Origin of the sequence: Methylobacterium sp. DB0501 (genome assembly GCF_011043735.1) — a bacterium.
In the GTDB taxonomy this organism is placed as follows: Bacteria; Pseudomonadota; Alphaproteobacteria; order Rhizobiales; family Beijerinckiaceae; genus Methylobacterium; species Methylobacterium alsaeris.
This window is the reverse complement of record NZ_JAAKGV010000015.1, coordinates 55,269-111,999: the sequence shown is the minus strand read 5'-3', so window position 1 is coordinate 111,999 and position 56,731 is coordinate 55,269. Positions and strand designations below refer to the sequence as shown.

Sequence of the window (56,731 nt, the reverse complement as noted above, 5' to 3'; positions counted from 1 at the left end):
GAAAGCGGCGCAGCATCGCGGGGTCCAAGCCGGCCCGGACGAGGGCCGGCTCGGCGAGGGCCGACAGCGCGTCGTCGCCGATCGCGAACAATCCGTCGACCGCGGCGCCGAGACGGCGGGCGCCGACCGCGAGGTTCAGCCCCTTGCCGCCCGGCTCGATCAGGAAAGCTTGTGCCCTGAGTGATTCGCCGGCTCGCGGCAGGCTTGCAACCGTGGCAGAACAGGCTGCCACGAAGCTTCCGAGGACGAAGAGAGCCGGATTGGCCGCCATGCCGATGCCCGTGTCGATGCTCACGCCGATCCCCGCCCCGCCTTCCCCGCCCTCTCTCCGTTCCGCCGCGCCGGCGCGCGACGGTCGCTCCGGCTGACCCGCCGATGCCCGAACACCCGTCCGGGCCCGGCCCGGGACAGCCCGCCCTCGTGAGCCTCGTGCGGCTGCGCCACGACACCGCGAAGCCGCTCTACCAGCAGCTGGAGGAGCAGCTGCGGGCGCTGATCGAGGAGGGGACGGTGGCGGGCGGCACGACGCTGCCGGCCGAGCGGCCCTTCGCCGAGGCGCTCGGCGTCAGCCGCACCACGGTGCAGCGCTGCTACGATTCCCTGCGCCGGCAGCACTACCTCACGGCCCATGGCCGGCACGGCTTCATCGTGGCTGCCGGGCGCACCCGGCTCAGCCCGGGCATGGACCGGCTCAAGGGCTTCACCGAGGAGATGCAGGAACTCGGCCGCGTGCCCTCGACGCGGATCGTCGAGCGGCGGGTGGTGCAGGACCGCTCGATCGCCTCGCTGTTCGGGCTGCCCTCGACGGCGCCGTTCCTGAAGCTCGTGCGCATCCGCTGCGGCGACGGCATGCCGCTGTCGCGCGAGGTGGCATGGTACGATCTGACGGCGGTGCCGGCGCTCGCCGAGGGCGACCTCGGCGGCTCGGTCTACGCGTTCCTGGGGGCTCACGGCGCCGCCCTGGTGCGCTGCCGCCAGACCATCGAGGCGGCGACCCCGGACGAGGCCGAATGCGCGGTGTTCGGCTTCACGCAGCCCCTCCCCTGCCTCCTGATCAAGCGCCGGTCCTATGCCCGCGACGACCGGATGATCGAGTACGTCGAGGGTCTGTTCCGCGGCGACGCCTACGCCTACCGGCTCGATCTCAGGGCCTGACCGGCGGCCGCCTCGGCGGCGTAGGCCACCGGCAGCTGCACGGCCGCCACGAGCGCCACGAGCTGGCTCTGCTGCTTCGTGCCGGTCTTCAGGAAGATCCGGGCGACGTGGGTGCGCGCCGTGGTGACGCTGATGCCGAGCTCGGCCGCGATCTCGGCGAGGCAGCCGCCGCGGGCGAGCGCCCCGCCGACCTGCGCCTCGGCCCGGGTGAGGCCGTACAGGGTGCGCAGCTGCACCTCGATCCGCCCTTGCGCGTCGATCCTTTGCGTCCGCAGCAGGCGCGCCACCACCAGCGCCCGTCCGGAGGCCTTGATCTCGTCCTCGGGATCGACGAGGGGCGAGACGCAGACCGAGACGCCCGGCTCGTCCGCGGCCCCGCCCTCGAGCTGCAGGAAGCCGCCGACCTCGCCGGCCCTGCCGTCGCAGGCGGCCTGGATCAGGGCATGGAGGCGCGACCGCCCGTCCCCGGTCCGGGCGCCGAGGCCGCCGCCGGGATGATGGCCGACCAGCGCCCCGTCGGGCCGGTCCAGGAGGTCCGCCGCCTCGCGGTTGGCGTGGAGGATGCGCGCCTGCCGGTCGACCACCAGCACGGCCAGGGCGAGCGCGTCGAGGGCGGCCGCTGCCGCCGGTTGCCAGGCGGTCACGGCGCGGTGGTCCCGGTCAGGCGGCTGCGCCGACGCCGGTCACCGGTCGGTGCCGGCTCGCCCCGGCCCAGTCCGTTCCAAATGACGACATTCCCAGCGCTTGCGTCCATCGTCGCCCCCCGGCAGATCTCCGCGATCGAGCGGGTTGCGACCCGCTTGAATCCATTTAAGTACCAAAATCTCTGCGGCACAAGACTGTTTCTCAGTGCTTCGCGGTAGGCGCTCAGTCAATCAAGATTGATAGTTTCGCGAGTTGATGCTTGAGCCCGGTATCCATTCGCGGCCTATGGTCGGGATTGGCGTCATCCTTTCGAAGGGGGGACGAAAGTCGGGGAGGGGCCGGCCGTCGAGTAGCACTGCGGTGCCGATGGTCGACGGGAAGCCTAATCCGTCCGCCTCCGCGGCTCGCTGCGTCATGCCCAGGATGAGCGGTGCGACACGTCATCCGGATCACCCGGTCCACCGCGCAGGAACGCAGCGGAAGGACACCGACATCGTCGTCCAAGCCGGCTTCTTCACGTATCGGACGCCGCCGCGCGGGCAAGTCACGACGAGGCGGACGGGGCGGCCGTGCCGGGCTCGGGCGGAGGTGCGCTAGCGCACGCGTCGGCACCAGATCAGGCGGCCGAGGGCGGTGCCGGCCCGGCGGCAGAACAGGGCGGCGGCCAGGAACCAGGCGAGGCCGAGCCACAGCCCCTGGAGGATCGCGAGCAGGCCCGAGCCCAGCACCAGGGCGCCGCGGCCGAGCAGCGCCAGCACCGCCCGTGTGCGCCCGCCCATCCCCTCGGACAACCGCGCGACCCGGCGCAGGTCGTCGGTGGTCTCCGCCACCGACAGGGCCTGCAGGGTGCCGCGGGCGCCGAGCCGGGCCTGGATCCGGGCCGATTGCTCGCCGACGCTGCGGATCTCCCGGAAGGCACCGGGCCGCAGCACCCCCTTCGCCCCCTGGCGCAGGGCGGCGAGGTCGAGCCGGCCGGCCGCTGCGGTGACGAGGGTCAGGGCCTCGCGGTCCAGTGCGGCGCCGGCGCTATGGGTCAGCCGGGCGGCCAGCGGCCGCGACAGCTTGCCGGTGCGGGCGGCGAGCTTCAGGGTCGTGGTGCCGGCATGGACCGGCACGCTGCTGCCGAGGGACACGATCGTCGCGCCGGTGAGCGCCAGCCCGGCGGCCGCGAGCCCGAGCAGCAGCGGATCGTAGGCCTCGCCGCGGGACAGCCGCCCGCCTTCGCGCCACAGGTCGCGCAGGTCGCCGTAGCCGACGAGGTCGCCCGCCACCGCGCCGGCGAGGCCGGCGAGCCCCGCACCCTCGCCGCTGACGAAGCCGGTGGCGGCATCCCCGAGCGCCCGGCGCGGTGCGCTCGCCGCCAGCGCCTCGACCCGCTCCCGGCGCTCGGGCGAGACCGGCACGCCCTGCGAGGCGGCGAGGTCGAGGAAGCTCCGCGCCAGGTCGTCGTCGCCGGCCTCGATCGCGGCGTCGAGCCCCGCTCCGATCCGCTCGGCATCGGCCGGCAGGCGCAAACGCGCGAGCGCCGCCGGATCGTCGGCGGCCGCGTGCAGGTGCCAGGCCCGCCCCGCCGCGGGCAGCAGGACGGGTGCCGTCCCGGCGATGCCGGCGGCGCCGAGGGCGAGCAGGGCGGCGGCCGCGCGCCGGCGCCAGGGTCGGGCTCCGTGCGGATCCGGCGCGGGTACCTCCACGGCCTAGCCCGGCTCGACCTGCGGGACGTGGCCGCCGAGCTCGTCGACCAGCACACGGGTGTTCTCGGAATAGTCGACCGGCACCGCCACGAGATGCACGCCGCCGGCCGCGAAGGCGGCCTCCAGGGTCGGCGCCAGCGCCTCGGCCGAGGTCACCCGGTGGCCCTTGGCGCCGTAGGATTCGGCATAGGTCACGAAATCCGGGTTGCCGAAGGTCATGCCGTAATCGGGGAAGCGGTCGACCGCCTGCTTCCAGCGGATCATGCCGTAGGCCCGGTCGTCGAGCACCAGCACCACGAGATCGAGGTTCAGGCGCACCGCCGTCTCGAGCTCCTGGCTGTTCATCATGAAGCCGCCGTCGCCGCACACCGCCAGCACCCGGCGCCCCGGATGGACGAGCTTGGCCATCATCGCCGAGGGCAGGCCCGCCCCCATCGTGGCCAGCGCGTTGTCGAGGAGCAGCGTGTTGGCGACGTGGGTGCGGTAGTTGCGGGCGAACCAGATCTTGTACATGCCGTTGTCGAGGCAGACGATCCCGTCCTCCGGCATCACCGCCCGGACGTCGTGCACCAGGCGCTGCGGCGTCACCGGGAAGCGGTCCTCCTCGGCCCGGTCGTTGATGCGGGCGAGGATGTGCTGGCGCATCTCCAGCAGCCCGGGCTCCGGATCGAGCCGGCCGCCGAGCCGGTCGGCGAGCGCCGTGACGGTGGCGCCGATGTCGCCCACCACCTCGGCATCGGGATGGAATACCTGCTCGACGCTGGCCGAGACGTAGCCGATATGGATCACCCGCGGCCCGCCCGCGACCCGGCCCATCAGGAAGGGCGGCTTCTCGACGGTGTCGTGGCCGACCGAGATGATGAGGTCGGCGCTGTCGATCGCCTCGTGGACGTAGTCGCGCTCCGACAGGGCCGCGGTGCCGACGTAGAGGTTCGAGCCGCCGGTGACCGCGCCCTTGCCCATCTGGGTGTTGAAGAACGGGATCCGGGTGCGGCGTACGAAGTCCGACAGCGGCTCGACCAGGCGCGGGCGGTTGCCGGCGGCGCCGATCATGATCAGCGGGCGGCGGGCCTGGAGGATCATCGCGGCGGCGCGCTCGATCGCCGCCGGGTTCGCCACCGGCCGGTCGATCGGGTGCGACGGCACCAGGGCGACGTCGGCCTCCTCGGCCGCGATGTCCTCGGGCAGTTCGAGATGGACCGGGCCCGGCCGCTCCTCGGTGGCGACCCGGAAGGCGTCGCGCACGATGGTCGGGATCGAGGCCGCGGAGACGATCTGGCGCGTCATCTTGGTGAGCGGACGCATCGCCGCGATCACGTCGACGATCTGGAACCGGGCCTGGCGGGCGCTCATGATCGGCTTCTGGCCGGTGAGCATCAGCATCGGCATCGCGCCGAGATGGGCGTAGGCCGCGCCGGTGGTGAAGTTGAGGGCGCCGGGCCCGAGCGTCGAGATGCAGACGCCCGGCCGCCCGGTGAGCCGCCCATGCGTCGCCGCCATGAAGGCCGCCGCCTGCTCATGGCGTGTCAGCACCAGCTCGATCTTCGAGGAGCGCAGGGACTCGACGACGTCGAGGTTCTCCTCACCCGGGATGCCGAAGATCCGGTCCACGCCCTCGTTCTCGAGGGCGGCCACGAGCAGATCGGAACCTTTCGCCATCGGGAGATCCTCCGGAATGTTCGTTTCTTCACTTGAGACTGCAAAAGGTCCTGCACGACCGATCGACGGTCCTTCAGGTCGTGCCGGGCTGCGCTGCGCGGGCTCGGCATGACGAGGAGGATGTCGGCTCCGTCGACGATGGCGGGAAGCCCCCTCAGGGGGACCTCCGGCCCTCACTCCTGCTGACGCGGGCGCCGCGGCGGCCGGGCCGCCATCGCGGCGGAAGCCAGGGCGTCCGCGGGGGCCGCGTTGCCGGCCGGCGGGCGCGCCTTGGCGGGGGCGGCGGGCTCCGGGGCGGATTTGGGCGCGGCCTTGGCGGCAGGCTTGGCGGCGGGCTTGGCCTTCGGCGCCTTGACCGGCTTCGGCTTCGCCGCCGGGGCCGCCACCGGGTCGAGCGCGGCGGCAAGCGCCATCAGGTGGCGGCGATGCGCGACGGCCGGCCCGTCCTTGAGGTCCGGATGGTGCTTGTCGAGGCGGGTGACCAGCGCCTTGACCTCGGCATCCTTCAGCCCGTCGACGATCAGCGCCAGAGGCTGGGGGCCGAGCGCCTCGCGCACCGCCCGCAAGGCGGCCAGGTCGAGGGTCTTGGCCTTGAGCTGCTTCGTCACCAGGGCGTGGGCGGCCTTGGTGACGTCGCCGCGGATCGCCGGGAAGGCCTGCGGCGCCTCGGCGATCGCGCACAGGACCGCGAGGCCGTCGATCTCAAGCGCCATCCAGGGCCTCCTTCAGTTCGGCCACCACCGGCGTGATCACCTCGCCGATCAGGTCGCGGGTGGCGTCGCGATACTTGTTGGCGAAGGTTTGATACTCGAGGGTGAGCGCGTTCGCCAGCGCCGCCGATTGCGGCACCCGGGTCTTGAACAGCCGGAACCGCGCCCCGTCCGCGGCGGCACTGGCCTGCAGGGTGGCGTAGGTCGTCGCCTGCTGCTTGGTGTTCTGCCAGCGGGTGATCAGCACGTGCGGGGGCCTCTTCGGCGCCAGCATGCTCTCGGAGGCGCTGCCGACGCCCCAGATCGTCTCGTAGAACGCCTTCAGGCCGTAGGTGGACAGAAAGTCCGAGATGCAGGCGACCACCACGAGGTCGCTCGCCCGGATCGCCACCTCGGTCATCGGCGAGATGCCGGGGGCGCAGTCGAACAGGACGTAATCGTAGTGCTCGCGCAGCGGCGCGAAATCCTCCTGGAACAGCTTCCAAAGGTGGCCCTCGATGGCGTGCATCGAGAACTGGCGCTTGGTGAGCGCGTAGATGATCTCGCGCTCGACGACGCGCAGCGACGGGCCGGAGGCCAGAAGCGAGATCGGCAGCGGCTCGCCGAGATGCGTGGTGCTGGAGACGTAGTCGCGGATGAAGTCCGGCAGGGCGGCCTTGTCGCGGTCGACGATGCGCAGGCCGAGGTAATAGTCGAGGGTGCGGCCGGCGGTGATCATCTCGGCCAGGATGCCGTCGCCGGCGAAGCACACCGAGGCGCTGGCCTGCGGATCGAGGTCGATCACCAGCACCGAGGCCCCGCCGGCGGCGAGCGCGTCGGCCAGCATCACCACGCTGGTGGTCTTGCCGACGCCGCCCTTCATGTTGGCGACGGCCACGAGTTTTCCGGGCATGAGTTTTCCGGGCACATGTTTTCCGGGCGCTCGCTGGCCGGTCATGGGCGCATCCCCGGCCGCGGAGGGAGGGCGCGGGTCCGCGGCGGCGACGCGGCGGGCGGGCGGAACGGGGCCATCGGGGCACTCTTCACGGCGGGTCTCCTTTCCACCACCGGCCTTCGCGGCAAGTTTCGCGGCAAGTCAAGACCGGTGGTTGCAGGACGGGCCGCGCCGGTCGTATCCGGCGCCCGCCTCAGTTGCCGGAGCAGCGGGTATAGGTCGCCGCGCCGCGCTCGCTCGCCCAGGTCAGCCGGTTGCCCGCCACGGTCAGGCGCACCCGCGAGGTCCAGCGGCGGCCGGAGCTGCGGCAGGAGGCGGTCGTGGTCCAGGATCGTCCCTCGCGCCGGACGTCCCGGAACTGGCACAGGGTCTTGCCGGCCCGGGCGCTTCCCGGGTGGATCACCGCCGGCAGGAAGCCGCGGCGGGCCGAGCGGCGGCTGGCGCAGGCGGCCGCGCTCGGTCCCCACACGCCGGCATAGGCCGGTGCGGCCTCGTCGGCGTCGCCCTCGGCCTCCCGCGCGGGCGGCTCGCGCTCCTCCCGGGGCTCCGGGCGGAAGGCCGGCCGGGCCTGCGGCCGGGGCGCCTGACGGGATTCTTCCCGCGTCTCCCGCCGCATCTCCGGCTTGGGCGGCGCTGCGGCGGCCCGGGACGGGGCGGCCGGACGCTCCTCGGGCTCGTCGTCCGGGGAGAGGTCGTGAGGGGCGAGGTTCGGGGGGGCGATGTCGCGGGCGGGGGCCGGCTTCACCGGGCCGAAGCCGGAATCCGGCGCCTCCCGCAGGACGGCCCCGTCCGGCCCGGCGCCGACCCGGCCCGGTGGCTCGCTCCAGTTGCCCGCCGGCTGGCCGGGTTCCGGCGGCACCGCGTCGGGCGGCGGCCGGCGGCGGAAGATCGGGATCGAGGAGCGGTAGGGCTTCGACAGCACCGGCGGATCGGCGGGCATCTCGAGATCCGACTGCGCGACGGCGTGACCGGTCCCGGCCAGGCAGGCCGCGCCGGCCAGCACGACCAGGCCGGCCATCAGCAGGCCCGCGCGGTGAAACGCCCTCATGATGCCCCCAGCGTCCCCCGGCCGGTGCCGGTGGTCAAGTCTTAGGGCGCTCCCGCCCCGTTGTGGACCTGGGTTCGGGGTTCGAGCGCATGTCTCGTCGCCGGTGTCACCCGGCGGGCACTGTCCGCCTCGGACCGCGAGAGCGCTGCCCGATCGCGTTTCAGTCAACGCTCGCGGCTTTTGATGTTGCGCCAGCTTCTGCGACGAGCGGGTATCCGCTTCGTCGGAAAAGGCTCTACCGGCCGAAGATGCCTTTCAGGAATTGCGCCGTGCGGTTGCGCTTGCGCTTGCGCGCCAGTTCGGCGGCGTCCTTCATCCAGGCGACCTGCACCACCCGGCGCTCGCCGTCGAACGGCCGGTGGCCGTGCCAGGAATTGTCGGCCCGCAGGAAGGCGAACATCGTCCCCATGGTCGGCGGCACCTCGACCGCGTAGGGCTCGAACCGCTCGCCGTCGTAGAGCACCCGCAGCCGCCCGGCCTCCGGCGCGTCCCAGGCGTCGTTCATGTAGACGAGGAGCGTCATCACCTTCGAGGGGCCGTCGGTGTGGATGGCGCCGTATTTCGGCTGCGAGCGGCGCATGATCGTGGTGAGCCGCGGGCAGGCGACGAGGTCGATCCCGAATTTTTCGGAGAGGACCTGCGAGAAGGCATCGCTCTCGAGCTCGTCGATGAGGTTCCTGAAGCGGCCGGCGAGCCGGACTTCGTCCACCGTGAGGTAACCCGGCTTGTCGATCGACGGGAAGTCCCGCGCCAGATCCTCGACCGCCTCGGGCCGGATCACCTGCCGGCCCAGGCAGTAACGATAGGGATCGTCGATGACGGGCGCCGCGCGCACCGCATCGACGTCGAGGATCGAGAGAGAAGACAGCGAGAGGGACGACATGGGATGATCGCGCTCGTCGGGTCTTGACGCGGCCCGGGCCGCTCAACCCGTGCGAGCATCCGTGCCGATTGCGGCGGCGGCAGGGCATGACACGGCTCACCGGGGCGCGCGATCGCGCGCGCGTCGGTCGCGCGTCGGTCACGTCTGCGAGATCCGGTTCGGCGGGAGCCGGGGCGGCCGGGGTCGCGCCGTCCTGCCGCAGGTGAACACTGTTTAACTTGCCACCGCGATGGCGCCATGGTCCTGCCAAGCGACTGGTCCACCAGCGGACTGGTCCACCATGGGCCGGCTCTCGACGGGCCGACTCTCGGCGGGGTGGTCGCCGGGCCGGCAACGCCCGCGCCCGGACCGCCCTCTTCATCACCGGCTCGCCGCGAGGGCGGGCCCGCCACAGGCCCGCCCGCCGGGCGGCCCGGAGACCGCGATGCACGGCTTGAAGCAGGCCCTCCTGCAGATCTGGCGCCTGGCCTATCCCTACTACACCACCCGCGAGGTCACGACGGTGCGGCTGTGGCCGCTGCCGGCGGTGCAGATGCAGGAGCGCTGGGTCGCGCTCACCATGGCGGCCCTGGTGATCGGCATCGAGTTCGCCCAGGTCGCCATCAACGTGCGGCTGTCGTACTTCAACCGCGACTGGTTCAATGCCATCCAGGCGAAGGACGCCGCGGCGTTCTGGTCGCTGCTGTTCTCGGTGTTCTGCGTCTGGGCCGCCGTCTACGTGGCGAGCGCGATCATCCAGTACGTGATCCAGTCGTTCCTGCGCATCCGCTGGCGGGCCTGGATGACCCGGCACTACGTCGACCGCTGGCTCGGGCAGAACACCCATTACCGCATGGGCTTCTCCGGCGCCCAGGCCGACAACCCCGACCAGCGCATCGCCGACGACATCGACCAGTTCACCCAGACCACCCAGTCGCTGACCATCAGCTTCCTGTCGGCGGTCTCGAACCTGATCTCGTTCTCGGTCATCCTGTGGAACATCTCGGCCGCCTTCACGGTGCCGGGCACCGACTGGCACGTGCCGGGCTTCCTGGTCTGGGGCGCGCTGATCTACTCCGCGCTCGTCACCTGGATCACCCACCGCATCGGCCGGGCGCTGGTCGGGCTCAATTTCGAGCAGCAGCGCCGCGAGGCGGATTTCCGCTTCTCGCTGGCCCGCCTGCGCGAATACGGCGAGCAGGTGGCGCTGCTCGGCGGCGCCCGGGCCGAACGGGCCTCGCTGCGCGACCGCTTCGGCGCGCTGATCGCCAACTTCTACGCCATCGTCGACCGCCGCAAGAAGCTCGCCGCCTTCACGGTCAGCTACCAGCAGGTCAACGTGGTGATCCCCTACATCCTGGTCGCGCCCTACTACTTCGCCGGCCAGATCCCGCTCGGGGTGATGACGCAGACCGCCGGCGCGTTCTCGCGGGTCGAGGGCACGATGTCGTTCTTCATCACGTTCTACGTGACCCTGGCCGACTACAAGGCGCAGGTCGACCGGCTCACCACCTTCGACGCCGCCATGGGTCGCGCCGACGCGATGGCGGCGGGAAGCCCGCTGGCGGTGCTGCCGGCGAGCGGCACGTCCCTGCACCTCAAGGGCCTCGCCCTCGACCTGCCGGACGGGCGGCGCATCGCCGAGGCCCCTGCCCTCTCCTTCCGGCCGGGCGAGACGACGCTGCTCACCGGCCCGTCGGGCTCGGGCAAGTCGACGCTGTTTCGCGCCATCGCGGGGATCTGGCCGTTCGGCGAGGGCTCGGTCGCGACGCCGGAGGGCGCCCGCCTGCTGCTCCTGCCGCAACGGCCCTACCTGCCGATCGGCTCCTTGCGCGCCGCCGTCACCTACCCGGAGTCGGCCGGCCACTACGACGACGCGGCGATCCGCAAGGCCCTCGAGGCGGCGCGGCTGCCGCACCTGGCCGGCCGCCTCGACGAGGAGGCGCCCTGGGCACAGGCCCTGTCGCTCGGCGAGCAGCAGCGCCTCGCCATCGCCCGGGCGCTGCTGACAAGGCCCGACTGGCTCTTCCTCGACGAGGCCACCGCGGCCCTCGACGAGCCGACCGAGGCCGCGCTCTACCGCATGCTGCGCCAGGAACTGCCCGACACCACCCTGGTCTCGATCGGCCACCGCTCGACGCTCACCGCCTTCCACGACCGGCGCATCGACATGACCCGCCGCGAGGACGGCCGCTTCGTGCCGACCGACCTGGTCGCGGCGGTGCCGGCCCAGTAACCGGGCCTTTCGCGGGGCGACGAAGCGCCTTGACGCGCCGCGTCGCCCCGCCTAGAAGCCGGCTGACAGGGCGCGTAGCTCAGCGGGAGAGCATTCGCTTCACACGCGAAGGGTCACAGGTTCAATCCCTGTCGCGCCCACCACCTTGTTGCCATCGATGGATCGACCGGCCGACGTCCCGTCGTTGTTCGGTTCGATCGTCACACCGGTTCGGCCCGCGATGCGGCGGCGTCCATCGCCTCGCATCACCCCGCACGGGGCCGACCATCGGGCGCGTAGCTCAGCGGGAGAGCATTCGCTTCACACGCGAAGGGTCACAGGTTCAATCCCTGTCGCGCCCACCATTCCTTCCACTCGCTGTTCTCATCTTTCGCAGATCGGTCGCAGGCCCGGCTCCTCGACGCGTGCGACGTCCGCGGTGTCATCCCGGGTACCGCTGCGCGGCCCCGGGATGACACCGAGGGCGTATCACACTGCCCCGCGATCGAGCCGCCGCACCGCCTCGTACAGCGCATCGAAGTGCTGGATCACCACGTTCGGCTCCAGCTCCTCCACCGGCACGTCGGTATAGCCGAACGGCACCGCCACCACCGGGATGCCGGCGGCCTTGGCGGTGGCGACGTCGGTGCGGGAATCGCCCACCATCACCGAACGGGCCGGGTCGCCGCCGGCCTGCGCGATCGTCTCGGTGAGGTGACGCGGGTCGGGCTTGAAGTACGGGAAGGTGTCGCGGCCGCAGATCGCCGCGAACCGCGCCTTGACCCCGAGCAGCTCCAGCAGACGGACCGAATGGTCCTCCGGCTTGTTGGTGCAGACCGCGAGCCGGTAGCCCGCCGCCTCCAGCCGGTCGAGGGACTCCACGACGCCCGGGAACAGGTGCGAGACATCGCACAGGTGCTGGCCGTAATGGGCCAGGAACACCCGGAACAATGCGTCGAGCCGGTCCGGCGTCAGCTCGCGCCCGCCGGCCGAGAAGCCGCGCTGGATCAGCGCCCGGGCCCCCGCCCCGATCAGCTCCCGCGCCTGCGACAGCGCCACCGGCGGCAGGCCCTCCCGCTCCAGGATCACGTTGAGCGTGCCGATGAGGTCGCCCGCGGTCTCCGCGAGGGTGCCGTCGAGATCGAACACGACGATCGGCGGCAGGCTGGGCGGGGTGGTCGGCATCAAGGGCTCGCTGGCTGGCAGGGGATCGATGCGCCTCCCATACAGGCGGCGGCTCCCAGGCCCAACCCCGTCAAGCCCGGGACAAGCCGGGCTGAGCTATAACACCTGGAACAGGACGATTCGGCGGGCGGACCGGCCCGCCGTCGCGGCGGTTTCGAGGAGCGGCGCGCCATGCGCGGGAGAACGGGTTATCGGGTCCGGAGCGCCGGGCTGGCGGCAGGGCTGCTTGTAACAAGTCTGCTGGCGGCGGGCGCGGCGCAAGGAGCGTCCTACGAGTTCGTGCCGGCGCCGCAGGCCGACCTCAACCGGGTCTACCGGGTCGACAAGGCCACCGGCGAGGTCATCTCCTGCCAGTACGGCCTGCAGGAGAACACCATCGGGACGACCCTGTGCTTCGGCCCCGGCGAGGGCGCCGGCCCGCAGGCCCCGTCCGAGTACAGCCTGGTCGCCTCCCGCCACCTGCGCGAGGCCGGCGTCTTCCGGGTCAACCAGCGCACCGGCGCGATGAGCATCTGCTACGTGCTCGACGACGCCGTGGTCTGCACGCCCCAGGGCAATGCCGGCAGCGCGGCGCCGGGGGCGGCCAAGCCCTGAGCCGCACACCTTGAGCGGGGCGCCGCCCCGGGCGAGACCGGATGGCCGCTTCCGCCGCCCCCGTTCCGCGTGCTAGGGGCCTCTCGATCAGCGGGGCCGAGCCGTCAGGATGCCCCGCCTGTCCGGAATCCTGCCCTCAAATCGGCATGGATTCCGGGCAATCGAGAGCCACGAAACGCGCCGAGACGCCATGCTGCTGCCCCTCATCCGTTCGCCTCGCGGAGGCCGGCATTGAGCCCCGCCGAGCTCAAGCGCGCCGCCGCCGCCCGGGCGGTCGGTCTGGTCGAGGACGGCATGCGCCTCGGCCTCGGCACCGGCTCGACCGCGACGCTGTTCGTCGAACTCCTCGGCGAGAAGGTGCGGGCCGGGCTCAAGGTCGTCGGCGTGCCGACCTCCGAGGCGACCCGCCGGGCCGCCGAGGCCGCGGGCATCCCGCTCACCACCCTCGACGATACGCCCGACCTCGACCTCACGATCGACGGCGCCGACGAGATCGACCCGCAGCTCCGCCTCATCAAGGGCGGCGGCGGGGCGCTCCTGCGTGAAAAGATCGTGGCGGCTGCGAGCCGCCGCATGGTGGTGATCGTCGACGGCGCCAAGCGTGTCGAGACCCTGGGACGCTTCCCCCTCCCGATCGAGGTGGTGCCCTTCGGCCTCGTCGCCACCACCCTGGCGGTCGCGGCGGCGATCCGGTCCGCCGGCTGCGCCGGGCCGCTCTCCGTCCGCAAGGGCGCCGACGGGGCACCCTTCCTGACCGATGGCGGCCACCTGATCCTCGATGCCGGCCTTCAGCGCATCCCGGACCCGGAGGCGCTCGCCCGCGCCCTCGTGGCGGTGCCCGGCGTGGTCGAGCACGGCCTGTTCATCGGGCTCGCCACCGGCGCCATCGTGGCGGAGGCGGCCGACGGGCAGCCCCGCATCGTCACCCTCGGGGCGGCCTGAGGCCCCTCCTTCCTCGTCACGGCCGCCCCGCGCGGGCGCCGCTTTCCTCGGAGCAAACCGATGTCCCCGCGCCGTTCGCGTGCCCTGCTGGCGGGCCTCCTCGCCGCGACCCTGGCGAGCCCCGCTCTCGCCCAGACGAAGCCCGCATCTCCCGCCGCCCCGGCCGCACCGCAGCAGGCGGCGATCACCCCGAGCCACCTCGCGCTCGCCAAGGAGGTGATGCTCTCCTCCGGCATCGCGCGCTCCTTCGACTCGATCCTCCCGGCCTTCGGCGAGCAGATCAAGCAAGCGGCGGTCACCCGGCCCGAGCTGACCAAGGACCTCAACGAGGTCCTCGAGAAGATGCAGCCCGAGCTCGAGCTGCAGAAGCAGCGCATCATCGACATCGCCTCGCGCATCTACGCCAACAAGCTGACCGAGGCGGAACTGCGCGACATCGCCACCTTCTTCCGCTCGCCCTCGGGCAAGCGCTACGTCGAGACCCAGCCCCAGGTGCTCGACGACATGGTGCAGGCGATGCAGACCTGGACCCAGGAGGTCTCGGAATACATGATGGTCCGGGTCCGGGCTGAGATGGGCAAGCGCGGCCACCAGCTGCAGTGACCGTCTCGACGGTCGACAGGCCCCGTCGCGGCGCGGACCGGGCCGCGACGCTCGACCGGCTCGGCGCCGTCGTGGTCGCGGCCCTGCCGGCCTGCATGGCGGCGGCGAACCGGTCGAGCCCGGTCGTCGTCGGCCTCGCCGGGCTCCTGCTGGTCTCCGGCGCGGTCGCCGCGGGCCGCCCCTTGCGGGCACTCCTCCTCGCGCCGCTGGTCACACCGCTCGGCCTCGCCGCCCTGGCCTTCCTGGCCTGGTGCGGTGCGAGCCTCGCCTGGAGCCCCCTGCCCGGCCTGTCGCTGCGCACGCTCTCCGAGTTCCTGCCGGCGCTCCTCGGCGCCTACCTGGTGGCGCGGCTGGCGCCGCCCTACCTCGCCGCGGTGGCCGGGCCCGCGGCCTGGATCCTGGTCGCGACCTGCGCCTACGTGGTGGCGGACCTCGCCTCCGGCCTGGTGATCCGCGAGGCCCTCGGCCAGCGCGTCGCCGCCTTCGCGTTCAACCGGCCGCTCCTCGTCATGATGCTGACGGTGTTCCCGCTGGCGGCGTGCCTCGCCGCCGGCGGGCGGCGCGGCCTCGCCGCGCTCGCGGTCGTGGTCATGGCGGTCGCGGCCTGGCGCTCGGTCAGCGGCGCGACCGTGCTGGGGCTCGCCACCGGCGCCTTCACCTTCGGTCTCGTGCGCCTCCTGCCGGCCCGGGCCGGGATCGGCGTCGTCGGCGCCGCGCTGCTCGGCGCCCTCGTCCTCGCGCCGGTGGAGGGCGACCTGCTCGCCCGCGCCATGCCGGATGCCCTGCATCAGCGGCTGGCCGCCAGCAGCACCCGGGCCCGGGTCGCCATCGCCCGCAGCTTCGGCGCCGCGGTGGCGGCGGATCCCTGGCGCGGCGCCGGCTACGGAACCGGCGGGCGCTTCCAGGAGGTGCCGGTGGCCGAGGCGCTCGAACCCGACCTGCGCGTCATGCTGGCGGTCGGGCACCCGCACAACACCTTCCTGCAGGTCTGGGCCGAGCTCGGAATCGTCGGGGCCGGGCTCGCGGCGCTCGTCCTGGTCCTGACCCTGCGGGCGCTGGGCGCCTGGCCGGCGCTCGCCCGGAGCACCGCCCTGGCGCTGCTCGCGGCGGCCGGAATCGTCGCCTTCGTCGAGCACGGCGCGTGGCAGGCCTGGTGGACCGCCGGCGTCGGCGCAGGAATCGCCTGGCTTCGCTCCCTGGCCTTGTCGAGCACTCCTGCCCTGCCCGGCACCCTTGCGGTGCCGGGCACTGGCACTCCTGCTGTGCCGAGCACTCTTGCGTTGTCGGACGCGCCTGTCAGAGAGAAGCCCTAACTTGCGGACGGTGAGTGCCATGACCGAGACCCAGCACGAGTCCTTCGACGTCGATCTGTTCGTGATCGGCGGCGGCTCCGGCGGGGTGCGGGCGGCCCGCATCGCCGCCGGCTACGGCGCGCGGGTGCAGCTCGCCGAGGAGTACCGCGTCGGCGGCACCTGCGTGATCCGCGGCTGCGTGCCGAAGAAGCTGATGGTCTATGCCGGCCGCTTCAGCGACGAGTTCGAGGACGCCGCCGGCTTCGGCTGGGAGGTCGGCACCCCGCGCTTCGACTGGGCGGCGCTGAAGGCCCGGCGCGACGCCGAGGTGACCCGGCTCGAGGGCATCTACGCCACCAACCTGATGCGGGCCGGCGTCGAGGTGGTGGCCGACCGGGCGGTGATCGAGGGCCCCCACACCGTCCGCCTGGTGCGCTCGGGCACGCGCGTGCGCGCCCGGCGCATCCTGGTCGCGGTCGGCGCCCATCCGGTCAAGGAGCCGCTGATCCCCGGCGCCGAGCTCGCCATCACGTCGAACGAGGTGTTCGAGCTGGAGACCCAGCCCGAGCGGATCCTGGTCGTCGGCGGCGGCTATATCGCGGTCGAGTTCGCGGGCGTGTTCGCGGGCTTGGGCACCCGGACCACCCTGCTCCACCGCGGCGACCGGCTGCTGCGCGGCTTCGACGGCGAGATCCGCCAGGCGCTCGGCGAGGCCTATGCCAAGCGCATGGACCTGCGCCTGAACGCCACCGTGCACCGCCTCGACCGGCGCGACGGCGGCATCTGCGCCACGCTGAACGACGGCAGCGAGATCCTGGTCGACCAGGTGCTGGTCGCGACCGGGCGGCGCCCGAACGTCGCCGGCCTCGGGCTGGAGACGGCCGGCATCACCCTCGACGCCGTCGGGGCGATCCCCGTCGACCGCTTCTCGCAGACCGCCGCACCCTCGATCTACGCCGTCGGCGACGTGACCAACCGCGCCGCCCTCACGCCGATCGCGATCCGCGAGGGCCACGCCTTCGCCGACACGGTGTTCGGGGACAAGCCCTGGGCGGTCGACCACGACCTGATCCCGACGGCGGTGTTCTCGACGCCCGAGATCGGCGTCGTCGGCCACGGCGAGGAGGTGGCGCGGCGCCTCTGCGGCGAGATCGACGTCTACGAGGCCCGCTTCCGGCCGATGAAGGCGACCCTGTCGGGACGCGACGAGCGGATCCTCATGAAGGTGATCGTCGAGCGGGCGACCGACCGGGTGGTCGGCGTCCACGTGCTCGGCCACGATGCCGGCGAGATCATCCAGGCCGTCGGCATCGCCGTGACGATGGGCGCCAAGAAGGCCGATTTCGACCGCACCGTCGCGGTCCACCCGACTGCGGGCGAGGAACTGGTGACGATGCGCACGCCCTCGGTGGTCAAGCGGCCGGTGGCGGTGGGGTAGCCCCGTCGGTCAGCGCCAGCGCCCGCCGATCCCCCGGCACCCGCGCCGGGGACGAGATCGTGCGGGCGCGAACATGGCCGGGGGCCGCCTCCAGCGCGGTCATGCGGATCAGGCTCGCCCGGGCGAGGTCGTGCTCGGTCAGGGCCGTCCCGCCGGGGGCGCGGGACTGCGCCAGGCAGGCGGTGAAGCGGAACGACCCGTAGGCGGCGAGCGGGTACGGGTGCCAGCCGTCGCTGCCGAGGGGGCTCGGGCGCTCCAGGATCCATTCGGCGGTGGCGCCCGAGACGTGCCGGCCGCCCGGGGCCGCGACGTCGAAGGCCTGGAGCATCGTGCCGGTGGTCTCGTTCTTCAGGTTGAACCGCACGGTGGCGGGGTCGAGGACCGTCAGAATCGCGCTCACCTCGTCGCCCGGCGCCACGGCGAGCCCGAGGGTCAGGGGGGCCGTCGGCGCCTCGCGCGTCCACCACTGCACCCAGGTCTCGTAACGCTCGCCCGCGCCGTCCCGGGCCTGCAGCGTGCCGATCTGCGGCAGGCTGGCATTGCGGTAGGATCCCTGGCCGTCGAGGCCGATCCAGGTCGAGGTCCGGGCCGGTCCGCCCGTCCCGCCGGGCGGGGGCGCGACCGCCGGCACCCGCCAGCGCGCCATCACGCCGACGAGGCTGCGTCCGCCGAGCGCGGTGAGCGAGCCTCCCGACCAGTTCGCGCTGCCCCGCACCGCGCCGCGCCGCGCGGTCGTCGTGGCGCGCAAGGTCCCCGGCCCGGCTTCCGATCCGGCCTCGGCGCAGGCGAAGCGCAGCGGCCGGTCCGGTGGCGGGGCCAGGAAGGCGCGGCGGAAGGCGGTGGCCGCCGGGCCGTCCTCGGCGCGCGGGGCGGGCAGGCCGTACCGCTCGAGGAGGTCGGGACCGGCTGCGGCCGGGTCGAATCCGTCCTCGGGCCGCGGCAGCGGCGTGATCGTGAGCCGGGAGGGGCCGGCTTCGGGGTCGCGGGTCATCGTCTGGGCCTCCCCGGCTCACCGCGCATCCGCCGGCACGGCCAGGTCCGGGTTGAGTTCCCGGGCGGCCGCGATGACGGCGTCGCCGAACGACGGCAGGGCGTAGTCCGTCCGTCGCAGGCCGCTGCCCGAATGGCGCGACAGCGTCTCGAAGGCCGCATCGGCGACGCGGCGGCCGGCTACGGAATCGGAGCGGTAATGCAGCCCGGCGATCTCGCGGTTGCGGGCGACGCGCCGGGCGAGCGCCTTCAGGGTCTCGACGACCGGCCGGCGCTCCGCATGGGGCAGGCCCGAGAGGCGCAAGGCAGCGGCGATGCAGCGCGCCATCAGCCACGACTGGGTGGCGTGCCCGCTCGGGAAGGACGAGTGCCCGGGCACCGGCACCGGCGGCAGCAGGGCCGGGCAGAGGAAGGAGGGCCGCGGCCGGTCGAACGCCTCCTTGAAGCGCAGGGCCGCGAAGGAGCCGACGAGGCTCGCGGCGTGCAGCACCCGGTAGGTGCGCGGGTGCGAGCCGGGCGTCATCGACAGGGCCTCCATGAAGGCGGTGATGAACTCGACGTCCTGGGCGAGGATCTCGCCCATCGCCGAGGCGCGCTCGTCCCGCGCCAGCACCAGGAGCTCGTCGATCTCGATCTCCTGGGCGGTCCTCCCGCGGGCGGGGTCCCCCGTCCGGTCGTTCAGCGCGAGCAGGATCTCCGCCAGCCCGTCGTCGACGCCGTCGTCCCAGGACACGGCGGCGAACTCGCGCAGCACCCGGTAGGCGTACCAGCGGCCGGTCCAGTTCCGGTCCTCGAAGGCCAGGGAGCGGCCGGTCGGCGCATTGCTGCCGCGGAACGCGATCCGCCTCCGCGTCTCCCCGGGGCCGGTCTCGTCGCGGACGAAGACCGGCCGCCGCAAGTCGCCGATCTCGGTGCCGTCCCGCGTCACCTCGAGGGAGAACGGGAAGTCGGCCCGGCCCGGCACGAACCAGCCGCCCTCGTCGCCGGCGATGCCGGCATTCCCCGTGTTCCCGGTATTTCCGGTGTTGCCCGTGTTCCCGGTATTGCCCGTATTGCCGGTCATCGCGTCCCTCCCCCGGCCTGCCTGCGGCCCGGCGATGGCGGTTGCGATCGCCGGATCCCGATGTCTCGCGCGCGGTCCGCCTGCGGGCGGTCCTTCTGCCGGCGTCCCTTCTTCACTCCGGCAGCCCCGCTTCCCGCAGATGGCCGATCCAGCGCGCCAGGATCGGCGCCGCGAAGGGGCAGCGCGGCGCATAAGTTCCGAGCCGGAAATCCGGCTGCAGGCGCACCAGCTCGCCCCCCGCCACCCTCGCCTCGGGCAGGCGGCCGGCGGCCGCGAGGCTCGCGGCGAGGATGCGCAGGGTGAAGCGGATGGCGCGGTTGCGCGCCACCGCGCTCAGACCCCAGGCCAGGGCCGCGTCGTAGTCGCCGGCGACGTAATGGGCCTGGGCGAGCAGGCCCTCGTGCCAGAAGGTGTAGGGATCGCTCGGCGCCAGGCGCTGGCCGGTCTCGCCATGCGCCACCGCGAGTTGCCCGTTCCCGGTAAAGCCGTGGGTGGCGCTGCTCATCGTCCAGGCGAAGGCGACGCTCGGGCCGGCCTCGATCGCCCGGTCGAGGAAGCGCCGGGCCGTCGCGAAGTCGCGCAGCAGGAAGGCCTGGACGTGGCCGTAGATCGCGAGCGCCACGGGATCGTCGCCGTCCCGGGCGATCGCCGCGCGGGCCCGCTCCGCCGCCGCCCGCCCGTCGCCGTCCAGATCGGGCGAGCCCATCTCGCCGACCCGCAGGACGTGCCACCAGGCCGCGTAGGCGAAGGGCGGCGCGTAGGACGGGTCGAGGGCGATCGCCTGCTGCAGCAATCCCCCGGCCCGGGCGAAGTTGTCGGGATCCATCTTGTGGAGCAGGTCGAGGGCCTGGAGCAGCAGGTCGTAGCTCGTCAGGCTCGCCGGGTGCTTGCGCAGGACCCGCTGCAACTCGCGCTGGTGGACATGCGGCGCGAGGTTGCGGATCAGCCGGAGGGCGATGGCGTCCTGAAGGGCGAAGACCTCGTCGAGGCGGCCCTCGTGATGGTCGGCGCTGACGACCGCGCCGGTACCGCACTCGATCAGCGCGGTGCAGACCCGCAGGGTGTCGCCGTGGTGCTGGATCGCGCCGTCCAGGATGTAGCGCACGCCCAGGCGGCGGCCGAAGGCCGCCGGGTCGATGCGGCGGCGGCGATAGGCCAGGGTCGAGCCGCGGGAGATCACGAACAGGTGGCGCAGGGACGACAGGGCCCGGACGATCCAGTCGGTGAAGCCGTCCGCGAGGGCGAGGCGATCCGGCGCGCCGGTCCGGAACGGCAGCACCGCGATCGTCGCCCGCGCCTCGGCGCCGGGCGCGCATTCGCCGCTGCGGGGGCGCGCCGCCTCCCCGCAATGCAGGGCGAAGACCCGGACCGGCTGGGCATGGTTGCGCAACGGGAGCGGCCCGAGATCGGTCGCTCGTGCCCGGATCCCGGCGCCCGCCCGGGAGTACACCGCCTCGGACACGATCACGTCGCCGGCCTCGGCATAGGCCTGCAGCCGGGCCGCCACGTTGACGCCGTCGCCGAACACGTCGCCGTCCTCGACGATGACCTCGGCGAGGTTGACGCCCATCCGGAAGGTGAGGCGCAAGGCCTCCGGCTCGCCCTCCGTCGCCTGGGCGAGGCGGCTCTGCAGGGCGACCGCGCAATCCGCCGCCGCTTCCGCCTCCGGGAAGGTGGCGATGAAGCCGTCGCCGGTGTTCTTGACGATCCGACCGCCGCTCTCCGCGATCAGGGGATCGATGATGCCGCGGTGCAGGGCCCGCAGGCCGCGATGAGTCTCCTCCTCGGCCATCTCGCTGAGCCGGGTGTAGCCGACCACGTCGGCGACCAGGATGGCGGCGAGGCGCCGCTCCATGGTCCCGGCCTCCCTGGGAGCGATTCGGTCCGCGGCGGCATCCGGCGCCGCCAGCCGCATGCGCCCGCTCACGGCAGTCCGTTCCGGGCGATCGACAGCCTGCTTCGCGCGATTGAAGGGCGAACAATCCGCGGCCATGCAACGGAGTCCTTGATTGATGCAGAAACAATCATGGCGGCACCGATCCGGCGCGAATACTGTCATGTACTGATAGGGCGGTCCAGGGCCAAGTGCGAACGGCCAAGTGCGAACGGACCCGGCCCTAATACCGGGTCGCCGCGTCGCCCCCGATCTCACGGAAAGCCCTCTCGCGCGATCGCCCAAACCCCCCTATAAGCCCGGCTTCCGCGACCGACCGGACCGGTTATCGAAGAGGTGCGCGAGGAGAGGACGATGAGCGAGCGTTGGACCCCCACGAGCTGGCGGCGGCTGCCGATCCAGCAGGTTCCGGACTATCCGGATTCCGCGGCCCTGGCGGCGGTGGAGCGGCAGCTCGCGAGCTTTCCCCCGCTGGTTTTTGCAGGTGAGGCGCGCAAGCTGAAGCAGAACCTCGCCAAGGTCGCGGCCGGCGAGGCCTTCCTGCTCCAGGGCGGCGACTGCGCCGAGAGCTTCGACGAGCATTCCGCCGACAACATCCGCGACTTCTTCCGCGTCTTCCTGCAGATGGCGCTGGTACTGACCTTCGCGGGCAGCTCGCCGGTGGTGAAGGTCGGGCGCATCGCCGGGCAGTTCGCCAAGCCGCGCTCCTCGCCGGTCGAGACCGTCGACGGCGTGGCGCTGCCGAGCTACCGCGGCGACATCGTCAACGGCATCGGCTTCTCGGAAGCCGAGCGGGTGCCGAACCCCAACCGCCAGACCGAGGCCTACCGCCAGTCGGCCGCGACGCTGAACCTGTTGCGCGCCTTCGCGACCGGCGGCTACGCCAACCTCGAGAACGCGCATCGCTGGATGCTCGGCTTCGTCAAGGACTCGCCCCAGTCCTCGGCCTATGCCGACCTGGCCCAGCGCATGACCGAGACCCTCGACTTCATGCGGGCGATCGGCATCAACCCGGAGACGCACCAGGAGGTGCGCCAGACCGATTTCTTCACCAGCCACGAGGCCCTGCTGCTCGGCTACGAGGAGGCCCTGACCCGGGTCGATTCGACCAGCGGCGACTGGTACGCCACGTCGGGCCACATGCTGTGGATCGGCGACCGCACCCGCCAGGCCGACCACGCGCATATCGAGTTCGCCCGGGGCATCAAGAACCCGATCGGCCTCAAATGCGGCCCGTCGTTGAAGGCCGACGACCTGATCCGCCTCGTGGACGTGCTGAACCCGGCGAATGAAGCCGGCCGCCTGACCCTGATCTGCCGCTTCGGCGCCGACAAGGTCGGCGACCACCTCCCCGCCCTGATCCGGGCGGTGGAGCGCGAAGGCCGCAAGGTGGTGTGGTCCTGCGACCCGATGCACGGCAACACCGTGACGGCGAGCGGCTACAAGACCCGGCCGTTCGAGCGGGTGATGAAGGAGATCCAGGGCTTCTTCGACATCCACCAGGCGGAAGGCACCCATGCCGGCGGCATCCACCTCGAGATGACGGGCAAGAACGTCACCGAGTGCACCGGCGGCGCCCGGGCGCTGACGGCCGAGGACCTGCGCGACCGCTACCACACCTATTGCGACCCGCGCCTCAACGCCGAGCAGGCGCTGGAAGTGGCCTTCCTGACCGCCGACCTGGTCAAGCGCGAGCGCAAGCAGCACGAGCACCCGCGGATCGAGGCGGCCGAGTAGCCGTCTCCGCCCGATCGGAAGACGACGAGGCCCGGGATGGGCGCCGCGCTCGCGGTGCCCGCCCCGGGCCTTCGTCATTTGCGACGAACCCCTGCCGTATCGGGGGGGCCTCCGGCACCGTCGAGACCGCCGGCCGGAATTGCCGGCTATCGGGCTTGCGTCCGGTCCGGACCGTCGCTATACAGCCGCCATCCCGCCGGGCCAGCTCCCATCGTCTAGCGGTCTAGGACGTCGCCCTCTCACGGCGAAAACAGGGGTTCGAGTCCCCTTGGGAGCGCCACCGGCCGGATTACCCCTCCGACATCGTCGATCTTGCCGAAGCCCGGCCTCGCGCCGGTCGAGGCCCGGTCATGCTTCGGCTCTACGGCGAGGCGGCCCCGTGAGGCCGTCCCTGGCGGGTATCCGGCCGTCACGCCTCCGACGCCGCGCTTGACGCCCCGCGTGCCGCGATGGGAAGCCTCCCCGGCGACGCCGGACGGTCCGGCGCCGCCTCGGAGGATGATCGCCTTGGACGCGCCCGCTCTCGCCCGCCTGATCGACCACACGCTCCTGCGGGCCGACGCCACCGCGGCGGAGGTGCGGCGCCTGTGCGAGGAGGCGCTGGCGCACCGCTTCAAGGCGGTCTGCGTCAATCCGGTCCATGTCGGCCTGGCGGCGGAGATCCTGGCCGGCAGCCCGGTCGCTCCCTGCTCCGTCGTCGGCTTCCCGCTCGGGGCGGTGCGGCCGGAGGACAAGGCCGCGGAAGCCGCCGGCGCGGTGCGGAACGGTGCCGCCGAGATCGACATGGTGATCGCGATTGGCGCCCTGAAGGAGGGCCGCCCCGACGCCGTGCGGGCCGACATCGCCGCGGTGCGGGACGCCTGCCGGGGCCGGGTGCTCAAGGTCATCGTCGAGACCTGCCTGCTCGACGACGCGCAGAAGCGCCTCGCCTGCACCCTGGCGGTCGAGGCCGGGGCCGACTTCGTCAAGACCTCCACCGGCTTCTCGACCGGCGGCGCCACCGTCGCGGATGTCGCGCTGATGCGCGCCACGGTGGGCGAGGGCTTCGGCGTCAAGGCGTCGGGCGGCGTGCGCAGCCTGGACTTCGCCCGCGCCCTGGTGGAGGCCGGCGCGACGCGGCTCGGGACCAGCTCGGGGGTGGCGTTGGTGACGGCGGGAGTGGCGAACGGGGGGTATTGAGGACGCGCGGATCGCCCGACAGTCCCTACGAACCGCCCTCGCCCGCCCGGTACCGCTCCGGCCGCGTCCCGTCCTCGTCGGTGAAGCCGTAATCGCGTGCGAGATCGGCGACGTGCAGCATCTGCCCCGCCCGCCCGCGCACCACCGGATCGCCCGCGAGCGCTGCGAGCGCCCGCCCCGCATAGAGCGGGCTCTCCCCCGCCTCCCCGGCCATGCCGGCCTCGATCACCCGCTCGGTCCGCACCGGGCCGGGTGCGAGCGCCAGCACGGTGACGCCGTAGGGTTTCAATTCCTCCGCCATCGCGAAGGCGAGGCGGTTGGTGGCCGACTTGGCGAGGTCGTAGAACAGGTCGCCGAGATAGGTGTCGGTGCCGAAGGAGACCAGGGCCACGAGGCCGTCCTTGGCCGAGACCATGGCGGGCGCGACGGCGCGGGCGAGGAGCAGGCCGGCGAGCGGCCCCGTCTCGAGGTTGTGGCGCAGCGGCGCGAGGCCGCGGCGCCAGAAGGCGCTGCCCCAGGCGGCCCCGTCGGGGTAGCGCACCCCGTCATAGCCCTCGTTGCCGCCCCAGACGCTCGACACCGCGACGTCGATGCGGCCGAAGCGGCGCAGCACCCAATGCACCATCGCGTCGACCTCGACCTCGCGGGTGTGGTCGCAGAGGTAGTGGTGGCCGCGCCCGCCCGCGAGGTCGACCTCCCGGGCGGTGTCCTCCAGCGCTTCCGACCGCTGGTCGGTGCGCGCGCCGGTCTCGCTGGAACGGGCGGTGACCACCACGGTGGCGCCTGCTTCCCCGAGCGCCCGGGCGATGCCGCGGCCGACCCCGCGCGAGGCCCCGGCGACGAGGCAGACTTTGCCGGAGAGGTCCGGGACGCCGGGAGGCCTCACCGGGTGCCGCGGGACAGGAAGCGGCGGAACGCCTCCTGCGCGTCGGGCGAGCGGAGCGCGGCGTCGAAGGCCTGGGCCTCCGCGTCCATGGCGGCCTGCACGGCCGCGTGGTCGCCGCGGATCAGCCGGCGGGCGGCGGCCAGCGCCTGGCGGGGCTTGGCCGCGAGCTTCGCGCCCTGCGCCAGTGCGTGTTCGATGAGCCCGTCGGCCGGCACGACCGTGTTGGCGAGCCCGAGCCGCACGGCCTCGTCCGCCCCGTAGGCCTCGCCCAGCAGCAGCAGTTCCGTCGCCTTCGGCAGCCCGACCCGACGCGGCAGCAGGTAGCTGGAGGCGGCTTCCGGCACGAGGCCGAGATCGACGAAGGGCATCCGGAAGGTCGCGGCCGGCGCCACGTAGACGAGGTCGCAATGGAGCGTCAGCGTGGTCCCGACGCCCACCGCCAGGCCGTCCACCGCCGCCACCATCGGGGTGCGGGTCACGGCGAGCTGGCGGATGAAGCGCAAGGACGGCGCCTCGCCGAAGGAGGCTTCCGCCCGGGCGACGAAATCGGCGATGTCGTTGCCGGCGGTGAACACGCCCTCGCATCCCGCGAAGACCACGGCGCCGACGCCCGAGCCTTCCCGGTCGGCCCCCTCCAGCGCCTCCCGCATGGCGTCGTACATCGCGCCCGTGAGGGCGTTCTTCTTCTCGGGACGGACGAGTTGCACGAGGCGGACGCCGCCGGGCTCGTCGATGATGCGGACGTGGTCGGTCATGGGGGGTCACCCAATATCGGTTCGGGCGGCAACGATCTGCCGGATCGACGACACCGCACCCTCCGGGTCGTTCCGGGGCTGTGAAGCGCAGCCCGGACGCCGGAATCGCAGGTGCGGGAGAAATGGAGCGGATTGCGATCCGCCTCGCTCCGGACCCTCCGCCACATCCCGGGCCCCGCCTCGCGGTCCCGGGATGTGGCGGAGGGTGGCAGGCGCGGTGCCTTCGCTCCCGGGACGGGGCCCGGACCGGGCTCTCACCCTGCCAGCGCCAGCGCCCCGTCCTGCAGGAAGCCGCCGCCGCCGGTCACCGTCTCCTCCAGGCCCCTGGCCGCGGTGGCGAGGTTCTCGGCGAAGAACCGGGCGAGCGCGATGCGGGCCGGATGGGCCGGGTCGGTCGCGCCCTCCTTCATCGCGGCGCTGGCGGCGAGCGCGGCCTGCGCCAGGCAGGTACCGCCCTGGGCGAGGCCGAACAGGCGCAGATACGGGGTGGCGCCGGCGAGTGCCTCGTCCGGCCGGTTCGAGCCGAGGGCCTTGAGCTGGTAGCTCGTCGCCCGGTCGAGGGCCTCGATCGTCTCGCGCAGGCGCGGGGCGGTGTGGCCGAAGGCCGGACCGCCCTCCTTCAGCACCCGTTCGGCGACGAGGCGCATGGCGCCGATCTGGCCGCGCACCACCGTGCCGCCGTCGATCGGCAGCTTGCGGGTGACGAGGTCGATCGCCTGGATGCCGTTGGTGCCCTCGTAGATCGCCGCGATGCGGGCGTCGCGCAGGTGCTGGGCGGCGCCGGTCTCCTCGACGAAGCCCATGCCGCCATGGACCTGGATGCCGAGCGAGGCGACCTCGATGCCGATATCGGTCGAGAAGGCCTTGGCCACCGGTGTCAGCAGGGAGGCCCGGGCTTGGGCGACCTTGCGCGCCGCCTCGTCCGGCGCCCGGTGGGCGCGGTCGATCGCCTCGGCCGTCAAATAGCAGATGCCGCGGGAGGCGCCCGTCAGCGCCTTCATGGTGAGCAGCATCCGCTGCACGTCGGGATGCTCGATGATCGCGCTCGCCCCCTCGACGGCGGCGCTCGCCCGGCCCTGGCGGCGGTCGCGGGCGTAGGAGAGCGCCTGCTGATAGGCCCGCTCGGCGATGGCGACGCCCTGCAGGCCGACGCCGAGGCGGGCGTTGTTCATCATCGTGAACATGCAGGCGAGGCCCCGGTTGGGCTCGCCGACGAGCCAGCCGGCGGCGCCGTCATACACCATGGTGCAGGTCGGCGAGCCGTGGATGCCGAGCTTGTGCTCGATGCCGGCGCATTTCAGCGTGTTGCGGGTGCCGTCCGGCAGCACCTTCGGCACCAGGAACAGCGAGATGCCGCGGGTGCCGGCAGGCGCGTCGGGCAGCCGCGCCAGGACGAGATGCACGATGTTGTCGGTGAGGTTGTGCTCGCCCCAGGTGATGTAGATCTTCTCGCCCGAGATCCGGTAGCTGCCGTCGCCGACGGGCTCGGCCCGGGTGCGCATCACCGAGAGGTCCGAGCCGGCCTGCGGCTCGGTCAGGTTCATGGTCGCGGTCCACTCGCCCGAGACCAGCTTCTCGAGGTAGCGCGACCGCAGCTCCTCGCTGCCGTGCCGGCTCAGCGCCTCGACGCCGCCGGCGGTGAGCAGCGGGCCGAGGCCGAAGGCCATGGCGGCGGAGTTCCACATCTCGATGCAGGCGGCGTTGAGCAGGATCGGCAGGCCCTGGCCGCCATACTCGACCGGGCCCGGCAGGGCGTTCCAGCCGCCCTCGGTCCAGGCGCGGTAGGCCTCGCGGTAGCCCGGCGGCATCGTCACCACGCCGTCCTTGAGCGGGGTGCCGGCACGGTCGCCGACCGCGTTGAGCGGTGCCACCACGTCGTTGGCGAAGCGCCCGGCCTCGTCCAGGATGGTGTCGACGAGGTCGTCCGAGAGGTCGCCGTGCATGCCCTCCGCGATGGCACGGTCGAGCCCGGCGACGTGCCGGAGGGTGAAGGCCATCTCGGCCACGGGCGCGCGGTAGGTCATCGGGTTCTCCTCCCGGGAGAGCGGGGCGGCGTCTCGGGGGAGCCCGCCCTGCGGGCTCCCCGGGAGCCACCCTTTGGATTTGACGTGCGGCCGCCGCCGAGGCTACGGCCGGCGACATGGTGACGGATAGTTTAGACGTGAACGATGATCGCGGGTCAATGCCGACCCGGCGGCTGACCGCCGACGATGCGGGCATCAGGGAGGCCGGCGCCCTGCTGCGCGCCGGCCAGCTCGTCGCGATCCCGACGGAGACCGTCTATGGCCTCGGCGCCGATGCCGGCGACCCGGCGGCGGTGGCGGGCATCTACGCCGCCAAGGAGCGGCCGCGCTTCAACCCGCTGATCGCCCACCTGCCCGATCTGGACGCGGCGCGGCGGGAAGGCGTGTTCGGCGCGCAGGCCGCAATCCTGGCGGAGGCGTTCTGGCCCGGGCCTCTCACCCTGGTCGTCCCGGCGGCCGAGGGCGGGCGGGTCTGCGACCTCGCCCGGGCCGGGCTGCCGAGCGTGGCCTTGCGGGTGCCGGGAAGCGCGCTCGCCCGGGCGGTGCTGACGGCGGCCGGCTGCCCGGTGGCGGCCCCCTCGGCCAACCGCTCGGGGCGGGTGAGCCCGACCGATGCCGACCACGTCCTCGGCGATCTCGACGGGCGGATCGCGGCGGTGCTCGACGGCGGTCCCTGCCCGGTCGGCGTCGAATCGACCATCGTCGCCTGCCTCGACGGGCCGCCGGCGCTGCTGCGCCCGGGGGGGGTGTCGCGGGAGGCCATCGAGGCGGTGCTGGGCCGGATGCTGGCGCTGCCGCACGCTCCGGAGGGGACGGCGCCGATCGCTCCCGGTCTGCTCGCCTCGCATTACGCGCCCCGCGCCGCGGTGCGGGTCGACGCCACGGAGGTCGGGCCCGGCGAGGCGGTCCTGCTGTTCGGCGCCCGCCCGCCCGACGGGCTCGACGGGGCGGCGACGTCCCTGAATCTCAGCCCGGCCGGCGATCTCGCCGAGGCGGCGGCCCACCTCTTCGCCGCTCTGCGCCGGCTCGACGCGAGCGGCGCGGCGACGATCGCCGTGGTGCCGATCCCGGACGAGGGGCTCGGCGAGGCGATCCGCGACCGGCTCGCGCGGGCAGCGGCGCCGCGGTGACCGATCCGACATCCCACCCGCGCCCCCAAAAAAGGGCGCGCGGGTGGGAGGGGCGGCCCTGGGACCCCGCCCGAATTTTCGAGCCCGCCCGAATTTTTTTGCGGAATCCGCGGAACCGATCCCGCGGGACCCGCGTTGAAGGGGCCTAGAAGGTCATTCAAGCCCCCATCGACCTTCCGCCTCAGAGGCCCGGACTCGTCCGGGCTTTTTCTTTGGCCGGGACGCTCAGCCCGCGAGCTTCGCCGCGATACCGGCGACGTGGCGGCCCTGGAATCGGGCGCCCTCCAGTTCGATCGCGCTCGGCTGGCGGCTGCCGTCGCCGCCCGCGATGGTCGAGGCACCGTAGGGCGAGTTGCCCATGACCTCGGTGGTGCCGAGCTGGCCCTGGAAGCTGTAGGGCAGGCCGACCACCACCATGCCCTGATGCAGCAGAACGGTGTGGAAGCTCAGGATGGTGGATTCCTGGCCGCCATGCTGCGAGGCGGTCGAGGTGAAGACCGAGCCGACCTTGCCGACCAGCGCGCCCTTCGCCCACAGGCCGCCGGTCTGGTCGATGAAGTTCTTCATCTGCGACGCCATGTTGCCGTAGCGGGTCGGCGTGCCGAAGATGATCGCGTCGTAGGACGGCAGCTCGTCGACCGTCGCGACCGGCGCCGCCTGATCGAGCTTGTAGTGCGACTTCTGCGCGATCTCCTCAGGCACCAGCTCGGGCACCCGCTTCACCACGACCTCGGCCCCTGCCTCGCGGACGCCCTCGGCCACCGCATAGGCCATCGTCTCGATGTGGCCGTAGGTGGAGTAGTAGAGGACCAGAACCTTCGCCATCGCGTGAACTCCCGTCGGTGTCGGGGCGCACCATCGTCGATCGCAGGCCTGCGGGAAATGGCCTATGCTGCAAGCCCGCGCTTGCAGGCGCGCAAAGTTCGGAGTCCGACGACGTGACCGCCGCCCTCGCCTGGGACGATTTCCGGCTGGTGAAGGCCATCTCCGACCAGCGCGGCCTGACGCTCGCCGCCGAGCGGCTCGGCATCAACCACTCCACCGCCTTCCGGCGCCTCGGCCAGATCGAGGCGGTCCTGCGCACGCCGCTCTTCGAGCGCCACCGCACCGGCTACGTGCCGACGCCGGCGGCCGAGGAGATGGCGCGGATCGCCGCCCGGATGGAAGAGGACGTGCTGGCCTTCACCCGCCGCATCGAGAGCGAGGGCCTGAGCCCTGCCGGCGAGTTGCGCGTCACCACCGCGGCCTCGCTGCTGACCGGCCTGCTGACCCCGATCCTCGCCGAGTTCTGCGCCCGCTGCCCGGAGGTGCGCCTCGACGTGGTCGTGTCGGAACAGGCGCTGAACCTCGCCAAGGGCGACGCCGAGGTGGCTTTGCGCGCCACCAACGACCCGCCCGACACGCTGGTCGGGCGGCGTCTCGCCACCATCGCCTGGGCGCTGTACGGCCGGGCCGACCGGGATTCCCGCGCGCCGCCGCGCTGGGTCTCGCCGGCCCCGCGGCTCGGCGCGGCCGCGGCGGCGCGCTACGTGCAGGAACGTTGCCGGCCGGAGCAGGTCGTCCTCCGCCTCGACACGGTGCAGGGCCTGGCGGACGCGGTCGAGGCCGGGATCGGCATCGGTCCCCTGCCCTGCGTCATCGGCGACCGCCGCCCGGGCCTGGTGCGGCTCTCGGGGCCGGAGCCCGAACTCGATGCGGGCCTATGGCTCCTCACCCATCCCGACTTGCGCCGCGCCGCCCGGGTGCGGGCCTTCCTCGACTTCGTCGGCGCCGCCATCGCCCGCGAGCGCGATCTGATCGAAGGACGAGGGATCGGGGATCCGGCCCGGCTTCAGCGGACCGAGATGATCTCGACCTCGTGACCGGCCACCGCGACGGTGTCGCCGGCCTGCTTGCCGGTGAGCGCCTTGGCGAGCGGCGCGACGTAGCCGATCGTCCCCCTGGCCGGGTCGGCCTCGTCCTCGCCGACGATGCGGAAGGTCTGCTCGGTGCCGTCCTCGCGGGCGATGGTGATCGTCGAGCCGAAATGGACGGTGTCGCCGGGCGGCTGCTCGACCACCTGCGCCGAGTTGCGCCGCGCGGTCCAGTAGCGCAGGTCGCGGTTCACCCGCGCCATGTTCGCCTTGTCGTCGGGCGACAGGCCGGCATGCTCGGTGTGAAGCCGGTCGAGCTCCGCGTCGATGAGGGCGAGACCCTCCGGCGTGACGAAGTTCGGGTGTGGGGAGACAGGACGGTCGGGGAGATCCTCGAAGGCTTCCCCGCCCTCCTTCTCGCGAACGAAGGCGATGCTCATGAAACGGGCAATGCGCGGAACGCCGTCAAGGTTCCGCGCCAGGGCGCATCTCAGGCGATCGTGACGACCTCTCAGGCGATCGTGACGACCGTACGCCCGCGGGTGCGTCCGGCGAGGATCTCCGGACCGCGCGCGATCACCTCGGTGAGCGGCACGGTGGTGGTCATCGCCGAGAGGGCGGCGGGGTCGAGGTCGCGGGCGAGCCGGGCCCAGGCCTCGCGGCGCAAGGGCAACGGCGCCATCACGCTCTCGATGCCGTAGAGCGCCACCCCGCGCAGGATGAACGGCGCCACCGAGGTCGGCAGGTCCATGCCGCCGGCGAGCCCGCAGGCCGCGACCGCGCCGCCGGGGCGCGTCATCGCAAGGGCGTTGGCGAGCGTCGTCGAACCGACGGCGTCGATCGTGGCGGCCCAGCGCTCCTTGCCCAGGGGCTTGCCCGGGGCGCTCAGCTCGGCCCGGTCGATGATCTCGGCCGCGCCGAGGCCGCGCAGGTACGCGGCCTCCTCGTCGGCCCGCCCGGTCGAGGCGATGACGTGCCAGCCGGCCTTCGCCAGGAGCGAGACCGCCACCGAGCCGACGCCGCCGGCTGCGCCCGTGACCAGGGCCGGGCCGGATTCCGGGGTGAGGCCGTGGCGCTCCAGCGCCAGCAGGGCCAGCATCGCGGTGTAGCCGGCAGTGCCGACCGCCATCGCCTGCTCGGGGGTGAAGGTGGCCGGGAGCGCCACCAGCCAGTCGCCCTTGACCCGGGACTTCTCCGCATAGGCGCCGAGATGGGTCTCTCCGGTGCCCCAGCCGTTGAGCACGACGGCGTCGCCGGGCTTCCAGTCCGGGTGCGAGGACGTCTCGACCACGCCTGCGAAGTCGATGCCCGGGATCATCGGCCAGCGCCGCACCACCGGGGCCTTGCCGGTGAGCGCCAGCCCGTCCTTGTAGTTCAGGGTGGAGTGGGTGACACGGACGGTGACGTCGCCATCCATCAGCTCGGATTCGTCAAAATCCTTGAGCGCGACGCGTTGCCCGCCCTCGCCCTTCTCGATCACCACTGCCTTGAAGGTGCCCACGCCCACGCCTCCCTGACCGCGCGGCTCCGGCCGCGTTCGCTTCGCGCAGGGTTGTGGGGCGGCGCGGCTGCAGGGCAAGTCCGGCATGTCAACAAGTCCGGCAGGTCGACAGGTCGGGCAGGTCGACACGCCGCCGGGCAAGGCGGCCCGGGACAGCCCGGGCCGTCCTCCGGCTCAATAGCCGTCGTAGATGCTGCCGCCGCCGAGGACGAGGCCGGTTCCGGCGCCGACCGCCGCACCGGCAAGCCCGATGCCCGCTCCCGCCAGGCCGAGGCCCGCGCCGACGATGCCGCCCGGGGCCGGGCCGGCGCCGTAGCCGCCGCCATAGCCGCCATTGGCCGGCACCCAGCCCGACCGGCCGGGCTCGACCAGGACGCGGCGCTGATAGGAGGCGTAGGCCGGCGGGATCACCTGCGGCACGACCTGGGCCGGGCGCACCAGCACGCGGCGGGTCTGGGTGGCGTAGCGGGGCGGGATCGTCACCCAGCAGCCGACGGTCTGGCCGTAGGCGTCGATCGAGGTCTGCCATACCCGGCGGGCCGGGGCGACCAGCACCTGTTCGGAGACGGTGTCGTAGACCGGCGGCACGACGTGACTGACCGTGCGCGGCGGGCGCACCATCACCTGTTCGGACACCGTGCCGTAGACCGGCGGCGTCGAGACGTGACGGTAGCAGTCGGTGGTGCAGCCGTAGCCGCCGGCGAAGGCCGGGGCGGCGGAGACGAGGCCGGCGGCCAGGGCGGTCGCGGCGATGGCACGGGTGACCGGGGCGGTCATGATCGGGGATCCTCGGGGTGGCAGGACGATGGCCGCGCGGCGCTCGCCAGCGCCACGCTTGCCCGAGAGAGAAGCCGCTCAAGGGCCCGTCAGGCAAGCCGAAAGCCCCAAGAGGGTAAAATTGCCCTCGGGATTTACTACGTATTTCGGTGAATTGCGGAGGGGTTCGCGCAAGCCTGAGAGTCGATCGGCGCGGGGGACTCGGGAACCCTGGAATTGTCCGGAGTCGATAGACTGCGGGTAAACCATGCGAGCCGGTGAGGGCTGGCGATCGAAGGGAGACCGGCGCGAGCGGCGACTCTCCCGCAATGGGCGGGCGGGATCGACGGTTCGCGGTGCCCGCGATGTCGCTCGACGGTGCGAAGGGTCGACCCGACGGTGTCGCGACGAGGGCCGGCGTCGTCGCCGGGCCGTGGGCGCCCGCACCGTATTTCGAGCCTCCTGGTCATGCCGGGGCTGCGCCGCCGCGCCCGGAATCCCCGAACTCAGGTGGTGCCGAGCCGAGGGGAACGCGGTTCGCTTGATCCTGAACGTCCGAGTATGTCCGGATCCCGGGCGCCGCGCTCCCGCGCCGGGGATGACGCGGAAAGCTTCACGGGGTCGACGAGTGCGGTACGATCCGTTCGCGGCACGGCCGGGTGACGGAGTGCCGTCATGCGAGACCGGACTGATCGCTTCCGGCGATCCTGTCGCTTTCGCGACGCGGAGTTCCGCCTCGCTCAAGCCTGCACGATCAGGTCTGCCCCGGGCGCAACTGGTAGAAGATGTGGCGGCCGATCACGTCCATCTTGCGCAGGCGGCGCGACCAGCGCGGCTTGACGTAGTCGGCGTGGTAATGGGTCGCCCCGCCGACATCGGCGAGGTAGGTGCGGCCCTCCACCACCGCGTGGGCGACGCGGGTGGCGGTCTGCCACGAGGCGTCGTCGGTGATGCGCAGCGACTTGCCCTCGCAGGCGAAGGAGAACTGGCAGCCCATGTAGCGGTGGCGGTTCTGGTAGACGACGCCGCAGATATTGGCCGGGTAGAGGCCGCTCTTGGCGCGGTTCAGCACCACCTGCGCGACCGCCGCCTGGCCCTGCTCCGGCTCGCCCCGTGCCTCGAAATACACCGCTTCCGCGAGGCAGCGCTGCTCCTTCTCGGCATTCTCCGGGGTGATGAGGTCGGCGTAGCGGCGCCTGGCATCCTCGCTCGGCAGGGCCTCGGGGGCGATGCGGGCGGCGGTGGTGACGGCGGCGCGGGCGTCGCGGTCGAGGCGCGGCGAGATCTGGCCGCCGGCGGCGATCTCGACCGGCGTCGCGTCGGCCGGGGCCGGCGTCGTCGAGGACAGGGCGACCGCGCGCGGCACTGCCGGGGTGCTGCCCTCCCGGCCCGCGTTGCGGGCTTCGGCGTCGCGGGTCCGCACGGCGGTCTGCCCTCCGGCCGCGGCCCCGCGGGTCGGCGCCGTGGCGCCGGCCGCTGGCGAACTGGTGCCCGCCTCGCCGCCGGCGTCCGCGAAGGGCACGAAGCCCTCCTGCGGCTCGGTCTCCGGGTTCCAGGTCGCGGCGCCGGGGCTGAAGGTCGAGGCGATGCCGGAGCCGTTGCTGCCGAGCCAGCCCGCCATCGCCGAGACCGGGCGCGCGGCGCCGGCGACCCGGGCCGGCACCAGGGCGTCGCCCTTGTGGAGGCGCTGCGCCAGCGGTCTGGTGCGGGCATCGGTCTTCAGGTCGGCGCGCAGGGGCTCGGCGTCGAGGGCGAGGCGCAGGGGCCCGGTGAGGCTGACCGGCGAGAGACTCACCGGCGTGATGAGCCCGCGTTCCGGCAGCGGCGGCAGGAAGCGGGGGGCGAGGCGTGCGACCGCGCTCGAGCCGAGGGACGTCTCGTAGCCGGCCGAGGCCGTGAACGAGACGAGGACGCCGAGGCCCACGGCCCAGGGCGCGACGGCCGCGCCGAGCCAGCGCATCCCCTTCGCCCGTCGTACCTGCCGTCTGCGCAGGTCCCGCCTGCGCAAGTACCGCCTGCCCAAGGTCCCAAACCCCGTTCCACTCGGCCCGTCCGGAGCCGACACTCCGACGGCAGTGTCGCGGGGTATGGTTGAGCGTTGGTTAAACCGGTGCGGAACGGCGCAACCGTCCCGCGAGATCGCCGGCCCGCGGGGCGTAGATCACCGGCAGGGGGGCCGCCACGCCGCGCACCGCCACGGTCTCGACCCGCATTCCGTCGAGGGCGAGCCCGGCCCGGGTCGCGGCCTCCTCCGAGGCGACGAGCTGCATGTCGGCGGCCTTGGCGAGGGATTCGAGCCGGCTCGCCAGGTTCACCGCCGGGCCGATCACCGACATGCCGCGGCTCGCCCCGTAGCCGAGGCGGCCGAGTACCAGGGGGCCGGCATGCAGGCCCATCGCCATCCGGAGCGCCGCCGGCAGCTCGGCGGCGAGCTGGCGGTTGAGCTCGGCCACCGCCCGGTCGACCTCGGCCGCCGCCAGGAAGGCCGACCGGCAGGCCGGGCCGATCCCGTCCGGATGGGTGAAGAGGGCGAGCAGCCCGTCGCCCGCATAGCCGCCGATCCAGCCTCCCGCCGCCTCGATCTCCCGCCCCGCCGCCTCGAAGAAGCGGTTGAGGATGAACACTACGTCGAAGGGCAGCTTGCGCTCGGAGAGCGGCGTGAAGCCGCGGATGTCGATGAACAGGATCGCCACCTCGCGCTCGATCCCGGCGACGTCGGTGTTGGTCAGGTGCTCGCCGGCGGATTCCGAGCGGCGCGGATCGAGGATGCGGATCACCGCCACGTCGCCGGCGGGCCTCGCCTGGCAGGCGAGGCGCACGTTGGCGGGCGCCCCGATCGCCCGCAAGGCCGCCGCCTCCTGGGCGCCCGGCGCCGACAGGTTCTCCTCGCCGCTCACCACCAGCACCCGGCAGGTCGAGCAGCGTCCGCGCCCGCCGCAGACCGAGACGTGCGGCACCCGGTTCGCCCGGCTGATCTCGAGCAGCGTCGGCCCTTCCAGGCTGCGGACGCTCGGACCGCCGACATACGCGACCCCGAAGCGCCGGGCCCTCAGGGACGCCGCCGCCCGGACGAGCACGATGCCGAGGGCGAGCGCCACCGCGGCGTAGACCGCTCCCGTCACCGTGTCGCCCCAGGCCGCGACGGTCGAATCGAGCGGCGGGACCTGCCAGCGGGCGCCGAGATCCGGCGCGTCGAAGCGGCGCGCCAGTATCAGGTCGCGCTCCATGAGCCGCCCCTGGGTGACGATGCCGGCGATCGCCGCCGCCGGCAGGCCGAAGGCCGGTACCGCGAGAAGCGGCGCCATCCGCCGGTAGAGCGGCGACAGGCGCAGCCAGGCATGCAGGCCGAGGCAGCCGTGCAGCCAGACCACCAGCAGCAGGGCGGTCTGAAAGCCCATCCCGTCGGGCCAGATGCGGACGATCACGTAGGCATAGTTCGTCCGCGTGCCGTCCACCAGGTTGGCGATCCGGGTTCCCAGGACGTGCGGCACCAGCAGGAACGGGATCGCGAAGCCGAGCAGCGTCTGCATCGCCTCCCAGGCCGGCATCCGCAGGGTCCGGCGCTCCGCGAGCCGCACCAGCGAGAAGGCGACGTGGGCCAGCAGCGCGAGGCCGAGGATCAGGCTGCCGGGAAGCGAGCGCGTGACGGCGGTCCGCCAGCGCGCCACGTCCATCATCGTGTCGAGGCCGACGAGGCCAAGCGCGTGGTTGGCGAAGTGGGTGGCCGCGAAGGCGAACAGGACCAGCCCCGAGACCAGCCGCAGGCGCTGCGCGAGCGAGCCGCGCCACAAGCGGGCGCCGGCCTCCGGATCGGGACGGCCGGCGGGGGACGGCTCGCGCATGGATGTCTTTCCTGGCGCCGTGTCCGCCTCTCCCCGCGGGCGGGGAGAGGCGACTGCCCACGGCCCGACATGCGAGCCCGGCAGCCGGATTACGCCTCGCCGCGGCCCTTCACCTTGAGCGCCGCCTGCGCCGCCGCGAGCCGCGCGATCGGCACGCGGAAGGGCGAGCACGACACGTAGTCGAGGCCGGTCTCCTGGCAGAAGGCGATCGAGGCCGGGTCGCCGCCGTGCTCGCCGCAGATGCCGAGCTTCAGGTTGGTCCGCACCGCCCGGCCGCGCTCGGCGGCAAGCCGCACGAGCTCACCCACGCCCTCCTGGTCGATCGACACGAACGGGTCCGAGGCCAGGATGCCGCGCTGCGTGTAGGGCCCGAGGAACCGGCCAGCATCGTCGCGGCTGATGCCCAGCGTGGTCTGGGTCAGGTCGTTGGTGCCGAAGGAGAAGAACTCCGCCGTCTGGGCGATGTCCCCGGCCCGCAGGGCGGCCCGCGGCAGCTCGATCATCGTGCCGACCTGGTACTCGACCTTGCTGCCGGTCTCGGACGCCACGGCCGCCGCCATGGCGTCGATGCGGGCCTTCACCAGGTCGAACTCGGTGCGGGTGAAGACCAGCGGCACCATCACCTCGGCGATGATCGGCGTGCCGGTCTGCTTGGCGGCCTCGACGGCGGCCTCGAAGATCGCCCGCGCCTGCATCTCGGCGATCTCCGGATAGAGGATCGCCAGCCGGCAGCCGCGGAAGCCGAGCATCGGGTTGAACTCGTGCAGCTCGTTCATCCGGCGCCGCACCTTGTCCTCCTGGACGCCGGTGGCGGCGGCGACCTCGCCGATCTCCTTGTCGGAGTGGGGCAGGAACTCGTGCAGCGGCGGGTCGAGGAGCCGGATCGTCACCGGCAGGCCCGACATGATCGTGAACAGCTCGACGAAGTCCTGGCGCTGGTACGGCAGGAGCTTGGCGAGCGCGGCGCGGCGGCCCTCCGCGTCGTCGGCCAGGATCATCTCGCGCATCGCCACGATGCGCTCCTCCTGGAAGAACATGTGCTCGGTGCGGCACAGGCCGATCCCTTCCGCGCCGTACTTGCGGGCGGTGCGGGCGTCGAGCGGGGTCTCGGCGTTGGTGCGGACCTTCATGGTGCGCACCGCATCCGCCCATTCCATCAGCGCCGCGAAGTCGCCCGACATCTCGGGCTCGATCATCTCGACGGCGCCCTGCATCACCTGGCCGTTCGAGCCGTCGATGGTGATGCGGTCGCCGGCCTTCAGCGTCACGCCGCCGACCGACAGGGTGCGGGCGGCGTAATCGACCCGGATCTGGCCGGCGCCGGAGACGCAGGGCTTGCCCATGCCGCGGGCGACCACCGCCGCGTGCGAGGTCATGCCGCCGCGGGTGGTCAGGATGCCTTCCGCGGCGTGCATGCCGTGGATGTCCTCGGGCGAGGTCTCGATGCGGACCAGGATGACCTTGCGCTCGGCCTTCTTGGCGGCCTCGGCCTCCTCGGAGTTGAACACGATCTCGCCGGAGGCGGCGCCCGGCGAGGCCGGCAGGCCAGTGGCGATGACCTTGCGCTCGGCCTTGGGGTCGATGGTCGGGTGGAGCAGCTGGTCGAGGGAGGCCGGCTCGACGCGGCCGACCGCCTCCTGGTGGGTGATCAGGCCTTCGGCGGCGAGTTCCACGGCGATGCGCAGGGCCGCCTTGGCGGTGCGCTTGCCGTTGCGGGTCTGCAGCATCCAGAGCTTCCCGGTCTCGACCGTGAATTCCAGGTCCTGCATGTCGCGGTAATGGTGCTCGAGCATGCCGTAGATCCGGACCAGCTCGGCATAGGCCTCCGGCATCGCCCGCTCCATCGACGGCTTGTCGGAACCGGATTCGATGCGAGCGGCCTCGGTAATGTCCTGCGGCGTGCGGATGCCCGCCACCACGTCCTCTCCTTGCGCGTTGATCAGGAACTCGCCGTAGAGCGCCTTCTCGCCGGTGGAGGGGTTGCGGGTGAAGGCGACGCCGGTGGCCGAGGTCTCGCCCATGTTGCCGAAGACCATGGCCTGGACGTTGACCGCGGTGCCCCAGCTCGCCGGGATGCTGTGCAATTCGCGGTACTTGTTGGCGCGCGGGTTCATCCACGAGCCGAACACCGCGCCGATCGCGCCCCAGAGCTGGGCCTGCGGATCCTGCGGGAAGTCCTGGCCGAGCTCGCGCTTCACCAGCGCCTTGTACTCGCCGATCAGGTGCTTCCAGTCGGCGGCGCCGAGCTCGGTGTCGAGGCTGAGGCCCTTCTCGTCCTTGTAGCGCTCCAGCACCTCCTCGAAGGAATGGTGCTCCACGCCGAGCACCACGTTCGAGTACATGGTGATGAAGCGGCGGTAGCTGTCATAGGCGAAGCGCTCGTCGCCGGCGCCGCGGGCCAGGGCCTCGACGGTGGTGTCGTTGAGGCCGAGATTGAGCACCGTGTCCATCATGCCGGGCATCGACGCCCGGGCGCCGGACCGCACCGACACCAGCAGCGGCGACTCGGCGTCGCCGAAGCGGCGGCCGGTCAAGCCGCCGACGGCCTCAAGCGCCGCGGCGACCTGCTCCGCCAGCTCCGGCGGGTATTGCCGGCCGTGGTCGTAGTAATAGGTGCAGACCTCGGTGGTGATGGTGAAGCCCGGCGGCACCGGAAGGCCGAGATTCGACATCTCGGCGAGGTTCGCGCCCTTGCCCCCGAGCAGGTCGCGCATCGCCGACTTGCCCTCGGCCTTGCCGTCGCCGAAGGTGTAGACCCACTTCGCCATGTCACTTCCGGCCATGTCACTCGTCCGTTCGTAGCGGCTGCCGCCTGACGTTCCCGCCGGGTTGGACCATTCCCTGGCCCAACGCAAGCTGAACGGCAGGGTCGTCCAAAAGTCTTAGGTGCGGGGTATCCCGGGGGCTGACGCGCCGCGATCCCGGCATCGGCGCGATAGATAGAGTCCGCCGCGACGGCGGCGACGGGTCAGGCGAGCTGGACGATGAGACCGTTCTGGATCGTGACCCGCCGGTCCATCCGGGACGCCAGCTCCAGGTTGTGGGTGGCGATCAGCGCCGCGACGCCGGAGGCTCGCACCAGCGAGACGAGGATCGCGAAGACGTGGCCGGCGGTCTGCGGGTCGAGGTTGCCGGTCGGCTCGTCGGCCAGCAGCAGCCGCGGCCCGTTGGCGAGCGCCCGGGCGATCGCGACGCGCTGCTGCTCGCCGCCCGACAGCTCCGCCGGGCGGTGGGCGAGCCGCTCCTTGAGGCCGAGGAACGACAGCAATTCGCTCGCCCGCGAGCGCGCCTCCTTGGCCGGCAGGCCGCGGATCAACTGGGGCAGGACAACGTTCTCCAGCGCCGAGAATTCGGGCAGCAGGTGGTGCGACTGGTAGACGAAGCCCATCTCCTCGCGCCGCATCCGGGTGCGGGCGGCATCGTCCATCCGGGCGCTCGGCTGGCCGCCGATATAGACCTCGCCGCCGTCCGGCCGCTCCAGCAGGCCGGCGACGTGGAGCAGGGTCGACTTGCCGGTGCCGGACGGCGCCACCAGCGCCACGATCTCGCCGGGCCAGATTGCGAGGTCGGCGCCGCGCAGGATCTCGAGATGACCGTTGCCTTGGGCGTAGCGGCGCTCGACCTGGGCGAGGAAGAGCGCCGGGACCGGCTGCTGCGGGGACGCGTCCATCGGGGTCAGGCGCCCCTCGCGAGGCGGCGCGGGGCGGGCTTTGAGGCAGGTGCGGGCAGCTTCATCCGGACGGTACTCGGGTACGGGGTCGGGCGGAGGCCCGAAGGATCAGCCGTAGCGCAGGGCCTGCACCGGGTCGAGCCGGGCGGCGCGCCAGGACGGGTACAGCGTGGCGAGCAGCGACAGCACCATCGACATCAGGACGACGGCCACGACCTCGCTCGCATTGGTCTCCGACGGGATCTCCGACAGGAATCGCACCGTGGGGTCCCAGGCGCCGGGAAACAGCGTGCGCTGGATCACCGTGAGGTTGGCCGAGAAGACCAGCCCGAGGACGAAGCCGGCGAGCGTGCCGAGGATGCCGATCGAGGCGCCGGTGATCAGGAAGACCCGCATGATCGCGCCCCGCGTCGCCCCCATGGTGCGCAGGATCGCGATGTCGCTCGACTTGTCCTTCACCAGCATGATCAGGCCGGAGACGATGTTGAGCGCCGCCACCAGCACAATCAGCGTCAGGATGATGAACATCACGTTCCGCTCCACCTCCAGGGCGGAGAAGAAGGTGCGGTTGCGCTGGCGCCAGTCGGTGATCAGCACCGGGCGCTCGGCGGCGAGTTCCAGCTCGCTCCTCGCCTCCCCGACCGAATCGGCATTGTCGAGGAAGACCTCGATCACCGAGACGTCGCCGTCGCGGTTGAAGAAGGCCTGCGCTTCGGTGAGCGGCATGTAGACGAAGGTGCCGTCGAACTCGGACATGCCGACCTCGAACACCGCCGCGACGGTGTAGCTCTTGATCCGCGGCGCGGTACCGAACGGTGTCGTGGCGCCCTTCGGCGTCGCCAGCGTGATCGTGTCGCCGGCCTGGAGCCCGAGGGATTCGGCCAGCCGCTTGCCGATGGCGACGCCGCCGCCGGTGTCGAAATTCTCCAGCGTGCCGCCCCGGATGGTCTTGGCGACCGACGGGATCTTCTTCAGGTCGTCGGCCCGCACGCCGCGCACCAGCACGCCCGAGCCGCCGAATTGCGACGAGGCGAAGGCCTGGCCCTCGACCATCGGCAGGGCGAGATGGACGCCCGCCACCTTGCCGAGCCGGTCGGACAGGTCGGCGAAGTCGGTCAGCGGCCGGTCGATCGGCGCGACGAAGATGTGGCCGTTGATGCCGACGATCTTGCTCAGGAGTTCCTTGCGGAAGCCGTTCATCACCGAGAGCACGATGATGAGGGTGGCGACCCCCAGCATGATGCCGAGGAACGAGAACAGGGCGATGACCGAGACGAAGCCCTCCTTCCGCCGGGTGCGCAGGTAGCGCCCGGCGATCGTCCATTCGAAGGGCGCAAACGGCAGCGTGGCGCCCCCGCCGCGCGCCGCGAACAGGGCGCCAACCTTGGGGATGCGGTCGCGGAGGGCGGCGAGGGCCATCGGCTCAAGCCGTCCGGTTCTGGCGCAGATAGGCCGGCACGGCGTCGGGCGCGACGGTCTCGCGGGCGCCGGTGGCGCGGCGCTTCACCTCGACCTTGCCCTCGGCCAGCCCCTTCGGCCCGACGATGACCTGCCAGGGCAGCCCGATCAGGTCGGCGGTGGCGAACTTGCCGCCCGGACGCTCGTCGCGGTCGTCGTAGAGAACCGTCAGGCCGGCGGCCTCCAGCTCGCCCTGGAGCTTGGCGCAGGCGGCATCCGTGGCGGTGTCCCCGACCTTGAGGTTGAGGAGCGCGACGTCGAACGGCGCCACCGCGTCCGGCCACACGATGCCGGATTCGTCGTGGCCCGCCTCGATGATCGCCGCCACCAGCCGGCTCGGGCCGATGCCGTAGGAGCCCATATGGACCGGGCGCTCCTGCCCGTCCGGCCCGGTGACCTTCGCGCCCATCGGCTCCGAGTACTTGGTGCCGAAATAGAAGATGTGGCCGACCTCGATGCCGCGGGCGGCCATCTGCTCCCCTTCCGGCACCTCGCCGAAGGCGGCGGCGTCGTGCATTTCCGAGGTGGCGGCGTAGCGCGAGGTCCAGTGGTCGACGGTCGCCTGAAGGCCCGCCACGTCGTCGAAATCGGTCGTCGCGTCCGGGGTGGCGAAGTCGAGATAGGCGCGGTCGCAGAAGACCTCGCTCTCGCCGGTCTGGGCCAGGATGATGAATTCGTGGGACAGGTCGCCGCCGATCGGCCCGGTCTCGGCCCGCATCGGGATCGCCTTCAGCCCGAGCCGCGCGAAGGTGCGCAGGTAGGCTACGAACATCTTGTTGTAGGAGTGCCGCGCGCTCGCCTGGTCGAGGTCGAACGAGTAGGCGTCCTTCATCAGGAACTCGCGCGAGCGCATGGTGCCGAAGCGCGGCCTCACCTCGTCGCGGAACTTCCACTGGATGTGGTAGAGGTTCTTCGGCAGATCCTTGTAGGAGCGCACCGCCGAGCGGAAGATCGCGGTGATCATCTCCTCGTTGGTCGGCCCGAACAGCATGTCGCGCTCGTGCCGGTCCTTGATGCGCAGCATCTCCTTGCCGTAGGCGTCGTAGCGGCCGGATTCGCGCCAGAGATCCGCCGACTGGATCGTCGGCATCAGCAGTTCGATCGCGCCCGAGCGGTCCTGCTCGGCCCGGATGATGTCGGCCACCCGGTTCAGCACCCGCAGGCCCAGCGGTAGCCAGGCATAGATGCCGGCAGCCTCCTGGCGGATCATGCCGGCGCGCAGCATCAGCCGGTGCGAGACGATCTCGGCTTCCTTGGGCGTCTCGCGCAGGATGGGCAGGAAGTAGCGGCTGAGACGCATGTCGGACCTTGGCGTGGCAGGCGGGGGTTCGTCGCCCGGGGGACGCCCCGGGGCACGCCCTTTTGCACGCTTCCGGCCCCGTTCGCAAAACATGAAACGCACCCGGCGGCGCGCCGCGCGGGCCCCGGCCCGCGCGTCCGGCGCGGGGCGGAGCAGAAAAATGCGCCGGCCATGCAAAAAAACGCATCAACCTGCTCCGAGCCAGGTGACAATGCGAATTCTTGTTCCTATAAGCGGCATCGCGATGATGCGCAGGCAGGCCGAACGGCGCCGCGCAAGGTCCGAGTCTCGGGAGGAAAAGCCAGCCTCAACGCCCAAACGGGTGAACAACATATCACCGGCTGGTCAAAACATTCAGAAAGCTAATAAGCAAGGCTTCCGAGCCTTGCTTTTTTATTTTGGACTTCCGGTTCCGTGCCCGGCGCAGTCGTCGCGCAGGTCGCGGCCGCAACCGGCCGCGACCCTCTACAACCCGGCGAGTGGAAACGCCGCCACGGCGACGATGAAGACTATATCGGACACGAGCGTGGTCCACACCGCCTTGCGCCGCATCTGCGGCTTGTGCGGGGCGCCGAGATCCTGCCCCGGCACCACCACCTCGGTCCCATCGGGGGCCGCCCGGAACGGCAGCACCGCGAACAGCACGATCCACCACACCACGAAATAGAGCGCGCCCGCCCCGAACCCGCTGAGGCGGAAGCCCCAGACCGCCAGCGCCAGCACCGGCAGCATCAGGAGGATGCAGATTCCCAGTGTGCGCGGGATCGAGGCGGTGGCGCGATCGAGGAGGGCGTCCACGCTCACGCCTGCTCGAGCTCGACCAGGGTGCCGAGGAAGTCCTTGGGGTGCAGGAACAGCACCGGCTTGCCGTGGGCGCCGATGCGCGGCTCGCCCGAGCCGAGGATGCGGGCGCCTTGCGCCTTCATCCTGTCCCGCGCCGCCAGGATGTCCTCGACCTCGTAGCAGACATGATGGATGCCGCCGCCGGGATTGCGCTCCAGGAAGGCGTTGATCGGCGAGTCGGCGCCGAGCGGCTCCAGCAGCTCGATCTTGCTGTTGGGAAGCTCGACGAAGATCACCGTGACGCCGTGCTCGGGCTGCGGCAGCGGCGCCGACAAGGTCGCCCCGAGGGTGTCGCGATACACCTTGGCCGCGGCCTCGAGATCCTTCACCGCGATGGCGACGTGGTTGAGCCTGCCGATCATGGGGGTGTTCCTCCGGTGGTCCGTGGGGATGATCTGTTCTTAGGATTTGGCGCCGATGGCGCTACGGCATCAACCCGTCTTTGCGCTTATCTGCATACCGCCCGAAGCGCGGGTCACCCCCTCCCTCCCCTGGGGGGAGGGTGGCCCGGCCGTGAGGCCGGGTCGGGAGAGGGGCCGCGGCGTCCGGAGAGGTCGCGACCGTGATGGAGGGCGCCCCCTGGAGCCGCGTCGCGCTGCCCCTCGCCCGGGCCTGCTCCGCGGGCCACCCTCCCCCGCGGAGGGGGGAGGGTTCGGCACTACCATCCGGAAGCGTCGGCGAGCGACGCCCCTCACACCTCCACGACCATCACGTGGCAGGCGGGCTTCTTGCCCCACACCTCGTTCACCGCCGAACGGATCGACCGGTCGACGGCGTTCTCAACCGCCTCGGAGTCGCGCCGCTTGACCCGCGACAGGCCGTTGATCGTGCGCTCGACCGCGTCGCCGATCACGTCGATGATGACCTCGCCCTTGCGGCCGTAGCTCGGCAGGCCCATCAGGTCGATCGAGGGCTCGCCCTTGACTTCGCCGTTGCGGTCCAGCGCGATCGCCACCGAGACGATGCCCGTGAAGGCGAGCTTGCGCCGCTCCGGGATCGCGCGGTCGTTGGAATCGACCAGGACGTTGCCGTCCTTGTAGATCCGCCCGCTCTTGACGTGGGTGACGATCTCCGGCTCGCCCGGGGCGAGGCGGATCAGGGTGCCGTTGCGGGCCTTCACCACCTGATCGACGCCCTGCTTGCGGGCGAAGGTGGCGTGCTCGGCCAAGTGCAGCGCCTCGCCGTGGACCGGTACCGCGATGCGGGGCTTGGTCCAGCGATACATCGCCGCCATCTCGTCGCGGCGCGGGTGGCCGGAGACGTGGACGAGTTCGGTCCGGTCGGTGATGACCTGGATGCCGGCCTCGATCAGGTCGTTGATGATCGCGCCGACCGCCCGCTCGTTGCCGGGAATGGCGCGCGAGGAGAAGATCACCCGGTCGCCGGGCGAGAGCGCGATCTCCGGGTGCTCGTCGCGGGAGACCCGGGCCAGAGCCGCCCGCGCCTCGCCCTGCGAGCCGGTGAGGAGTGCCACCACCTTCTCGCGCGGCAGGTAGCCGTAGGCCTCGGCGCCGCGGATCTCCGGCAGGCCGTCGAGGTAGCCGCATTCGCGGGCGACGTCGATCACCCGGTCCATGGCGCGGCCGACCGCGACCACGTCGCGGCCGCAGGCCTGGGCGGCGAGGCAGACGGCGCGCATGCGCGCGACGTTCGACGCGAAGGTCGTGACCGCGACCCGGTGCGGCGAGTTGCGGATCAGCTCGGCGAGGTGCTCGGCGACCTCGGACTCGCTCGGCGAGCGGCCCTCGCGGGTGACGTTGGTCGAATCGCAGACCAGCGCCAGCACGCCCTCCTCGCCCAGCCGCGTGAAGGTCTCCTCGGAGGTCGAGTTGCCGGCGACCGGCGTGTCGTCGAGCTTCCAGTCGCCGGTATGCAGCACCATGCCGAGCGGCGTGCGGATGGCCAGCGCATTGGCCTCGGGGATCGAGTGGGCCACCGGCACGTACTCGATCGAGAACGGGCCGAGCTGGAGGCGCCCGTCGTCCGGGACCTGGCGCATGTCGACCTTGGGCGCGCCCGGCTCGCCGAGGCGACGAGCCTCGATCAGGTTCTTGGTGAAGCGCGTGGCGTAGATCGGCACCTTCAGCTTCGGCCACAGCTCGCCGATGGCGCCGATATGGTCCTCGTGGCCGTGGGTGATCAGGATGCCGAGCAGGTTCTCGCGATGCTCCTCGGCGAAGCTGAGATCCGGGTACATCAGGTCGACGCCCGGCATGTGCTCCTCGCTGGCGAAGCCCATGCCGAGATCGACCATGATCCACTTGCGGCCCTTCGGCGGCCCGAAGCCGTAGAGGCCGGAATTCATGCCGATCTCGCCCACCCCGCCGAGCGGCACGAAGATCAGCTCATCTCCCTGATTCGACATTCCCATACCATCATTGCATGGACCGCCGTCGCGGTCCCCTCAAGGAACGGCCTCGTCTGCCGTCACGGTCACGGCGCCGTCATGTCTCATCCGCGGCCCGGAACGGCCGCGCGGCGGCGGCGCCCGGGGGCGCCCCGCCGCAAAGATCCGCATTGTGCCGGGCTGCGCCGTCGCCGCACCGGGCGCCGTTCCGCCTCCCCGTCCGGCCGCCGTAGCGGCCGTTCCGACGTCAGGCCGCCGAAGCGGCCGTTCCGAAATGCACCTCGCCGGCCGAGACCGCGACGCGGTGTCCGCCCTCCAGGCGGACGACCAGCCGGCCGCCCTCGTCGATCGTGTCGAAGAGGCCGGCCTCGGTCCGCCCACCGATCTGGACGCGCACCGGTCCGCCGAGGCCCGCCGCCGCCGAGAGCCAGGATTGGCGGATGCGCGGGAAGCCGCGCCCTTCGTCCCAGAGCCGTTCGGCCTCGACCCAGGATGCGCTGAGGAGGCGGAACAGCCCGGGCGCATCGACCGCGTAGCCGGCCTCTGCGAGGGAGGTCGCCGCGTAGGGCAATCCTTCCGGCGCTCCGGTCACGTTGATCCCGATCCCGACCGTCACGACGGCGCCGCGGCCGGGCAGGGTCTCCATCTCGAGCAGGATGCCGACGAGCTTGGCGCCGCCGAGCAGCACGTCGTTCGGCCATTTGAGCCGGAAATCCGGTGCCGCGCCCCCGGCTGCCGGACCGCAGGCCCGGCGGAGCGCACGCTCCACCGCGACGCCGGCGACGAAGCCGAGGGTCGCGACCCGGTCGGGGCCGAGGCCCGCCGGGACAGGCCAGAGCAGGCTCGCGGCGTGGTTGCCCTTGATCCAGCCCCAGCCCTTGCCGCGCCGGCCGCGGCCGCCGGTCTGTTCGCGGGCGACGACCCAGAGCGGCCCGGGTTCGCCGGCCCGGGCACGGTCGAGGGCCTGCGTGCTCGTCGAGCCGAGGCTGTCGTGGACCTCGAGGCGGTATCCCGCGGCCGTGGCCGCGGGGTCGAGCACGAAGGTCATGCTAGAACAGCGACTTGGCGGCGGTCCCGGCCAGCCCGACGAGCGGCGCCGGCATGAGCCAGAACAACAGCACCACCACGCTCGACAGGCCGAGCACGATCCGCAGGCCGGGGCCCATCGGCTCGTAGGATTCGGCCGGCTCGTCGAAATACATCACCTTGACGAGGCGCAGGTAGTAATAGGCGCCGACCACGCTGGTCACCACGCCGATCACCGCCAGGGTCACGAGGTTCGCCTTGATGGCCGCGGCAAAGACGTAGAACTTGGCGAAGAACCCGGCGAGCGGCGGGATGCCGGCGAGCGAGAACATCATCATGGCGAGCAGGAACGCCACGAGAGGATGGGTGCGCGACAGGCCCGACAGGTCGTCGATGGTCTCGTACATCTTCCGGCCGCGGCGCAGCGACAGGATCACCGCGAAGGCGCCCAGCGTCATGGCGAGGTAGATCGCCATGTAGATCACGACGCCGCGCACCCCCTCCTGCGTGCCGGCGGCGAGGCCGATCAGCGCGTAGCCGACATTGGCGATCGAGGAATAGGCCATCAGGCGCTTGAGGCTGCGCTGGCCGATCGCCGCGAAGGAGCCGAGCGCCATCGAGGCGATCGACACGAACACGATGATCTGCTGCCACTCCGGCGTCACGACCGGGAAGGCGCCGATGAAGACGCGCACGGCCATCGCCATCGCGGCCATCTTGGGGGCCGAGGCGAAGAAGGCGGTGACCGGGGTCGGCGCGCCCTCGTAGACGTCCGGCGTCCACATGTGGAACGGCACGGCGGCGAGCTTGAACGACACGCCGGCGGCGACGAACACGATGCCCAGGATCACGCCGAAGCCCGAGCCCTCGCGGAGCGCGGTGACGATGTGCGGGAACGAGACGGTGCCGGTGAAGCCGTAGACCAGCGAGGCGCCGTAGAGCAGCATGCCGGAGGACAGCGCGCCGAGCACGAAGTACTTCAGGCCGGCCTCGGTCGAGCGCAGGTTGTCGCGGTGGAACGAGGCGATCACGTAGGCCGCCAAGCTCTGCAGCTCGAGGCCCATGTAGAGCGCGATCAGATCGTTGGCCGAGGCCATGATCATCATGCCGATCGTCGAGAGGACGATCAGGATCGGGTACTCGAACCGGGCGATCCGCTCGCGCTCGAAATGTTCCTTGGCCAGCAGGATCGCGGCGGCCGACCCGATGAGGGTCAGCGCCTTCATGACGCGGGCGAACCCGTCGACGATGAAGGAGCCGTTGAAGGTGGTGATCTTGGTGCCGAAGGGCTGGCTGACCACCGCGAACAGGGCGAGGATCAGCAGGATCAGGGCGCCGACGCTGACGCCCTCGGTGGAGCGCTCGCCCTTGAAGGCTCCGTAGAGGATCAGCACCAGGACGCCGACCGACAGGATCAGCTCCGGCAAGGCGGGCCCGATGGCGGGCATGACGATCTGAGCGGCGTTCATCGCGAAAAACTCAGTGCGGGACCGGCAGGGCCGCGGCAGCGGTCTGGGTCGTGGAGAGGGCGGCGCGCATTCCTTGCATCAGCGCGTCGGTCGAGGGCGCGAAGACGTCGAGGATCGGGCCGGGATGGACGCCGTAATAGATTGTCAGCGCCACGAGCGGGGCGAGGATCAGCATCTCGCGGCGGTCGAGGTCGGTGATCCCCTGCAGGCTCGGCTTCTCGAGCTTGCCGTAGACCACGCGGGCGAACAGCCACAGGGCGTAGGCCGCCGACAGGATGATGCCGAAGACCGAGAAGAACGACACCATCGGGTTGGCCCGGAAGGCGCCCAGCATCGCCAGGAACTCGCCGACGAAGCCCGAGGTGCCCGGCAGCCCGACATTGGCCATGGTGAACACCATCATGGCGACCGCGTAGAGCGGCATCCGCTTCACCAGGCCGCCATAGGCCGCGATCTCGCGGGTATGCATCCGGTCGTAGATCACGCCGACGCAGAGGAACAGCGCGCCCGACACGATGCCGTGGGAGATCATCAGGAACAGGGCGCCCTGGATGCCCTGTTCGTTCATCGTGAACAGGCCGAGCGTCACGAAGCCCATATGCGCCACGGAGGAATAGGCGATCAGCTTCTTGATGTCGGTCTGCACCAGCGCGACCAGCGAGGTGTAGATGATCGCCACCACCGACAGCGTGTAGACCATCGGGGCGAAATAGTGCGAGGCGTCCGGGAACATCGGCAGCGAGACCCGGATGAAGCCGTAGCCGCCCATCTTCAGGAGGATGCCCGCCAGGATGACCGAGCCGGCGGTCGGCGCCTCGACGTGGGCGTCGGGAAGCCAGGTATGGACCGGCCACATCGGCATCTTCACCGCGAAGGAGGCGAAGAAGGCGAGCCAGAGCCAGATCTGCATGTTCGCCGGGAAGCGGGTCTGCAGCAGGGTCGGGATGTCGGTCGTGCCGGCCTGCCAGTACATCGCCATGATGGCGAGCAGCATCAGCACCGAGCCGAGCAGCGTGTAGAGGAAGAACTTGAACGACGCGTAGATCCGGCGCTTGCCGCCCCAGATGCCGATGATGAGGAACATCGGGATCAGGCCGGCCTCGAAGAACAGGTAGAACAGCACCAGGTCGAGGGCACAGAATACGCCGATCATCGTGGTCTCAAGGACCAGGAACGCGACGAAGTACTCCTTCACCCGGTGCTCGATCGAGAGCCAGGAGGCGCCGATGCAGAACGGCATCAGGAAGGTGGTGAGCAGCACCAGCGGCATCGAGAAGCCGTCGACGCCGAGCTTGAACCGGATCGTGTCGGTCAGCCAGGCATGGGTCTCGACGAGCTGGAACTGCGCCGTGGTGGCGTCGTAGCGGCCCCAGGCGACCAGGGACAGCAGGAAGGTGACGAGGGTGGCGATGAGCGCCGCCCAGCGGGCGTTGCGCCTGACCGATTCGTCGTCGCCGCGGAGCGTCAGGATGAACGCGGCGCCGACGAGCGGCACGACGAGGAGGCCGGAGAGGATCCCGAGGCCGAGCATGATTCTCTGTTCTCCGGTCAGGTCAGTGGGTGGCCGCGGAGACGCCGGTAATCAGGTACCAGCTCACCAGGGCGGCGACGCCGACCAGCATCACGAAGGCGTAGTGGTAGACGTAGCCGGTCTGGAGACGGACCACGCCGCGAGTGATGTCGACGACGCGGGCGGCGATGCCGTTGGGGCCCATGCCGTCGATGATGCGGCCGTCGCCGACCTTCCACAGGAACTCGCCGAAGCCCTTGGCCGGGCGGACGAAGATTCGGTCGTAGATCTCGTCGAAGTACCACTTGTTGAGCAGGAAGCGGTACAGCAGCGGCTGGTTCTCGGCGAGCCGGTGCGGCAGTTCCGGCCGGCGGATATACATCCAGTAGGCGAGGACGAACCCGAGGATCAGCATCACCAGAGGCGAGTGCTGGACCCAGGCCGGCGCGTTGTGGATCTCGTGCATGATGTGGTTGTTGGGGCCGTGCGCGAGCGCGCCCTTCCAGAACTCGTCCATGCCCTCGCCGATGAAGCGGTTCTTGAACGCCATGCCGGCGAAGAGGGCGCCGAGGCCGAGGACGGCCAGCGGGATCGTCATCACCCGCGGGCTCTCGTGCGGAGTGTGGGCGTGGTCGTGATGCTCGATCGCCGAATGCGAAGCCGGCTCGACGTCGTGGCCCTTGTCGTCGTGGGCGACGCCCTCGTGGTGGCCGGGGGCGCCGTCGGCTTGGCCTGAGGAGGTATGGGCCGCGGCGTGAGCGACCGCGTGGTGGTGGTCGTCATGCCCGTGAGCATGGGCGTTCTGCCACCGGGCCGGACCCTCGAAGGTCATGAAGAACAGGCGCCAGGAGTAGAACGAGGTCATGAAGGCCGCGATGACGGTCGCCAGGAAGGCCAGCACGTGGCCCGGCCGGGTCGACATGTAGGCCGCCTCGATGATCGCGTCCTTCGAGTAGAAGCCCGCGGTGAACGGGAAGCCGATCAGCGCCAGGCTGCCGACCGCCATCATGGCGGTGGTGAAGGGGATGTAGCGGCGCAGCCCCCCCATGTTCCGCATGTCCTGCTCGTGGTGCATCGCGTGGATGACCGAGCCGGCGCTGAGGAACAGCAGCGCCTTGAAGAAGGCGTGGGTGAAGAGGTGGAACACGCCCGCCGCGTAGGCGCCGACGCCGAGCGCCACGAACATGTAGCCGAGCTGCGAGCAGGTCGAGTAGGCGATGACGCGCTTGATGTCGTTCTGCACCATGCCGATCGTGGCGGCGAAGAAGGCCGTGATGCCGCCGATCACCGTGACGACGATCAGGGCGTTCGGCGCCGCGTCGAACAGCGGCGACAGGCGGGCGACCATGAACACGCCGGCGGTCACCATGGTGGCGGCGTGGATCAGCGCCGAGACCGGGGTCGGGCCCTCCATCGCGTCGGGCAGCCAGGTGTGAAGCAGGAACTGGGCCGACTTGCCCATCGCGCCCATGAACAGCAGCAGGCAGCAGATGGTGAGCGCGTTCCAGTCGTAGCCGAGCAGGTGGAAGGTCGCGTCCTTGAGCTCGGGGACCTTGGCGAAGATGGCGTCGTAGCTGATCGCGCCGAACAGCACGAAGCAGAGGAAGATGCCCAGCGAGAAGCCGAAATCGCCGACGCGGTTGACGATGAAGGCCTTCATCGCGGCGGCGTTCGCCGAGGGCTTCTCGTACCAGAAGCCGATCAGCAGGTACGAGGCGAGGCCGACGCCCTCCCAGCCGAAGAACATCTGGACGAGGTTGTCCGACGTCACCAGCATCAGCATGGCGAAAGTGAACAGCGACAGGTAGGCGAAGAACCGCGGCCGGTGCGGGTCCTCGTGCATGTAGCCCATCGAGTAGAGGTGGACGAGCGCCGAGACGCTGTTGACCACGACCAGCATGACCGCGGTGAGCGTGTCGGCCCGGAACGCCCAGTCAACGGTGAGGCCGCCGGCGGTGAACCACGTCGCGACGTGGTGGATCTGGGCGCCGTGGCCGTGGCCGCCGGTCACCTCGAAGAAGGCGATCCACGACAGGAGCGCCACGAAGACGAGGATGCCGGTGGTCACCACCTCGCTGGCCCGAGGGCCGATGCGGCGCCCGAACAGGCCGGCGATGAGAAAGCCGATCAGGGGCAGGAAGACGATCGCGTGGTACATGCTCGGGGTCCGGCCTCGCGTGGCTCTTGCCGCTGCGGCACTGGTTCGGGGGAAAGGGCTGACGGCTCGTGGAGCCGCGTCAGCCCTTCATCATGTTGACGTCCTCGACGGCGATCGACCCGCGGTTGCGGAAGAACACCACCAGGATGGCGAGGCCGATCGCAGCCTCTGCGGCGGCGACGGTCAGCACGAACAGGGCGAAGACCTGGCCGACGATGTCGCCGAGATGGGTCGAGAACGCCACCAGGTTGATGTTCACGGCGAGCAGGATCAGCTCGACCGACATCAGGATGACGATGATGTTCTTGCGGTTGATGAAGATGCCGAGCACCCCGAGGGTGAACAGGATCGCGGCGACCGTCAGGTAGTGGCTCAAACCGATCATCGTGCCTCTCGGCCGCGGGCGGCCGCCTTCGTGTCGCGAGGCGCGTCCCGCCCCGCCGCTCTTGCCATCAGCATCGCGAGGCCTGGATCAGCCCCGCACGGATTCGTCGGACCGCGCCGGGGATCAGACCTCGACGCCCTGGCCCGTCGGGACGTGGCGCACCTCGACGGCGTCGGCCTGCGTCCGCGCATTCTGGATCGCGATGTCCTGGCGCTTGACGCCGGGCCGGTCGCGCAGGGTCAGCACGATCGCGCCGATCATCGCGACCAGCAGGATCAGGCCGGCGACCTGGAAGAAGAAAAAGTAGTTGGTGTAGAGAACGAGACCGAGGGCCTGCGTGTTGGTCACCGTCTCGCCGCCCGGCGAGACCGCCAGCGGCCCGTGGACAAGGCCGGGATCGATCGCCCAGGAGCCGACCACGAGAAGCAGCTCGACCAAGAAGACCGCCCCGATCAGGCCACCGACCGGCAGGTAGTCCTGGAAGCCCTGGCGCAGCTCGGCGAAATCGACGTCGAGCATCATCACCACGAACAGGAACAGCACCGCGACGGCGCCGACATAGACCACGACCAGGATCATGGCCAGGAACTCCGCCCCCATCAGCACGAACAGCCCGGCGGCGTTCACGAAGGCGAGGATGAGGAAGAGCACCGAGGTGACGGGATTGCGCGAGGCAATCACCATGAAGCCCGAGGCGACGGTGATCGCGGCGAACAGATAGAAGAAGGCGGCGGCTGCGGTCATGCGCTGAATTCATGCCGCCTGGCGGCGGCCTCCTGCCCGACCCCCGGAGCGTGCCGGCGGCTCGTCTATAGAACCCGCTCCCGCGGCGCACAACCGGGGAGCGGCGAATGTCTCGTCGGTTTCGTGAGGAGGGCTTGGGCGCCCTCCCCCGGGTCGCGGCTCTAGCGGTAGGGCGCGTCGGCCGCGATGTTGCGGGCGATCTCGCGCTCCCAGCGGTCGCCGTTCTCCAGGAGCTTGGCCTTGTCGTAGAGAAGCTCCTCGCGGGTCTCCACCGAGAACTCGAAGTTCGGCCCCTCGACGATGGCGTCCACCGGGCAGGCCTCCTGGCACATGCCGCAATAGATGCACTTCACCATGTCGATGTCGTAGCGCGTGGTGCGCCGCGTGCCGTCGTTGCGGCGCGGGCCGGCTTCGATGGTGATGGCCTGGGCCGGGCACACCGCCTCGCAGAGCTTGCAGGCGATGCAGCGCTCTTCACCGTTGGGGTAGCGCCGCAGGGCGTGCTCGCCGCGGAAGCGCGGGCCGCGATGGCCCATTTCGAACGGATAGTTGATCGTCGCCTTGGGCTTGAAGAAGTAGCGCATCGCCAGGGCGAACCCGGTGACGAACTCCTTCAACAGCAGGCCGCGGGCGACCTGGTCGAGCTTCATGGCTCGTTCTCCGACGGTTGGGTTCAGGAGACCGGCGCGAGGCCGGTCAGCTTCAGGACGAAGGCGACGACGAAGACCATGATCAGCGAGAGCGGAAGGAAGACCTTCCAGCCCAGCCGCATGAGCTGGTCGTAGCGGTAGCGCGGCACCATGGCCTTCACCATGGCGATCATGAAGAACAGGAAGCTGGCCTTCAGGGCGAACCAGATCAGGCCCGGCACCCAGGTGAAGGGCGCGAACGGGATCGGCGAGAGCCAGCCGCCCAGGAACAGGATCGTGCCGAGCGCGCACATCGTGACGATCGCGACGTACTCGCCGAGCATGAACAGCAGGTACGGGGTGGAGGAGTATTCCACCATGTATCCGGCGACCAGCTCGGACTCGGCCTCGGGCAGGTCGAAGGGCGGGCGGTTCGTCTCGGCCAGCGCCGAGATGAAGAACACCACGAACATCGGGAACAGCCAGAGCCAGTACCAGCCGAGGATGCCGAGGGAAGTGTCCTGCGCCCGCACGATCTGCGACAGGTTGAGCGAGCCGGCGCACATCAGCACCGTGACGATCACGAAGCCGAGCGAGACCTCGTAGGACACCATCTGGGCCGCCGAGCGCAGCGCCCCGAGGAAGGCGTATTTCGAGTTCGAGGCCCAGCCGCCCATGATGACGCCGTAGACGCCCAGTGACGAGATCGCGAAGATGTAGATGATGCCGACATTGATGTCGGCGATCGGCCAGCCGTCGGCGAGCGGGATCACCGCCCAGGCGGCGAGCGCCAGGGTGGCGAAGATCAGCGGCGCCAAGAGGAACAGGCTCTTGTTGGCGCCGGCCGGGATCACCGGCTCCTTCAGCACGAACTTCAGGAGGTCGGCGAAGGATTGGAACAGGCCCCAGGGTCCGACCACGTTGGGGCCGCGGCGCAGCTGCACCGCCGCCCAGATCTTGCGGTCGGCGAGCAGCGCATAGGCGATGAAGACGAGCAGTGCCACCAGCAGCACGACGCTCTTCAGCGCAACGAGGAGGACGGTGCCCAGCACCTCCCAGACGGTCATCGGTCGGCGCTCCTCATTCGGCCGCTTCGAGGGCCCGCCCGCGGGCGAGACCCGAGCACTCGGCGAGCACCCGCGAGGCGCGGGCGATCGGGTTGGTGAGATAGAAATCCGCCACCGCCGGGCGGAACGGCTCGCGGCCGGGCTCGCTCGAGAGACCCGCGAGGGTCGTCAGCGCAGCGACACCGTCCGCCGGGGCGACCTGGTCGATGCCGGCGAAGTGCGGATGCGCGGTGTAGAGCGCCTTGCGGAGCGCGGTGAGCGAGTCGAACGGCAGGCGCTGCCCGAGCACGTCCGACAGGGCACGCAGGATCGCCCAATCCTCGCGGGCATCGCCCGGCGGGAAGGCGGCGCGGTTGGCGAGCTGCACCCGGCCCTCGAGGTTGACGTAGGTCGCCGGCTTCTCGGTATAGGCCGCGCCCGGCAGGATCACGTCGGCGCGGTGGGCGCCCTTGTCGCCGTGGGTGCCCTGGTAGATCACGAAGGCGCCCGGACCGACCTCGACCTCGTCGGCGCCGAGGTTGAACAGCACGTCGAGGGCGCCGCCCTGCACCATTTCGGCGAAGGTCAGGCCGCCCTCCCCCGGCACGAAGCCGAGATCGAGGGCACCGACGCGGGAAGCCGCGTTCTGGAGAACGCCCAGGCCGTTCCAGCCCTCGGCCTTCGCACCGAGCCCCTGGACCAGCCTGGCGATTGCGGCGAGGAGGCCTGAGCCGTCGGGACGGGCGAGCGCCGCCTGTCCGACGATGACCAGAGGCCGCTCGGCGGCCTTCAGGGCCTCGGCGAAGCTGTGACGGCCGGAGGCCACCTCGGCCAGCGTCTCGGGACCCGCCCCCAGATAGGCATGGGGATAGGTGAGGTCCGCGTCCTCGCCGATCACCCCGATCTGGATCGGGCTCATCCGCCAGCGCTTGCGGATGCGGGCGTTGAGGAGCGACGCCTCGGTGCGCGGGTTGGCGCCGACGATCAGGATCGCGTCCGCCTGCTCGATGCCGGCGATGCCGGGGCCGAAGGTGTAGGCGGCCCGGCCCCAGGCTGGATCGATCGCCGCGCCGTCCTGGCGGCAATCGAGGTTCTGCACCTTGAGCGACGCCATCAGGGTCTTGAGCGCGAAGATCTCCTCGACGCCCGCGAGATCACCGACGATCGCGCCGACGCGCTTCGGATCGGCGCCCTTCAGCTTCGCCGCGATGGCGCCGAAGGCCTCGGCCCAGGAGGCCGGGCGCAGGCGGCCGTTCTCGCGCAGGTACGGCCGGTCGAGGCGCTGGAGGCGCAGGCCGTCGACGACGTGGCGGGTCTTGTCGGAGATCCACTCTTCGTTGATCGCCTCGTTCACCCGCGGCTCGATCTGCATCACCTCGCGGCCGCGGGTATCGACGCGGATCGCCGAGCCGACCGCATCCATCACGTCGACGGATTCGGTCTTGTTCAGCTCCCAGGGGCGGACGTTGTAGGATTGCGGCTTGTGGACGAGCGCGCCGACCGGGCACAGATCGGCGACGTTGCCCTGCAGCTCCGATTCCATCGCGCGCTCGAGGTAGGAGG

The 56,731-nt window shown here is 71.5% G+C and carries 48 protein-coding genes and 3 tRNA genes (2 of these 51 only partly in view); 14 read left to right on the top strand and 37 right to left on the bottom strand.

The features are described from left to right. On the bottom strand, positions 1 to 295 hold the beginning of the coding sequence (locus tag G4G93_RS21580) for a PfkB family carbohydrate kinase (protein ID WP_312892183.1). It extends 674 nt beyond the left edge of the window; 295 of the gene's 969 nt are visible here — the first part of the coding sequence; the start codon lies at positions 293 to 295; the stop codon falls past the left edge of the window. A gap of 80 nt (positions 296 to 375) precedes the next feature. Here G4G93_RS21580 and G4G93_RS21575 point away from each other — a divergent pair, with 80 nt between their 5' ends. Continuing rightward, positions 376 to 1,155 (top strand): GntR family transcriptional regulator, encoded by a 780-nt coding sequence (locus G4G93_RS21575; protein WP_165087040.1) that lies wholly within the window; start codon positions 376 to 378, stop codon positions 1,153 to 1,155. Here the strand turns inward: G4G93_RS21575 and G4G93_RS36610 are convergent. The 7 genes from G4G93_RS36610 to G4G93_RS21540 form a co-directional block, all read right to left on the bottom strand. Then, a complete protein-coding gene (locus tag G4G93_RS36610) occupies positions 1,131 to 1,799 on the bottom strand; it encodes a helix-turn-helix transcriptional regulator (RefSeq protein WP_165087038.1) in 669 nt (222 codons plus the stop codon). The two genes, G4G93_RS21575 and G4G93_RS36610, sit on opposite strands and share 25 nt — an antisense overlap. A 594-nt stretch (positions 1,800 to 2,393) precedes the next feature. Continuing rightward, entirely contained in the window at positions 2,394 to 3,491 is a 1,098-nt protein-coding gene (locus tag G4G93_RS21565; RefSeq protein ID WP_165087036.1) for a hypothetical protein, read from the bottom strand. A gap of 3 nt (positions 3,492 to 3,494) precedes the next feature. Beyond that, a complete protein-coding gene (locus tag G4G93_RS21560; protein ID WP_165087034.1) occupies positions 3,495 to 5,150 on the bottom strand; it encodes an acetolactate synthase large subunit in 1,656 nt (551 codons plus the stop codon). 173 nt (positions 5,151 to 5,323) lie between these two features. Continuing rightward, positions 5,324 to 5,863, bottom strand: coding sequence for a hypothetical protein (locus G4G93_RS21555; RefSeq protein WP_165087033.1), 540 nt, complete (start codon positions 5,861 to 5,863; stop codon positions 5,324 to 5,326). Continuing rightward, positions 5,853 to 6,752 carry a ParA family protein gene (locus G4G93_RS21550; RefSeq protein ID WP_165087031.1) on the bottom strand — a complete coding sequence of 300 codons (900 nt, stop codon included), beginning with the start codon at positions 6,750 to 6,752 and terminating at the stop codon, positions 5,853 to 5,855. The genes G4G93_RS21555 and G4G93_RS21550 overlap by 11 nt, the downstream gene beginning before the upstream one ends. 235 nt (positions 6,753 to 6,987) lie before the next feature. Continuing rightward, positions 6,988 to 7,842, bottom strand: coding sequence for a hypothetical protein (locus G4G93_RS21545; RefSeq protein WP_165087029.1), 855 nt, complete (start codon positions 7,840 to 7,842; stop codon positions 6,988 to 6,990). A gap of 235 nt (positions 7,843 to 8,077) precedes the next feature. Beyond that, positions 8,078 to 8,710, bottom strand: coding sequence for a 2OG-Fe(II) oxygenase (locus G4G93_RS21540; RefSeq protein ID WP_165087187.1), 633 nt, complete (start codon positions 8,708 to 8,710; stop codon positions 8,078 to 8,080). Positions 8,711 to 9,149: 439 nt separating this feature from the next. Between G4G93_RS21540 and G4G93_RS21535 the strand changes: the two genes are divergently transcribed. The 3 genes from G4G93_RS21535 to G4G93_RS21525 all read left to right on the top strand — a co-directional run bounded on the left by G4G93_RS21535 (position 9,150) and on the right by G4G93_RS21525 (position 11,284). Beyond that, positions 9,150 to 10,940 carry an ABC transporter ATP-binding protein/permease gene (locus G4G93_RS21535; RefSeq protein WP_165087027.1) on the top strand — a complete coding sequence of 597 codons (1,791 nt, stop codon included), beginning with the start codon at positions 9,150 to 9,152 and terminating at the stop codon, positions 10,938 to 10,940. A 68-nt stretch (positions 10,941 to 11,008) separates the two neighbouring features. Continuing rightward, a tRNA-Val gene (locus G4G93_RS21530) sits at positions 11,009 to 11,083 on the top strand. Positions 11,084 to 11,209: 126 nt separating this feature from the next. After that, positions 11,210 to 11,284, top strand: a tRNA-Val gene (locus G4G93_RS21525). Between the two features lie 124 nt (positions 11,285 to 11,408). Here G4G93_RS21525 and gph read toward each other — a convergent pair. Then, entirely contained in the window at positions 11,409 to 12,104 is a 696-nt protein-coding gene (gph, locus tag G4G93_RS21520) for a phosphoglycolate phosphatase (protein ID WP_165087025.1), read from the bottom strand. A 171-nt stretch (positions 12,105 to 12,275) separates the two neighbouring features. Between gph and G4G93_RS21515 the strand changes: the two genes are divergently transcribed. The 5 genes from G4G93_RS21515 to gor all read left to right on the top strand — a co-directional run bounded on the left by G4G93_RS21515 (position 12,276) and on the right by gor (position 16,973). After that, a complete protein-coding gene (locus G4G93_RS21515; protein WP_165087023.1) occupies positions 12,276 to 12,698 on the top strand; it encodes a hypothetical protein in 423 nt (140 codons plus the stop codon). 231 nt (positions 12,699 to 12,929) lie between these two features. Further along, the gene (gene rpiA, locus G4G93_RS21510; RefSeq protein ID WP_165087021.1) at positions 12,930 to 13,640 is read left to right on the top strand and encodes a ribose-5-phosphate isomerase RpiA; all 711 of its coding nucleotides are present in this window, start codon (positions 12,930 to 12,932) and stop codon (positions 13,638 to 13,640) included. Positions 13,641 to 13,700: 60 nt separating this feature from the next. Continuing rightward, the gene (locus G4G93_RS21505; protein ID WP_165087019.1) at positions 13,701 to 14,243 is read left to right on the top strand and encodes a DUF2059 domain-containing protein; all 543 of its coding nucleotides are present in this window, start codon (positions 13,701 to 13,703) and stop codon (positions 14,241 to 14,243) included. Next, positions 14,240 to 15,556, top strand: coding sequence for an O-antigen ligase family protein (locus G4G93_RS21500; protein WP_312892181.1), 1,317 nt, complete (start codon positions 14,240 to 14,242; stop codon positions 15,554 to 15,556). The genes G4G93_RS21505 and G4G93_RS21500 overlap by 4 nt, the downstream gene beginning before the upstream one ends. A 19-nt stretch (positions 15,557 to 15,575) precedes the next feature. Continuing rightward, positions 15,576 to 16,973: a glutathione-disulfide reductase gene (gene gor / locus G4G93_RS21495; protein ID WP_165087017.1), complete on the top strand. Its 1,398-nt coding sequence runs from the start codon at positions 15,576 to 15,578 to the stop codon at positions 16,971 to 16,973. Here gor and G4G93_RS21490 read toward each other — a convergent pair. The 3 genes from G4G93_RS21490 to G4G93_RS21480 form a co-directional block, all read right to left on the bottom strand. Next, positions 16,948 to 17,964 carry a G1 family glutamic endopeptidase gene (locus G4G93_RS21490; protein ID WP_165087015.1) on the bottom strand — a complete coding sequence of 339 codons (1,017 nt, stop codon included), beginning with the start codon at positions 17,962 to 17,964 and terminating at the stop codon, positions 16,948 to 16,950. The genes gor and G4G93_RS21490 overlap by 26 nt on opposite strands. Before the next feature lie 18 nt (positions 17,965 to 17,982). Continuing rightward, positions 17,983 to 19,026: a phosphatase PAP2 family protein gene (locus tag G4G93_RS36440; protein ID WP_165087185.1), complete on the bottom strand. Its 1,044-nt coding sequence runs from the start codon at positions 19,024 to 19,026 to the stop codon at positions 17,983 to 17,985. A 112-nt stretch (positions 19,027 to 19,138) separates the two neighbouring features. After that, entirely contained in the window at positions 19,139 to 20,953 is a 1,815-nt protein-coding gene (locus tag G4G93_RS21480) for an adenylate/guanylate cyclase domain-containing protein (protein WP_165087013.1), read from the bottom strand. Positions 20,954 to 21,274: 321 nt separating this feature from the next. On the opposite strand from G4G93_RS21480, the gene G4G93_RS21475 reads away from it, so the two are divergent. From G4G93_RS21475 to deoC, 3 genes are all read left to right on the top strand, one after another. Continuing rightward, entirely contained in the window at positions 21,275 to 22,657 is a 1,383-nt protein-coding gene (locus G4G93_RS21475; protein ID WP_165087011.1) for a class II 3-deoxy-7-phosphoheptulonate synthase, read from the top strand. A 204-nt stretch (positions 22,658 to 22,861) separates the two neighbouring features. Beyond that, a tRNA-Glu gene (locus tag G4G93_RS21470) sits at positions 22,862 to 22,937 on the top strand. 218 nt (positions 22,938 to 23,155) lie between these two features. After that, on the top strand, positions 23,156 to 23,836 hold the full coding sequence (gene deoC, locus G4G93_RS21465; protein ID WP_165087010.1) for a deoxyribose-phosphate aldolase: 681 nt from the start codon (positions 23,156 to 23,158) through the stop codon (positions 23,834 to 23,836). A gap of 25 nt (positions 23,837 to 23,861) precedes the next feature. On the opposite strand, the gene G4G93_RS21460 is transcribed toward deoC, so the two are convergent. The 3 genes from G4G93_RS21460 to G4G93_RS21450 all read right to left on the bottom strand — a co-directional run bounded on the left by G4G93_RS21460 (position 23,862) and on the right by G4G93_RS21450 (position 27,501). Next, entirely contained in the window at positions 23,862 to 24,722 is an 861-nt protein-coding gene (locus G4G93_RS21460) for an SDR family NAD(P)-dependent oxidoreductase (protein ID WP_165087008.1), read from the bottom strand. After that, positions 24,719 to 25,477 (bottom strand): enoyl-CoA hydratase-related protein, encoded by a 759-nt coding sequence (locus G4G93_RS21455; protein ID WP_165087006.1) that lies wholly within the window; start codon positions 25,475 to 25,477, stop codon positions 24,719 to 24,721. Before G4G93_RS21455 ends, G4G93_RS21460 begins: the two co-directional genes overlap by 4 nt. Positions 25,478 to 25,731: 254 nt before the next feature. Beyond that, positions 25,732 to 27,501 (bottom strand): acyl-CoA dehydrogenase, encoded by a 1,770-nt coding sequence (locus G4G93_RS21450; RefSeq protein WP_165087005.1) that lies wholly within the window; start codon positions 27,499 to 27,501, stop codon positions 25,732 to 25,734. A 158-nt stretch (positions 27,502 to 27,659) separates the two neighbouring features. Between G4G93_RS21450 and G4G93_RS21445 the strand changes: the two genes are divergently transcribed. Next, the gene (locus G4G93_RS21445; RefSeq protein ID WP_395413804.1) at positions 27,660 to 28,631 is read left to right on the top strand and encodes an L-threonylcarbamoyladenylate synthase; all 972 of its coding nucleotides are present in this window, start codon (positions 27,660 to 27,662) and stop codon (positions 28,629 to 28,631) included. Positions 28,632 to 28,856: 225 nt separating this feature from the next. Here the strand turns inward: G4G93_RS21445 and wrbA are convergent, their stop codons facing one another. Continuing rightward, entirely contained in the window at positions 28,857 to 29,456 is a 600-nt protein-coding gene (wrbA, locus tag G4G93_RS21440) for an NAD(P)H:quinone oxidoreductase (protein WP_165087001.1), read from the bottom strand. Between the two features lie 113 nt (positions 29,457 to 29,569). Between wrbA and G4G93_RS21435 the strand changes: the two genes are divergently transcribed. Beyond that, the gene (locus G4G93_RS21435) at positions 29,570 to 30,493 is read left to right on the top strand and encodes a LysR family transcriptional regulator (protein WP_165087000.1); all 924 of its coding nucleotides are present in this window, start codon (positions 29,570 to 29,572) and stop codon (positions 30,491 to 30,493) included. Here the strand turns inward: G4G93_RS21435 and greA are convergent. From greA to nuoG, 21 genes are all read right to left on the bottom strand, one after another. Next, positions 30,463 to 30,924: a transcription elongation factor GreA gene (gene greA / locus G4G93_RS21430; RefSeq protein WP_165086998.1), complete on the bottom strand. Its 462-nt coding sequence runs from the start codon at positions 30,922 to 30,924 to the stop codon at positions 30,463 to 30,465. The genes G4G93_RS21435 and greA overlap by 31 nt on opposite strands. Positions 30,925 to 30,995: 71 nt before the next feature. Then, complete coding sequence (locus G4G93_RS21425; protein ID WP_165086997.1) at positions 30,996 to 31,985, bottom strand: MDR family oxidoreductase; 990 nt, start codon at positions 31,983 to 31,985, stop codon at positions 30,996 to 30,998. Between the two features lie 174 nt (positions 31,986 to 32,159). After that, the gene (locus tag G4G93_RS21420; protein ID WP_246736931.1) at positions 32,160 to 32,762 is read right to left on the bottom strand and encodes a hypothetical protein; all 603 of its coding nucleotides are present in this window, start codon (positions 32,760 to 32,762) and stop codon (positions 32,160 to 32,162) included. A 733-nt stretch (positions 32,763 to 33,495) separates the two neighbouring features. Further along, positions 33,496 to 34,701 carry a cell wall hydrolase gene (locus tag G4G93_RS21415; RefSeq protein WP_165086995.1) on the bottom strand — a complete coding sequence of 402 codons (1,206 nt, stop codon included), beginning with the start codon at positions 34,699 to 34,701 and terminating at the stop codon, positions 33,496 to 33,498. 142 nt (positions 34,702 to 34,843) lie between these two features. After that, positions 34,844 to 36,583 carry an adenylate/guanylate cyclase domain-containing protein gene (locus G4G93_RS21410; RefSeq protein WP_165086993.1) on the bottom strand — a complete coding sequence of 580 codons (1,740 nt, stop codon included), beginning with the start codon at positions 36,581 to 36,583 and terminating at the stop codon, positions 34,844 to 34,846. Between the two features lie 89 nt (positions 36,584 to 36,672). After that, entirely contained in the window at positions 36,673 to 39,351 is a 2,679-nt protein-coding gene (gene ppdK / locus G4G93_RS21405; RefSeq protein ID WP_165087184.1) for a pyruvate, phosphate dikinase, read from the bottom strand. A 200-nt stretch (positions 39,352 to 39,551) separates the two neighbouring features. Continuing rightward, a complete protein-coding gene (locus G4G93_RS21400; RefSeq protein WP_165086991.1) occupies positions 39,552 to 40,253 on the bottom strand; it encodes an ABC transporter ATP-binding protein in 702 nt (233 codons plus the stop codon). Positions 40,254 to 40,361: 108 nt separating this feature from the next. Beyond that, complete coding sequence (locus tag G4G93_RS21395; protein ID WP_165086989.1) at positions 40,362 to 41,672, bottom strand: lipoprotein-releasing ABC transporter permease subunit; 1,311 nt, start codon at positions 41,670 to 41,672, stop codon at positions 40,362 to 40,364. 4 nt (positions 41,673 to 41,676) lie between these two features. After that, positions 41,677 to 43,011 (bottom strand): proline--tRNA ligase, encoded by a 1,335-nt coding sequence (proS, locus tag G4G93_RS21390; protein WP_165086987.1) that lies wholly within the window; start codon positions 43,009 to 43,011, stop codon positions 41,677 to 41,679. 465 nt (positions 43,012 to 43,476) lie between these two features. Further along, the gene (locus G4G93_RS21385) at positions 43,477 to 43,815 is read right to left on the bottom strand and encodes a DUF1467 family protein (protein ID WP_312892178.1); all 339 of its coding nucleotides are present in this window, start codon (positions 43,813 to 43,815) and stop codon (positions 43,477 to 43,479) included. Next, on the bottom strand, positions 43,812 to 44,216 hold the full coding sequence (mce, locus tag G4G93_RS21380; RefSeq protein WP_165086985.1) for a methylmalonyl-CoA epimerase: 405 nt from the start codon (positions 44,214 to 44,216) through the stop codon (positions 43,812 to 43,814). Before mce ends, G4G93_RS21385 begins: the two co-directional genes overlap by 4 nt. 329 nt (positions 44,217 to 44,545) lie before the next feature. Beyond that, positions 44,546 to 46,219, bottom strand: a complete 1,674-nt coding sequence (locus tag G4G93_RS21375) for a ribonuclease J (protein WP_165086983.1) — start codon at positions 46,217 to 46,219, stop codon at positions 44,546 to 44,548. A gap of 229 nt (positions 46,220 to 46,448) precedes the next feature. After that, entirely contained in the window at positions 46,449 to 47,249 is an 801-nt protein-coding gene (locus G4G93_RS21370) for a biotin--[acetyl-CoA-carboxylase] ligase (RefSeq protein ID WP_165086981.1), read from the bottom strand. A gap of 1 nt (position 47,250) precedes the next feature. Beyond that, positions 47,251 to 48,696: an NADH-quinone oxidoreductase subunit NuoN gene (gene nuoN, locus G4G93_RS21365; protein ID WP_165086980.1), complete on the bottom strand. Its 1,446-nt coding sequence runs from the start codon at positions 48,694 to 48,696 to the stop codon at positions 47,251 to 47,253. Positions 48,697 to 48,706: 10 nt separating this feature from the next. Continuing rightward, a complete protein-coding gene (locus G4G93_RS21360; protein ID WP_165086978.1) occupies positions 48,707 to 50,227 on the bottom strand; it encodes an NADH-quinone oxidoreductase subunit M in 1,521 nt (506 codons plus the stop codon). Positions 50,228 to 50,249: 22 nt separating this feature from the next. Continuing rightward, positions 50,250 to 52,364 (bottom strand): NADH-quinone oxidoreductase subunit L, encoded by a 2,115-nt coding sequence (nuoL, locus tag G4G93_RS21355; RefSeq protein WP_165086976.1) that lies wholly within the window; start codon positions 52,362 to 52,364, stop codon positions 50,250 to 50,252. Positions 52,365 to 52,443: 79 nt separating this feature from the next. Next, positions 52,444 to 52,749: an NADH-quinone oxidoreductase subunit NuoK gene (gene nuoK, locus G4G93_RS21350; protein ID WP_048425446.1), complete on the bottom strand. Its 306-nt coding sequence runs from the start codon at positions 52,747 to 52,749 to the stop codon at positions 52,444 to 52,446. 123 nt (positions 52,750 to 52,872) lie between these two features. Then, positions 52,873 to 53,493, bottom strand: a complete 621-nt coding sequence (locus G4G93_RS21345; RefSeq protein WP_165086975.1) for an NADH-quinone oxidoreductase subunit J — start codon at positions 53,491 to 53,493, stop codon at positions 52,873 to 52,875. Positions 53,494 to 53,654: 161 nt separating this feature from the next. Beyond that, the gene (gene nuoI, locus G4G93_RS21340; RefSeq protein ID WP_048431985.1) at positions 53,655 to 54,143 is read right to left on the bottom strand and encodes an NADH-quinone oxidoreductase subunit NuoI; all 489 of its coding nucleotides are present in this window, start codon (positions 54,141 to 54,143) and stop codon (positions 53,655 to 53,657) included. Between the two features lie 23 nt (positions 54,144 to 54,166). Further along, complete coding sequence (nuoH, locus tag G4G93_RS21335) at positions 54,167 to 55,189, bottom strand: NADH-quinone oxidoreductase subunit NuoH (protein WP_165086973.1); 1,023 nt, start codon at positions 55,187 to 55,189, stop codon at positions 54,167 to 54,169. 13 nt (positions 55,190 to 55,202) lie between these two features. After that, positions 55,203 to 56,731, bottom strand: the 3' portion of a protein-coding gene (gene nuoG, locus G4G93_RS21330; RefSeq protein ID WP_165086971.1) for an NADH-quinone oxidoreductase subunit NuoG. Its footprint extends 553 nt past the window's final position; the window shows 1,529 of its 2,082 coding nt (coding positions 554-2,082); the start codon falls outside the window, past its right edge — the gene reads right to left on this strand; its stop codon occupies positions 55,203 to 55,205.

What these genes read in the sequence shown, in the direction of transcription:
- G4G93_RS21575 (WP_165087040.1), top strand. Translation starts at nt 376, where the DNA reads ATGCCCGAACACCCGTCCGGGCCCGGCCCGGGACAGCCCGCCCTCGTG.
- G4G93_RS21560 (WP_165087034.1), bottom strand. Translation starts at nt 5,150, where the DNA reads ATGGCGAAAGGTTCCGATCTGCTCGTGGCCGCCCTCGAGAACGAGGGC.
- G4G93_RS21555 (WP_165087033.1), bottom strand. Translation starts at nt 5,863, where the DNA reads ATGGCGCTTGAGATCGACGGCCTCGCGGTCCTGTGCGCGATCGCCGAG.
- G4G93_RS21550 (WP_165087031.1), bottom strand. Translation starts at nt 6,752, where the DNA reads ATGCCCGGAAAACTCGTGGCCGTCGCCAACATGAAGGGCGGCGTCGGC.
- G4G93_RS21545 (WP_165087029.1), bottom strand. Translation starts at nt 7,842, where the DNA reads ATGAGGGCGTTTCACCGCGCGGGCCTGCTGATGGCCGGCCTGGTCGTG.
- G4G93_RS21535 (WP_165087027.1), top strand. Translation starts at nt 9,150, where the DNA reads ATGCACGGCTTGAAGCAGGCCCTCCTGCAGATCTGGCGCCTGGCCTAT.
- gph (WP_165087025.1), bottom strand. Translation starts at nt 12,104, where the DNA reads ATGCCGACCACCCCGCCCAGCCTGCCGCCGATCGTCGTGTTCGATCTC.
- G4G93_RS21515 (WP_165087023.1), top strand. Translation starts at nt 12,276, where the DNA reads ATGCGCGGGAGAACGGGTTATCGGGTCCGGAGCGCCGGGCTGGCGGCA.
- G4G93_RS21505 (WP_165087019.1), top strand. Translation starts at nt 13,701, where the DNA reads ATGTCCCCGCGCCGTTCGCGTGCCCTGCTGGCGGGCCTCCTCGCCGCG.
- gor (WP_165087017.1), top strand. Translation starts at nt 15,576, where the DNA reads ATGACCGAGACCCAGCACGAGTCCTTCGACGTCGATCTGTTCGTGATC.
- G4G93_RS21490 (WP_165087015.1), bottom strand. Translation starts at nt 17,964, where the DNA reads ATGACCCGCGACCCCGAAGCCGGCCCCTCCCGGCTCACGATCACGCCG.
- G4G93_RS36440 (WP_165087185.1), bottom strand. Translation starts at nt 19,026, where the DNA reads ATGACCGGCAATACGGGCAATACCGGGAACACGGGCAACACCGGAAAT.
- G4G93_RS21475 (WP_165087011.1), top strand. Translation starts at nt 21,275, where the DNA reads ATGAGCGAGCGTTGGACCCCCACGAGCTGGCGGCGGCTGCCGATCCAG.
- deoC (WP_165087010.1), top strand. Translation starts at nt 23,156, where the DNA reads ATGATCGCCTTGGACGCGCCCGCTCTCGCCCGCCTGATCGACCACACG.
- G4G93_RS21455 (WP_165087006.1), bottom strand. Translation starts at nt 25,477, where the DNA reads ATGACCGACCACGTCCGCATCATCGACGAGCCCGGCGGCGTCCGCCTC.
- G4G93_RS21450 (WP_165087005.1), bottom strand. Translation starts at nt 27,501, where the DNA reads ATGACCTACCGCGCGCCCGTGGCCGAGATGGCCTTCACCCTCCGGCAC.
- G4G93_RS21445 (WP_395413804.1), top strand. Translation starts at nt 27,660, where the DNA reads ATGCCGACCCGGCGGCTGACCGCCGACGATGCGGGCATCAGGGAGGCC.
- wrbA (WP_165087001.1), bottom strand. Translation starts at nt 29,456, where the DNA reads ATGGCGAAGGTTCTGGTCCTCTACTACTCCACCTACGGCCACATCGAG.
- greA (WP_165086998.1), bottom strand. Translation starts at nt 30,924, where the DNA reads ATGAGCATCGCCTTCGTTCGCGAGAAGGAGGGCGGGGAAGCCTTCGAG.
- G4G93_RS21420 (WP_246736931.1), bottom strand. Translation starts at nt 32,762, where the DNA reads ATGACCGCCCCGGTCACCCGTGCCATCGCCGCGACCGCCCTGGCCGCC.
- G4G93_RS21415 (WP_165086995.1), bottom strand. Translation starts at nt 34,701, where the DNA reads ATGCGCTGGCTCGGCGCGGCCGTCGCGCCCTGGGCCGTGGGCCTCGGC.
- G4G93_RS21410 (WP_165086993.1), bottom strand. Translation starts at nt 36,583, where the DNA reads ATGCGCGAGCCGTCCCCCGCCGGCCGTCCCGATCCGGAGGCCGGCGCC.
- ppdK (WP_165087184.1), bottom strand. Translation starts at nt 39,351, where the DNA reads ATGGCGAAGTGGGTCTACACCTTCGGCGACGGCAAGGCCGAGGGCAAG.
- G4G93_RS21400 (WP_165086991.1), bottom strand. Translation starts at nt 40,253, where the DNA reads ATGGACGCGTCCCCGCAGCAGCCGGTCCCGGCGCTCTTCCTCGCCCAG.
- G4G93_RS21395 (WP_165086989.1), bottom strand. Translation starts at nt 41,672, where the DNA reads ATGGCCCTCGCCGCCCTCCGCGACCGCATCCCCAAGGTTGGCGCCCTG.
- proS (WP_165086987.1), bottom strand. Translation starts at nt 43,011, where the DNA reads ATGCGTCTCAGCCGCTACTTCCTGCCCATCCTGCGCGAGACGCCCAAG.
- mce (WP_165086985.1), bottom strand. Translation starts at nt 44,216, where the DNA reads ATGATCGGCAGGCTCAACCACGTCGCCATCGCGGTGAAGGATCTCGAG.
- G4G93_RS21375 (WP_165086983.1), bottom strand. Translation starts at nt 46,219, where the DNA reads ATGTCGAATCAGGGAGATGAGCTGATCTTCGTGCCGCTCGGCGGGGTG.
- G4G93_RS21370 (WP_165086981.1), bottom strand. Translation starts at nt 47,249, where the DNA reads ATGACCTTCGTGCTCGACCCCGCGGCCACGGCCGCGGGATACCGCCTC.
- nuoN (WP_165086980.1), bottom strand. Translation starts at nt 48,696, where the DNA reads ATGAACGCCGCTCAGATCGTCATGCCCGCCATCGGGCCCGCCTTGCCG.
- G4G93_RS21360 (WP_165086978.1), bottom strand. Translation starts at nt 50,227, where the DNA reads ATGCTCGGCCTCGGGATCCTCTCCGGCCTCCTCGTCGTGCCGCTCGTC.
- nuoL (WP_165086976.1), bottom strand. Translation starts at nt 52,364, where the DNA reads ATGTACCACGCGATCGTCTTCCTGCCCCTGATCGGCTTTCTCATCGCC.
- nuoK (WP_048425446.1), bottom strand. Translation starts at nt 52,749, where the DNA reads ATGATCGGTTTGAGCCACTACCTGACGGTCGCCGCGATCCTGTTCACC.
- G4G93_RS21345 (WP_165086975.1), bottom strand. Translation starts at nt 53,493, where the DNA reads ATGACCGCAGCCGCCGCCTTCTTCTATCTGTTCGCCGCGATCACCGTC.
- nuoI (WP_048431985.1), bottom strand. Translation starts at nt 54,143, where the DNA reads ATGAAGCTCGACCAGGTCGCCCGCGGCCTGCTGTTGAAGGAGTTCGTC.
- nuoH (WP_165086973.1), bottom strand. Translation starts at nt 55,189, where the DNA reads ATGACCGTCTGGGAGGTGCTGGGCACCGTCCTCCTCGTTGCGCTGAAG.